Here is a 57,671-nt window from a genome sequence, read left to right on the forward strand (position 1 = left end):
GTTTTATCTTCAATCTGCTTGAACCAGTCTTTCATCTGGAAAATACGTACATCTTTAGTGATACGGGATTCCCCATACACTTTTTTCAAGTAACGTAATTTTTGAGAATTGGCTGCTTTCGCTTGAAATAATTTCCGGTCCATCTTCACTTGCCATACGTTAAAGAAGACAACGATGAGCAGAAACACACCCACTAAAACAAGAAACAGAGATTCTAATTGACTTAATATATTGATATACAAAACAACCCCTAGAAATGAACTGCATAATTCAATAATTTCTGTTACTAATCGGCCAAAAAGGGTCGTGTTGTTATCGGTCAATTCACTGGCATTGTTGTATCTCTCCTGCGCTTCTTTTCCTATAATGAGCGGATAATCCAGCTTCAAATACTTCGTTTCAATTTTATTTCTCATGAAATCTCTCAAATGGTTCATATTCTCTTCTTGGTAGAGCATAAAATAGTAGTTACCCATTTGAGCGATGCCAATAAGAGCAATAAATACGAGTAATCTTAGTAGGTATTCTCTAATCGCTACCCCTTCCATTGACCACTGAATCACAAAAGCAGATAAAAGCAATTGGAGTAAGGGTAAGGCCGCGCTAATAAGGGGAGCTAATAGAATGGCTATAAATACTGTCGGTTTGAATGCATATAATTCCTTCAATAGAATTTTTGTATACTTCACTTTTTCTTTCATCTTCATCACCTCAATCGTATCTTACCAAAAAAAATACACTCCCTATTCAGAAGTGTATGAATGGTTAGTATTTGGTTACGAACGGTTTTTAAGCGGCAATGTCACTTCTGTCGCAAACACGCCATCTTCCCATTTACGGTTGACCATGCCTTGATACCTCTCCACTGCCTGGTCAATTCGGTACAAGCCATAGCCTCTTCTGTTGATGCTTTTTAATGTAAACAGAGAAGGTTTTGGATTCTCTGTCATCGTGTTCGTCACATTAATATATAACGTGTTTTTCATTGGTGCTATGTATAAACGAATAAAACGTTCATCAGAAGAACTGGATTCTTTCTCAGTCGCTTCTATAGCATTAGTCAGCAAGTTACCCAATATAATTGCTAAATCGACATGCTCTACACCCAGTTCATTTGGAGCAATGGCTGTCGCATAGAGGGAAATCCCTTTTTGTTTAGCAGCTGTCAACTTTGTATTAACGATGGCATCTATCATCGTATTTCCTGTTTGAATGATCGTATCGACTTGATTCAATTCATTGGTCAGCTGTTTAATATATGCATCCAGTTCATCCAGACGGTGGTCATTCATTAAGGTGTGCATCACCTGTAAATGATTGCGATAGTCATGACGAATGCCTCTCATCTGTCTATAAATCGTTTCGACTTCTACACTGTATTGGTCGAGTTCCTTTTCTTGTATTTTATAAAAATCAATGCTCTTTTTTTGCCTAACTATAACTATCCCTGCACTGAGAAGGATAATAAGTACGACGGTTAGTCCTATCCAATCAGTCATTGTAAAACACCGCTCCTTTATTAAAGGCAATAAATTTTTCTTGAACTGTTTTAGCGAGACGCCTAGAAACAGGGACGGTTTGTCCGTTGGATAATTCAACATCTGTTTTTAATAGGCGATGGATGTGAGCGACATTGACTAAGTAACTTCGGTGAGTCTGGATAAAGTCAGCGTTAAGCTTGTCCTCCAATTCTTTTAAAGGACGAGTGACGGTTATCACTTGATTGTTTAAATGAATCTCACATTCACGTTTAATGACTTCAATGTACAGAATATCATCCAGTAGAAGTTTATGCATCTCACCTTCTGCTTCCAGTGTTAAGGTTTCTTTCACTAAGGGTTTTTTATCGAGATGTCTTTGAATGACTTGCTTAATTTTGTCTCTTTCAATGGGTTTGAGTAGGTAATCCAGTGCCTGGACTTCATAACCTTGAACGGCATGTTCGGCGAATGCGGTCGCAAAGACGAGCGTCACTTCATGGTCTATTTCTCTTATTTTCTTAGCCACTTCCAACCCATTAATCTGCTTCATCTCGATGTCCAAGAATACAATATCTAAGCCCTTGTTGTCTTCTAACTCAAAAAGAAAGGCTTCTCCACTTGAATAGGAGGATACTTTTGCGTGTAGACCCATTTCTTTGATTGTTTGATTGATTAGTGACTTCATCGCATCGAGTTGAATGTTTTCATCATCTACTATCGCTATGTGTAATTCTTTTGACATTCAAAGACCTCCTCTTCTCCAATACTCATACTATCCGTTCCACTTGATTTTTCCTAATCATCGTCGTTAGACATAATATAACATAAATGATTGATGGCAATAACAAACAATTAGTGGTTGGTCGTTTTTTTAAGCATTATGGTGTTTATTATTATGGTGTGTTGTAAGATGAAACGCAACACTAAAAAAAGTCTTTGCATTCAAATATCAAACGTGGTATTATACTGATGTTGCACGCAAATGCATAATAATTAACTGTGGTTTAGCATATAAATCACGGCAGAAAGGAAGTAGACATATGAAAGCAGGAATTCATCCAGAATATTCACAAGTAGTTTTCCGTGATACATCAACAGGTTTTGAATTTTTATCAGGTTCTACAAAAACATCAAATGAAATAGTAGAGTGGGAAGATGGAAACACATATCCATTAATCCGTGTTGAGATTTCTTCAGATTCTCATCCATTCTATACAGGACGTCAAAAATTCACGCAAGCCGATGGACGTGTGGACCGTTTCAACAAAAAATTCGGTTTCGCAGACAAGAACGCAAAACAAGAAGACTAATAGCATAGAAATGTTGTTAAAACAACATTCAAGAGGTTTACTGTTCATAGCAGTAGACCTCTTTTTTTGTTTGTTAGATAAATAACTTAAAAAATTTAAGAATGGGATTGTATTAAATTCACTATCGTGTCTATTTGTAAAACATTAAGCACGCTGGACAAACTACTTTTCATTTGGTGCGTAAAGGTGAGTTGATAACCTATCAACCGTGTTTATCTAAAAAGTGAGTCACAATTAGTCTACGGTACGTGGATTGTTAATAGAGTCAGTAAGGATTAAAATAGTCTAGAGGTGGGTATATGGATAAAAAGAGTAGAAAACAATTAATAAATGAGTATAAAAATAGAAAACCAGAGATGGGTATCATCTCCATTAAAAATAATTCAACTAAAGAACGTTTTTTAGACATATCTAAAAGTATACAAGCAGATTTAAATAGTCACCGCTTTAAGCTAAAGGCAAACTGGCACCCTAATCATAGAATACAAGTGTTATGGAATGAACATAGTGAAGCAGACTTTGAGTTCTCAGTCATTAAAGAATTAGAATATGAAGATTCGACGGTAGATTATACAGAAAAATTGGAAGCCATTTTAATGGAATGCTTGGAAGCTGATCATTATGCAAGCAGATTAAATAAAGAATAGAAGAAGGGGTAAGGAAGCGAACCATGGATAATATTAAGATAGGTAATTTGATTGCTCAATTACGACAGGAAAGAGGATTGACTCAACAAGACATTGCGAATGCGTTAAGTATTAGTAATAAGACAATATCAAAGTGGGAGTGTGGTTTAGGAGCGCCCAATATTTCACTCTGGGCAGATTTATCCACCATTTTAGGAGCAGATGTCGTTGATTTAATGGAGGGTGAAATGACTCTAAACGAACCTGATGGTGGGAATATAAATAAAATCCGCTTTTACGTCTGTCCGACATGTCACAATGTTTTAGTCAGTACAGGGAGTGCATCAATCTTTTGCTGTGGAAGAAAGTTGACTCAACTTGAAGTGGTAGAAGATGAACATGCTCCAAATATAAAGACTGAAGTGGTTGATATTGATTATTTTATAACCATTGATCATGAAATGACAAGAAATCATCACATTCTTTTTGCAGCTTATGTTAAAGGGGATAAGTATTTCTTGAACCGTCTTTATCCCGAACAAGATCCGACAGTGCGTATGCCATATATGGCAAATGGTCAGTTATATTTATATTGTATCCAACATGGATTAACTAAGTATTCTATATAAAATATCTAAGCAAACTTGGCTACCTAGTTTAATAGCAGAAACACCTGACGACAGATTTATGCGTCTAACCCAGGTAGCTTAACATTCGCTTCGCAAGTAGTTGCGATTAACTTCCAAACAGTTGCAGCAGCTAACAACTATTGGAAATAAGAGACAGTATAATCCTCAATAATTGTAGTTATTTTAACTACATTGTTGAGGATTTTTTTGGTCAGATAATGTCCTTGAGAAAAAGTCAGGGACACGATATACGATTTTATCCCCTTGAAAAAATCTTAAGGACACAATTCACACTTGCGACCCATTATCCCGTCATTGCATTTAACTCAATGCCTGCCTTCGCTTTTTTGAAGGTCAATAATGAAAGTTTAATGAGCGGTTTCGTTGACTTTAAGGGTTTAAAACGTTACCATTCTAATAGATATTTGATTGACATTTAAACTAAATTATTAGGAGGATTTATATATGTTATTTGAAAATGTTGTCGACGCAATTGGGTATACACCCGTAGTTAAAATCAACGGTCTAGATGATTCTTATGCAGATGTTTATGTAAAACTTGAGAAGAATAATCCAAGTGGATCAGTGAAGGATCGCCCTGTAAAATACATCATTCAAGATTTATTAGATAAAGGTGAACTAAAACCAGGTGGAACAATCGTTGAATCAACAAGTGGTAACACAGGTGTTGGTTTAGCAATGGTTGGAGCAGCGTTAGGTATTAAAGTAATTATTGTAATGCCAGACTCAATGAGTGTTGAGCGTCGTAAACTAATGCAAGCTTATGGAGCAGAATTAGTATTAACACCAGCTTCAGGTGGAATGAGTTTAGCAGGAGAAAAAGCGGAAGAAATTGCTAAAGAGAAAAACGCACCTATCTTCGGCCAATTTAAAAACGAAGCAAACGTAACTTCACATGAAGAAACAACTGCCCGTGAAGTATTAGAAGATGTTCCGGATGTTGATGGTTTCGTTGCAGGTATCGGTACTGGAGGAACAATTACAGGTGTAGGACGCGTGTTAAAAGAAAATAATCCAGAAACAGTTATCTGGTCAGTGGAGCCAGAAGCTTCACCAATCTTAACAAAAGGAGAAGCAGGATCGCATAAGATTCAAGGTTTAGGAGCGAACTTTATTCCAGAAATCCTTGACCAATCTGTCATTGATAAGATTGAGACAGTATCGAACGATGAAGCGATTAATACAGCTGTTGAGTTAGCGAAGTCACAAGGGATCTTAGCTGGATTTTCTTCTGGAGCGAACTATGCAGTAGCATTACGTTTAGCAAAAGAATTAGGGAAAGGTAAGAAAGTAGTCGTTGTATTACCAGATAGTGGAGAACGCTACTTATCTTCTGGGTTTTTCGGCGATGGACAAGCAGAATAATTATAGCGACGAAGCCCTTGAACTCGCGCAATACATTTATGAAAATGACCCTGCCGCAACAAGCGTAGAGGAAGTCACTGACTTATACCCAGGCTTTAAAGCAGTTAAAAATCATTTAGAAGCGCATAAACTTTACTTAGAAGGTGAAATTTATGAAGCACGCAAATTATCAGAAGTGTCTCGAACTGAAACAGGGATAGAAATTCATCCCGGCGCAAAGCTCGGTAAGAATATCTTTATCGATCATGGTATGGGTGTGGTTATTGGTGAGACAGCGATTCTGGGAGACCGGGCTAAGCTTTACCACGGAGTGACTTTAGGTGGAACAGGGAATGAGAAAGGTAAGAAGCGCCATCCAACAATTCAACATGATGTTGAAATTGGAGCTAACGCGACTTTACTAGGTAACATTACTGTTGGTCATCACGCCAAAATTGGTGCCGGTGCCGTCGTATTTAAAGACGTCCCACCGTATGCAACGGCCGTAGGCGTGCCAGCTCGTATTATTCTTCATGATAAAAATTGGAACCGTATCGGGGAATATCAAATTTAAAAACAAAGACGTTCAGTCTCTCTATTGGAGATTGAACGTCTTTTGTGTACATTATTGACCGTCTTTAATAATTTGAATAAATCGGTCAGTGAAATTTGCGGTAAAACCCCATAAAACTTCATCAGGAAAATGGTAAAAAGGAATTTTTTGTTTGACTTCATTAAAGGGATATTTTTCACCTTGCTTAATCAGATGAAATGGAAATTCCTGATTTTCTTCCTTACCCTGATTTTGTGTATACTCAAAACTCAATTGATAAAAAGTGGGTTTGTTTTCCATTAACTGGTCTAAAGGAATTGTGAACAATCTTTCTACTTCAATATTTGGATAAATATCTTCAAAGGCCACACTGGTAATTTCTCCAACGTAACAATAAATAATTCGATTGGCAGCAATAATATAATCGATTTCCCCATAGAGGTTAATGTTCTCACGTTGGATATTTAACTCCTCCATCGTTTCACGAACAGCAGCTTCTTCAGGTGATTCATCCGTTTCAATGCGTCCCCCAGGGAAAGAAGTTTCACCTGGTTGTGAGATATGTTTACTACGAACTTCATACAGCACATGCCATTCATCCTTTATTTTTATGAGCGGGAGTAGAACAGCGTAACCTCTTTGAACTCCGAGTGCTTTAGCATCATAATGTTGGATAATCTGTCGAATTTTCTTCATATTCTCTTCCTTTTACTCTCTCGAAAATATTGTTAAAATGATGCCATTAACGGTATACTATAACTAATATTTGAAATGAGGTGTGAGTTATGTCTTTTGGTAACGATGATAACATTTTTCGTGCATTACAGCAATTTATTGACCAGTATGGAGATGAATTTGAAAATATTGAAAAAGCAATTGAAGCTTTTATGTCGTTTTATAATAAAGGTAATCTAGAAAATGAGATAGAATCAACACCTGAAATGGAATCAGCAGAATTACTCGAACTATCAATGAGTATCGATGATGAGAAGCAGCGCAAGGCTTTATTACGTGAAGCGATTGAGTTGTGGCCAGAAAATTGGAACGCCCATTTAGAACTCATTGAAGGCTCTTTAGTTGAACAAATTGAACAAATTCGTAAACTGGAAATCACAGCGTTTCATAAATGGGAAGAAACAGATCAAGTCGGCTGGATAAATTATGAAGAACGTCCTTACTTAAGATTAAAGTTTATGTTAGCCGTGATTTTATTTAAACAAGGCTTGTTAGAAGAAACGTTAGAACATTTTGAAAACTTATATGAGATTGACGAGATGGATAGTTTAGGGGCACGTTATTATATTATGTCGATTTATTGCCGGACATATGACTTTGAAAGTGCCTATGAACTGTTCTCAGATGTCCCTTACCCAGCGAGTGAAGATGATCGAATGATTATTCCATTGCTTGTTGTGGCAGCTTTGACTAATAATTTGACGTATGCTAAAGATTTATTCTTAGATTTAGAAGAAGCAAATGACAATCTCTTTCAATTATTTATGGACGATTCTTGGCCAATGGATTTAATTTTAGGTTTTGGTGAAGTTGATCATTTCCAAATGAATTCCTTTGAATCTATTGCGGTTGCATTAAATGATATTTTACCTGTCGTAGTTAGCTCAGAGTATTTGTTTGACTGGATGTTGGAGGAGTATGAAGCAGCAGAACCGCATGAGCGGGTGAATTTAAATGAGAAAGTTATTTCGTTTACAGGCGCGTCCAAGCAATACCGAGCACAAACGAATCCATTTACTTATAAGTCCTATCTAGAAATACCCGTTCTGGCAGATGTCGTACATAATGCGGCGGTAACACTTCAAGAAATGGGACTGGTAAAAGTTGAAGATTTCTCAGCATATACTGAAAAAGAGCTCTTAGCTGTGAAGCATATCGGTCCACAAACCATTAAGCAATTAAAAGCAAACGGTGTAAAATTCAAAAAGAAATAAGCACCCCTGATTTAAGCATTTCCGAGCGCAACTTGTGCAGGAAGTGCTTTTATTGTTCTTATAAAATATAATAGAATATAGAGGCTGTATCACTCCTGTATTGAAGGGAATCCAAACCTTGAGATAATTACTTTTAGAGTGTAAAACCCTTTCAGTTTTAACTTGGATATGATACAGTGTTATATATAAAAGTAATACAGATTAAATAAAAAAATACGTATAAATCAGTTGAAATAAAGGAGATTATTATGGAAAGAATTGGGAACTTTTTATTAATTACTAAAGATGGCGATAACTATACAGTGAGTATGTCTGCAGAATTACAAGATGATGTTGGAACCGTTGGTTTTGTGGAATTTAACCAAGAAGATAACTTAGAAGTGGATGATGCGATTTTAAACTTAGAAGCATCAAAGACAGTATTAGAGATTGCATCTCCCATTGCTGGAACAATTGTAGAACGCAATACAGCAGCGGAAGATAATCCTCAATTATTAAACTCAGCGAAAACAGAGGAGAACTGGTTAGTAAAATTAACTAACGTTGACGAAGAAGCATTCAATGCTTTAGAAGAAGCTTAAGCATAAGCAATACATGGACGCATTTAAGTAGGGGCCAAGCCCTTTACTTAAGTGCGTCTACTTTATCTATGAAAATGTGAAATTGAAAGGACGAGTTATATGGAAGCAACCGCAGATCTTGAATGGATGATCCAATATTTATCAAAAGAAGATGATGCCCCTACACTTGAAGAATCGGAAGATGCTTTTAAGAAATGGCGTCATTTGGTCAATGTCCGTCCACCAAAAGCAATCTCGGAAGAGTACTTAGAACATGAGGACCGCTTTCTAAAAGCAAATAATAATCAAGAAGAAGCAGTAGCTTTAGAAGATTTAACGCCAGTTGCAGGAGATAATATTTATCTTTGGAAAGGTGACATTACAACTTTAGCGGTTGATAGTATAGTGAATGCAGCCAATTCAGAGCTGTTAGGATGTTTTATCCCAAATCACAATTGTATAGATAATATTATTCATACAAAGGCGGGTATTCGTTTACGACTTGCATGTCACGAAATTATGACTGAACAAGGGAAGAAGGAACCGGTAGGTAAAGCAAAATTGACCCCAGCCTATCACTTACCAGCCAACTATATCATTCATACTGTTGGGCCAACTGCCAGTGGCAGAGTGACAAGAATCAATCAAAAGTTACTTGCCCAAACATATCAGGCATGTTTAGAGATGGCTGATCATAACCAACTTGAAAGTATTGCTTTCTGCTGTATTTCAACCGGGGTCTTCGGCTTTCCGACTGAGCCAGCAGCGGAGATTGCGATTAAGACAGTTCGTGATTATTTAATTGATCATGAGACAGATTTAAAAGTGATTTTCAATGTGTATGAAGACGAAGATGAAGCGATATATCAAAAGAAATTAATTAAAGGAGACGCATGATGGCAAATTATTGGAAGACCCTTGAAGCAGAGCAAGGAACTTTAGAAGATGGACAAGTGTTACAAGGATTGCTTGATGAAGCGGATGCCATTGTTGTAGGTATTGGAGCTGGAATGTCAGCAGCAGACGGCTTTAAATATATTGGATCGCGCTTTACAGATGCCTTTCCTGACTTCATTGAAAAGTACGGCCTACTAGATATGTTACAAGCAAGTCTGTTTGACTTTGAAAGTGTGGAAGAGTATTGGGCATTTCAAAGTCGCTTCGTTGTCTTAAACTATTTAGATCAACCAGTAGGGCAGTCGTACTTAGATTTAAAAGACATGTTAGAAGGACGCAATTACCATATTATTACAACTAATGCCGATAATGCCTTTGATATAGCCGATTATGATAGTGACCATGTCTTTCACATTCAAGGTGAGTATGGTTTATGGCAATGTTCAAAACACTGTCATCAACAAACTTACCGCGACGATTCAGTAATTCGTGAGATGGTGGAGCAACAGGAGAACATGAAAGTTCCGTCTGAATTAGTACCACACTGTCCAAAATGTGGTGCACCTTTTGAAATTAACAAGCGAAATGAAGAAAAAGGTATGGTGGAAGACGGCGATTTCCATGCACAAAAAGATCGCTATGAAGCCTTTCTAAAAGAAAATGAAGGCAAAAAAATAGTCTTTTTAGAAATCGGTGTGGGACACACAACGCCTCAATTCATTAAACATCCCTTCCAAAAAATGACGGAAGCAAACGACAAAGCATTATTTGTTACAATGAATAAGAAAAATTACCGAATTCCAAAAGCGATCCGCCCGCAAACAGTTCATTTAGCCCAAGACATCGCTAATACGATTCACAAAGCTAAAAACTTCGATGCGGTCAAATAAACATATAATAAAGCACTCGTATCCCAGTGATGCGAGTGCTTTTTAGCATTTGAATGTGGTAATAGATGGGTGAATAATAGAGTGGGAGAAGGTGAAGGAATGACTGATTATTTAACCGAAATTTTGAACGGAATTACTTTAACTCAAGCAGAAGTCGAACAACTAAGCTCCGAAATCGATGTAAGAACATACAAACAAGGAACAATACTCCTTAGGCAAGGTGATGTATCAAAAGAATGTTACTTCGTGTTACAAGGCTGTTTAAGGCAGTTTGCGATTGATGAAGCCGGTGAAGAAAACACTTATAATTTCTCTACACGGAGAAACAGACAGCGATTAATTATAAAAGTTATACCTAGAGGATCCCTTCAGAGTATTCAATTGAATGTGTCGAAGATTCTGTATTGATCGTCGGTGATATTATTAATGAAGATGTGATGTTTCAAAAATAAATTAAATTAATTGTATTTACGCGAGGCTTCATGAAAGAAGACCTAGCAAACATTCAAGATAATAATGCCCGTTTCATTAGCGCCTCACCACAAGAACGTTACTTAAATTTATTAGATACTCGTCCTGATCTCATTGACCGCGTTCCCCAACATCAATTGGCTAGTTCACTTGGAATGAAACCAGAATCATTAAGCAGCATTAAGCGCTGGTTGAACCTTAAGAGCCATGCCTTTTTTGAAGATAAACTAAAGTGCCAAACCCAATTCGCCTAAAGCCATCGGGACCGCTAAAAAGCCTTATAATTGTGAAGCTAGAGCTGTCATGTCTGGTCCGAGTAAAGTTAAAGTATGCATGATAATATAGCTCACACCAGGCAGTAATAATAAATAACCAATTACTTTATGAATCGGTGTTGCTTTCAATACGACATAGGCTAGAACTAACAAAAGCAAGCCGATAATAATTAATCCAAAGCCCCAAATTAAGCTAAAAGCCCGTTCCCCGACAGCGATTGACAGCAGTAAAACGTCTAAATTCGCGTTTGATTGGATAACGATACTTTCTAAATTGACACTAATCTAAAGTAAATAACCGATCGGCATTGCTAAAGTAGCTGTATAAAGCAGTCGCAACCAAGCTACGAGTAGTGAGAAGTTTTCGTGACATTGCCGCATAGATAGTTCTCGTTTTTGTGTTGTTTGCATGTTATTTCTCCCTTTATTGTATAGATTAAGTTTACAAGTAAAGAAGACGTCGGGCATTGACTTAAGTTAAGCTGGAAAAAAGATTACTAGAAAAGAGGATTCTCTAAATCTAGTAATCTTTTAATTTTTTATTTGTTTTCGCGTTTCTCTTTGACAAATACTTCTAAACGTCGCATCGCTTCCTTAATATCATCGATACTTGCAGCATAGCTAAGGCGAACGTGACTTTCGCCTCCGATACCAAAGGCAGATCCCGGTACGAAAGCAACGGCAGCTGAATGAGCTAAGTCTAGACAAAAGTCCATACTATTTTGTTCCAAATCTTCTGGAATACGCGCGAACATATAGAATGCGCCACTTGGCTTAACGATTTTGAAACCTAAGCGTGTCATAAAATCATAAATATAATCACGGCGCATCACATATTTTTCTCGCATCGGTTGAGCGTCGTTCATGCCATTTTCCAACGCTGCACGAGCAGCTAATTGAGAAATCGTTGAGTTTGTGGTGACAAGATTTTGGTGCACTTTAACTAATTGGCTCATAATATTCGCTGGGGCAAAAAGGAGCCCTACACGCCAGCCTGTCATCGCATGAGATTTAGATACACCATTAATCACAATTGTTTGCTCACGAATGTATTTCGCAATCGATACGTGCTCTTCTTCGTAAACTAATTCGCTGTATATTTCATCACTAATGACAAATATTGGTCGATCACGCAGTACATTTGCGAAAGCTTTTGCATCTTCTTCCGTCCAGTTTACTCCCGTTGGATTGGTCGGATAATTTAAGATGATTGCTTTAACGGCATCACCATGCTCTTCTAAAGTATCTTTTAACATCTCTGGTGACATAACAAAATCATTGGCAGCTGTATCCACTTCAATTGGTTCACCACCGGCTAAGTAAATAATTGAAGAATATAAAGTAAAGTAAGGAGAGGGTACAATAATCTTATCTCCAGAATTACAAATCGATTGAAGTGCCGTCGATAGCGATTCAGTCGCCCCAACAGTTACAATGACTTCGTCTTCCCATTGATAATCTAAATCGTACTTTTCTTTAACGAAATTTGCGGCAGCTTGACGTAATCGGTTATCTCCAGGTGTCGATAAATAACCGGTTTGATTGTCTTGAATGGCTTTGATTCCAGCATCTTTAACATGTTCAGGCGTATTAAAATCTGGTTGGCCGAGCGTTAATTTGATGATACCCTCAACTTGGGACGCACTTTCATCGAAGGCCCGAATGGCATTGGGTTTAATTTTAGTTAAGTTAGTATTGAATAAATTATCTAAATTCATTTTAATGTATCCCTCATCTAAAGTTCATTTTTAGTTAGTCTATCACAATTTTAGTTGTTATTAAATGATTTTTTTATAGGATAGCGATATCATAAGGAATTTTATGCTATAATGGGAAGGAATATTTTAGAGACAATAAAAGGAGAATGTGAAATGATTTCTGCAGCAGATTTAAAAGCAGGTATGACATTTATTCAAGATGGAAAATTAATTCGAGTATTAAGCGCAAGTCACCATAAACCAGGTAAAGGGAATACAGTTATGCGTATGAAATTACGTGACGTTCGCTCTGGTGCGACTTATGATACAACTTTCCGTCCGGATGAAAAATTCGAACGTGCTTTCCTTGAAACAAAAGATGTTCAATTCTTATACAGCATGGACGAAATAGCTTACTTCATGGACTTAGAATCATATGAACAATATGAATTACCAGTAGATTCAATTGAAGATGAGTTATTATACTTATTAGAAAATATGGAAGTAAAAATCCAATTCTACGGTTCTGAAGTTATCGGGGTTGAAGTACCTCAAACTGTTACTTTAAAAGTAAAAGAAACTCAACCATCAATTAAAGGTGCAACAGTAACAGGATCTGGTAAACCAGCAACAATGGAAACTGGTTTAGTAGTCAACGTTCCTGACTTCATCGAAGTTGGAGAAGCGTTAATCATCAACACGTCTGAAGGAACTTACCAAAAACGTGCGTAAATAATAGTTAAGGCGGATCTTCGGATTCGTCTTTTTTTTGTAAAAATTAATACAGAATAAAAATATTTTCCAACACAATTTAGCGCCTAGCCATGACACCAGATGGTGTCACGCTGAGCGCTATACTTTTATTATCTTTAGTCTTCTTTTGAATCTGCTTGTGCTTTTTCAAATGCTGCAAGAATATCTGGATGATTACGTTTTAAAGAAAGTGGACGCTGAGTTTCGGCATCTAGGAAACAATGCGATGTTGATCCTGTCGTTGTTAAATCGCCCGTTTCTTTATTATATACTTTATATTCAACTGTCATTCTAACAGGTGTAAAGTGAGATATTCGCAATCGAATGATAGCCGTTGAGCCAAAAGCAAGCATTTGTTTATATTCAACTTGAGCAGAAAGTACTGGAATCATGATGCCTTCGTCTTCCATTTGCTTATAACTGTAGCCAATCTCAGATAACCAAACGAGACGGGCTTCTTCAAACCAACGCAAATAATTGGAATGATGCACAATGCGCATTGCATCTGTTTCATAAAACTGAATTAAATGTTCATATTCAAAAATCATTGTAAGTACCTCTCCTATATAAAATGTGGTATACATGCTATTATATATAAAAGAAAGTCATAATGTAATGGAGGGATTGGATGTCACTTGGACTTCGGACAATAAAGATTACACTGGCGGCCACCATCGCGATTTACATCGCTAAATTTATCGGCTTAGAGAACTCACTGGCGACAGGAATTATTACGATTTTAACTTTGCTAGATACACGTAAAGCGTCTCGTCAGATTTCCCTGACTTATTTAATCGCTACGGTACTTGCTTTTGCGATTGCGACCGTCATATTTTTAATATTTGGGTTTCAAGTCTGGGCATTTGGCCTGTATTTACTCATATTTATTCCAGTTGCTTACAGGATGAATCTTCAAGCAGCCATTGCACCGGTTTCAGTTTTAGTCACGCATTTTGTCATCGCAGAAAGTGTGTCGTGGCAGTGGCAACTCAATGGTGTGCTAATTATGGTGATTGGCGCTGGTATGGCGATTTTATTTAATTTATGGATGCCTAATCAAAAACTAAAATTAAAAAAAGGAATTAAAGAAATTGAAGAAAACTTCCGCGTCGTATTGGAATTAATAAATCAAAGATTACTTGAAAATGATTTTGATATACCTTTAATTCGGGCTGAAGTAGAGCATGTCGATACGTCTATAGAAGATTTCAGACAACTGGCTTTGTCCGAATATGAGAATCAAATATTCACTAAAGACGATTACTTTATTCGCTACGCTCAAATGCGATCTAGACAAGCAGATATATTAAAACGGATGATTGATTCCCTACAACACATTTCATTAAGAACTGAACAAAATACAACCTTAGCAAATATGTTTAAACTCACTTCAGATGAATTTGCGCAAACAAATAGTGGGAAAGGTTTATTAGAAAGTATAAGTGAATTATATAGCTATTACCGGAGCAGCGATTTACCCAAAAATCGAGAAGAATTTGAAACGCGCGCACTCTTATATCATATACTGATTGAATTCGAGCGCTTTTTAGAAATTAAACATAAATTTTACTTAGATAAACATATTCGCAAGTTTTAATCTAGAGGTTACGACCAACCCCTGCGTATAAAACAAGACGGCCCAACAATTGAAGTGTTGGGTCGTCTTTTGTTTTTAATAATTGTAATTTTGAGGCTGAAATGTCCTTGAGAAAATTTCAGAGACCCAATTCCCACTTTAATGTCCCTGAGAAAGTCTCAAGGACACATCCCCCTATGAATGTTCACGAATGAACGTTTCAATCTCTTGAAGCGACTCGGAAAAGAGGAACGTTTCTCGGACTTCAAGTTTAAGGAACTCTTCTTGCACCATGTGGCCAAACTGCTCCTTCAGAGCCTCATAATAGCCGTCGTCATTGTAAAAAACAGTTGGTTTATTAATGAGTCCAATGCGAGTTAAAGAGACGATTTCTGAAATTTCTTCTAAAGTCCCAACCCCACTAGGGAGGGCAATAAAGGCGTCTCTGAGCTCAATCATCCGAGTTTTTCGCTCGGGCATTGTTTGAACAATCTCCATATTCTGAACGTTGGGGTGGTTCGCTTCGATCCCTCGCAACACTTCTGGGATGATTCCTTGGACATCGCCGTTCTCTTCTAATACTGTGTCCGCAACAAATCCCATTAAACCATTCATACTTCCGCCGTAAACGAGCGGATGACCTTGTTGTCCAATCCAGGTTCCTTATCTAGTAGCTGTTAAGCTAAAGTTTGGATTCTTACCAGGGTTCGAGCCGCAATAAACTGTAATGTTCATCCTCATCGTCCTTTCTTATACATAAAATTCGTAACCTCATTATAACGAAAATATGAAGCAAATTTAAAAGTGTCTATTGAGTGTTTTTTTATAATTAATTATTGTGATAAAGATTGAGAATTGGTAATATATTTGTATTAGAATTTTATGGGAGGTTTCGGATGGGAGAAGAGGTTGAAAAAACAAATATGAACGCAAAAATAACTCAATATTTTTTCACTAAAGATTCAGTCAAGGCCAATTTTTTATACTTAGTTTCTTTTATATTTATCATATTTGGTTTGTTAGTAGATCCATTAAATCAAGTATGGGATGGTTTCTTAGCTATTTTAACCTCACCGAGTAATCTGATTACGGATTACTTTGAAGTAGGGGGAATCGGTGCAACTTTTGTCAACGCTGGTTCACTGATGTTGATTAATGCGATGGCAATTAAGCGATTTTCTGCAAAGATAACGGGTCCATTAGTAGCGGCTTTATTTACAGTTATGGGCTTCGCCTTTTTTGGTAAGAATTTATATAATTCAATTCCGATAACACTTGGAACACTGCTTTATAGTCGATACCGAAATATGCCGATAGGTAACTTTTTACTTACATCCTTATTCGCAACGACTTTAGCACCAGTTGTAAGTATTATTACCTTTGGACAAGGTTTGTCATATTGGGTTAGTGTTCCTTTAGGAGTTTTGGTTGGAGTCTTCATTGGGTTTACGATTCATCCAATGGGATCAAGTTTCTTACGTTTTCACCAAGGATATAATTTGTATAATATGGGCTTTACGGCTGGAGTTTTAGGTATGATTATCGCGAGTATTATGCGAGTATTTGACTTAACGACGACTTATGATCCGATTATACAAACTCATTCCATTATCGAAGTTGAAGCATTCTTCGTGGCTTTTTCACTCTTTTTACTTGTTATTGGTTTCATGTTAAATGGTAAGTCTTTCAAAGGATATGGGATATTTAAGAAAGATTCAGGGCGTTTAATCTCAGACTTCGTGACGGATTATGGAGTTGGTTTAACCTTTATTAATATGGGTGTCTTAGGCCTAGCCTCTTTAGCTTATGTTTGGGTTGTAGGAGGTACGCTTGAAGGAGCCGTGATAGGTGGCGTTTTAACGGTTATTGGTTTTGGTACGTTTGGTAAGCATATCTTTAACGTAACACCCGTTGTAATTGGGATATTCGCCATGCAAGTCATGATGGCAGTAGACGAACCTAGTTCAACAGCATCACTTCTTTCGGCCTTATTTGGAACAACTTTGGCTCCAATCGCAGGCCACTATGGATGGAAGGCCGGAATTCTGGTAGGATTATTACATGCAGGGTTAGTACCGAATACGGGTATAACTCATGCAGGTTTAAACTTGTATAACAATGGCTTTGCTGGAGGTTTCGTGGCAGCTACTGTTGTACCTGTCCTAGACGGAATTAGGGAAAGGAAAGAGATGCGTGAGAGAATATCGAAAGATTAAGTTGATTATGAATGAGTTATTGGATTACTTTTATAACAGTGGTATGACACAGGCAAACATTCACTTTGGACTCTTTGATCATCAAAGTGAAATAACAATCACAGGTCAGGTCGATTCAGAACCTTCCGACCTCGATTTTGTTATCGAAAAGTTACGAGCAACTCAACAACCCGAAGTGGAAGATTATTACGAAGACCTATTAGGTTTAAGAGATGACGAATTCCATGTCGATGTTTTGTCAGCACTCATTGATGTTGTCGAATATGATTTTGAAGACAATATTATGATGCTAAAAGCGATACGCAAACATCACTAAAAGGAGCCCGAAGGCTTCTTTTTTTTACAAAAAAACACGAGTGAACCGTAGACCACTCGCATTGTGTATATTATTCAAAATAATAAACAATTAAATCATTCGTTTGATGCAATACTTTGTAATCAGTTAACTGATACTTCTCTAAGACTGATTGGATTAAGTCTTCTTGCTTAAGTTGCGTACTATTAGTATAAATCGTTAAAGGCTCACCTAGGTCATGCGCCTCCATCACAGGCATGTCACTAGCGTCTGTCGACTCCAGTATCATAGGATAGACCTCATCATGTAAGGCGAGTTGGGGTGAGTATTCTGCGATTTGCCAGCGTGAAGCACTAAAGACCATCGCCGAATTGGTGGGATTTTCAAGAATACTTTGTGTTAAAGCCCCTTGATCTGAATATTGAAAGTAAACTGTCTCACGCTTGAAACCAAGTAAGACGATTAAACTTAAACCAAGAATGGTCATGGCAGTACTCCAAGGCTTACTTAAAATCGCCCGCAGGGAAAAGTAAATCACTAACACAACCGCCACAGCGACGACTGAATAAATTGGGTAAATGTAGCGGGCGGTATGATAATGAGATAAATCTTGAACGAGAAAGATATATAAGCCCATAGGCAGAATAATCATTGCAATTTGTAAGAAAGTCACTCGATTAATTAAGGTCTTGCTTTGCACACAAAGTAGAATAATACAGCCAATTAACACACCGATAAAGATTGGTAGCGACACATCAGCAAGTAAATCCTCTTGCACAAAACTTAAATATAATTTCAAATTCTCTGTGAAATTCGCATTATTGGCATTATTTAATACTTCAACACCTCGATTCGAAGTGAAAATATGTGAAAAGACCGCTGGGAAAATACCCCAAGCAACCCCAATTGCGCCTACTTCTATAACGCCCAGTATAATTGCTTTTTTAAATTCCTTAATCATTAGAAGGCCAATACATGCGACCGCCACAATAAAGAAGGCATACAAATAGAAATAATAATGAGTCAAAGCGCCCAATAAAGTAGCGATAAATATAGGTATCAAAAGAATTATCGTATGTGATTTATTAGAACGGCTATACCGTAAAAGTAGATATAACAAACTAATGACGAAAAAGCCCATCAGATGATACATCCGAATAAATAACATCGAACTTAACCCACCTATACTCAACCCCCAGAACAAGCCAGCAAAGATACTTAAATAAAAATTCTTCGTTAAGTAATAGATTGAGAAAAATAATACAATCACTGTCGCTATATGCGCCCCTAAATTAAGCGTTAAGCCCACCATCGGTGAAAAGCCACCTTGCCAAAAAGAGGCAATCGTGTGGAATAATAAATAATATAGCGGTGGATGCACGTCATTGACTTGATTAGACATTACCGACCCATATTCGAACGCTGTTGCGTGGTTAGGCATCAAGTAGTTTTGATAATACGTACTTGGCGTCCATTCATTGATTGCAGTTGGAAAGGGATTGTAGTAACTGTTGCTGAGACCATAAGAGTATATTTCATCAATATGAAAGCCTTGTTTAGCAAAAGCAAAGTGAAGCATTACGTAGACTAAAAGACCTAAAGATACGAGGACAGTCCCCCAGCGGAATAAATAATGTGTTCGTTTAATAGGTTGACCCTCCTTTCAAGCGTGTTTTCAAATGCAGTCATTATAAAATATTTAAAAACCTTATGCAATAAAATATTTTATTCAACAAAAAAGCGTAGAACAAAGGAACTATCCCTTATATTCTACGCTCAGCGTTTATTCAGGAACTAATTCAACAATCACACCTAAACCAGAGGTATCATTAAAGCTCAGTGAATTATCCTCTAGAGTATAATCAGCTCCTAAAGAATCTAAGTTACTGATTACTTCATTAAAAAAAATCTTCGGATTGAGTTTCCCAAATCGTTGCACGAAGTCCTTGTTGGCCTTCTTCTGGTTGTGTAATCCCTTGATCTGCGAACCAATTATTATTTGCGACATGGTGGTGATAGCTTCCAGAAGCTTGGAAGAATGAGTCACCCTCAACATAACTTTGCGTATTTAAATTAAAGACATCACTGTAAAATTTACCCGCTGCATCATAGTCGTCAGATACTAAATGGAAGTGTCCAATTTTAGTACGTTCATCTAATTGAGTGAATTCCTCAGTAGCTGATTCCATTAACTCAACATAGTCAAGTGGCTCGTTTAACATGTCAACAGAGTTGCCACCTTCATCTTGAGGCCATTCTTCTACAGGGTAGTCCCAATATAATTCAATCCCGTTACCTTCAATATCAGCAGCATAAACCGCGTCACTCACACCGTGATAAGTAAAGCCTTCAATAGGCGATTGAGTTTCCATGAGATGGTTTAATGCACTTCCCAAATATTTGCGGTCATTGAATAGGAATGCTGTATGGTAAAGTCCAGTTGATAAGCTTTCCCCACGAGGGATATCTGTCGGGAATATCTCAAGTAACGTACGTTCATCCGAAGTTCCTAAACGGTAATACCCATCTGCTTCTTCTAGAATCGTCATCCCCATGTTATATTCATAAAATTCAGCTAAGTTAACAGAATCGATTGAGTTAAGTTGGTAACGAGCTGGATAAATAACAGCGTCAGAAGTGGCACCTTCTTGCGCCATGGCTGTGAGAGGGCTCCCGATAAGGGCAAGTAGGAATAGAGCGATAATTGTTTTCAGTGTGTTCTTTTTCAAAGTAGTCATCCTTTCGATTATATGTAAATTAATAAACACCTATAAAAGGCGTACAAGCCATAGCAAGTACACCTTTCAATGTTTTATTATTTTATGACTTTTAGGATAATACCTGTTCCGGCCGGATCTTTAAAGTAAAAAGTCTCGCCATCTTTAGTAAATTCATGTCCATTGTCAGTTAATTTTGCTTGAATCTCTTTTAAATCTTCCGCAGAACCTGACCAAACAGAGTTACGTAAACCTTGTGTTCCGTCTTGAGCAGCAGGGATATTACGACCATTCCAAAGGTTGGCACCTAAATGATGGTGGTAGTCTTGTGTAGCCATAAATAAAGCGGCTTCATTCATAATGAATTTAAGACCTAAGCCCATCACTTCATGATAGAAACTTAAAGTTGATTCAATATCATTTACGTGTAAATGAATATGCCCCATCGTTGTTCCATTTGGTATACCGGTGAAAGGCACCTCTTGTGATGAAAGTACGCCTTCAGCGTCCAATGCGATAACGATTCCACCAATTAGGCCATTATCTTTAATGTCCCATTCACTTCTATCTTTATCAGCGTATATTTCAATACCGTTTCCTTCTGGGTCAGGTAAGTATAATGCCTCACTGTACCCGTGATCTGATGCACCTTCAATATTGACTTGGTTTTCTAGTAAGTGACGTAACATCCCACCTAAGTCACCGCGTGTTGGTAATAATAAAGCAAAGTGATATAAACCAGTCGTTCTTTGTGATTTTTCAGTTGTCGCCGGGTAAATTGAGATAAGTACAGTTCCGTCTGGTGTTCCTAAGTGATAGATTTTCCCAGCGTCATCTTTACTTAGTAAAGTTAAGCCGATTTTTTCCTCATAAAAACCTGCTAATTCAGTTGGTTTTAACGCGTTTAATTCAATTCCAGTTGTTTGGATAGTTGTTGCTGATTGTGTAATTGCTTCGGTTGTCATATATGTATCTTCCTTTCAGTTGTTGCTTTTCTTTAATATCATTCAAACGTCAACTTGATGATATCATGATAAAAAGCAGACATCAATACGAATTCGAGATAAACAACACTTAAGAACACATTGACGATTAAGTCTATTTTTTAAGAGGGAAAACGAGCTATAGGGGATAATTTTCGACAATGAATCAATTATTTAATATAATGTATAGTAGAAACTATTAAATGTCTCGGAAGGAGAATATATATATGAATATCATGTGGATAATTATCGCCGTTATCGTGGTCATCGCGATTATCTGGGTACTTATTTATAATAATTTAATTAAACGTCGTAACTGGGTAGATGAATCATTTAGCCAAATCGATGTACAGCTACAACGTCGTAACGATTTAATTCCAAACTTAGTGAACACGGTAAAAGGTTATGCGAGTCACGAAAGAGAAACTTTAGAATCAGTCACTAAAGCAAGACAACAATTGATTAACTTGCCAAGTGATGCAGATCCAGCTGAAATTAATGCTAAGTCTAATGAATTATCAGGAGCTCTATCAAGACTATTAGTTGTCGCAGAGCAATATCCAGATTTAAAAGCGAATACGAACTTTACACAATTGCAATCAACCCTTGAGAAAACGGAGCAACAAATTGCGACGGCACGTCAACTGTACAACTCAACTGCAACCCAATATAACACAACTGTTGAAACAGTTCCGACGAATATTGTGGCAAATGTTCATGGCTTTAATCGACGAAGCTTACTAGAAACTCCAGAGGATGCACGCCAAGTACCAGAAGTTCAATTTTAATAATCATTATAAATGATGCGACTTACCTAATAAGGTAGGTCGTTTCTTTGTTATTAAATAATTTATACAAACATGCTAAGATGGATATACGAAGGTCAGTAGGCGTATCTCTAGCAATTGCTTGTTAAATATTATAGAATATTTTATGGAGAGATGTCAATGAGATACTCATTTGATACTATTAAATTCGGATAGTAAATAAATAATTGCATAATAATGCTTAGTTATTATTGTGCTGATTCATATAACTGCCATGGAATATAAGGGGGAGTTTAATAAAGGAAATATGTAACATAAATGTCACATAAACTCGTGTTTTAACACTATTAATTTATGAATAAAATGGGTAGAATGTAGTATATTATGTTAAGAAATTAAATTGGAAGAAAGGAGGATGCGAGTGTGAGTCGTGTAAATTTATATGTTCATTATGATTCTGTTACTAACCATATTATGACTCGAGGTATTGATCTAGTCCTTGAGGATTTTGAATCCCAGTATATGCCGAATAATATAATACTTGCTCAAGCACCTCCTGAAGTTGGACGTTTTGACGCGCAAACAAATTTCAAAGTTTTACGAAATAAAACAGAAGTAGCGAACTACTTCGAAGCTAGCAGCAACGCAGAGTTGCGAATGTCAAATTGGATTGATTTTGAAAATATGGAATCCATGCACCAATTAACAGCCAATGAGATAGCTGAGATTTTATATTTGTTCCACGCAAATAAAGGCTTAAAGTCAGCATTTTTCTATAAACTTCAAAACAATTACGTATTTTTAAGGTTACCTAATGGCCTACTGAAAGTCTTTTACCGCTTTGTTTCACACTTCTATTCACGTTTTCAAAGAGTTATCCAAGCTAGAATGGTTGCGTTAGTGAATGAATCCCGTTCACTCTTTTTTATGCGAAAAGAAAAAGTAAATCCTTTACCCTTGAATGTTGTGGAGCAAATCGCTCCGCTATTCTCTCGTGGATTAAAAATTAACTTTGTTCAAGCAATTCAAACGGGTACGTATTGGAAAGTGCCATTAAATATTATCGAAGACGAATTGACCTTATTAACGCAAGATCAAGTACCAAAAGAACACATTGGCTTTCTAGTTTATGATACGAACGCACAGCGCTGGACGTTAGAATTAGAAGTTATTGAAGACATCGATGATTTTGAATTACGAAGTCAAGGGGTTACATCAAGCAGTGTGGATGCTTAGTAAGCTTAGATAGTAACTTGCTTTATTCCATTATATAAATTAATATATAGTATTATGAATTGAATAGAAAAAAATATTATTTTTACAGTGGAAATATGGTATAATTACTATTGTTAAAATTAAAAAAATTTTATCTATTAGACGAGTTTACTATTGGAGGTTTAGACAATGAAAATCACAATGCTTTATGGCGGACAAAGCGCAGAGCATGATATTTCGATATTATCAGCACATAATATCGTGCAACAAATTATGTTCGATGTATATACAGTTCAACCTATCTATATTACCCGCCAAGGGAAGTGGATTAAGGGACCTTTATTGGAAGAGCCAAGCGCGTTCTCGGAACAGTTACGCTTAAGTTCCGCACAAGTAGAATCCTGGTGTGATAATGAAAAAGGTTCTTCGACCGGTATTAACATTAATCCTGGTGATATTGCGGAAGAGGATACAGTTGTCTTCCCAATTCTTCATGGACCAAATGGAGAAGATGGCACAATTCAAGGATTCTTAGAAATTCTAAATCTTCCATATGTAGGAGCAGGCGTAGCTGCAAGTGCTGCTGGAATGGATAAAATTATCAGTAAAAACTTATTTGAACGTGCAGGACTACCGCAAGTTCCTTACATCGCTTTCGATCAAAGAGAATGGCAATCAGATAAAGAAGACTTAATTGCGCGTTCAGAAGGTAGCTTGTTATATCCATTATTTGTTAAACCAGCGAATTTAGGTTCTAGTGTCGGGATATCAAGAGTGACTGACAGCAGTGAATTAGTTGAAGCTGTGGAATTGGCTTTACAATTTGATCGTCGTATCGTTGTTGAGCAAGGAATTCGCGCAGAAGAGTGTGAAGTGGCTGTCTTAGGGAATGATGATGCGCACGTCAGTGTGGTTGGACAATTGGTGAAGCAATCTGATTTTTACAATTATGATGAGAAATACATCAATAATACCGTTGAGATGCAAAATCCAGCTGAAATTCCTAACCACATCGCTAGCCAAGTTCAAGAATACGCGCTTGCAGCCTATCGTGCGATTGATTGTTCGGGCTTAGCTCGCGTAGATTTCTTCTTAACAAACAATGGAGACATCTATATTAATGAAATCAATACTATGCCAGGCTTTACCCAATACAGTATGTATCCGAACTTATGGTTAGGTACTGGCTTAAGTCAACGTGATTTAATTGATGAATTAATCCAGTTAGCCTTACGTCGCCATGAAAGAAATAGCCAATTAAAAGTCGATTTTTAGTCGAATACGAATCATTATTTTGCTTTGCAATAGTGATTCGTATTTTATTTTGGACAAAATATGATATATTTAACTAGATATGATAAATAACGAGAAATGTATGGTAGGTGAAACATGAAAAATATTAAATTAATGGATGTAGTTAAAGCAGTACATGCGATTGACTACACCGCAGAAAATAGAGACATTGAAATTAATAACGTAGAATTCGATTCCCGCCAAATAACTTCTGGAAGCTTATTCGTTCCGCTAACTAGTGGAAAGACAGACGGCCATGAATATATCCAAAAAGCGATTGAGAATGGTGCTATCGCAACTTTTTGGTCTAAAGACCAAGCTGAGGCTCCTTCGGAACAAATTGCCTGCATCTTTGTAGACGATACTTTAGAAGCGATGCAAGCCTTAGCGAAATACTACCGTGACATTCTAGACCCAATCGTGATTGGAATTACAGGAAGTAACGGAAAGACAACGACCAAAGATATGACAGCCAACGCGCTCATGGCAAAATACCAAGTGCATAAAACTCAAGGGAACTATAATAATGAGATTGGTTTACCTTATACGTTACTGCAAATGCCAGAAACAACTGAAGTTGTAGTGTGTGAAATGGGTATGAGTGGTTTCGGGGAAATTAAAGCTTTGAGTGAAGTTGCCCAACCGGATATTGCAGTCATCACATTGATTGGCGAAAGTCATTTAGAGTTCTTAGGATCACGTGCAGGAATTGCTCAAGCCAAATTAGAAATTTCATCTGGCTTAAAAGAATCTGGTCTATTTATTTATCCAGGTGACGAGCCCTTAATACAAAGTGAGATGCCAGAATTAAATAAATCCATTGATACGCTAAGTATCGGCTTTGACGAGACCAGTGATGTTTATGCGAAAGAATTAATTGAAGAACAAAGTAAAACTTACTTTAAAACAAACTTAGACGAAAATGTTCTATGTATGATTCCGGTTATGGGAGCGTATAACGTATCAAACGCCTTAATTGCTTTAAGTATTGCCAAAAGCATTAATGTTCCAATTGAACAAGCGATCTTCCAATTGTCTCAGTTTAAATTAACGGCGAACCGTTTAGAATGGCTAGAGATGAAGAATGGCGCTCAACTATTAAATGACGCCTATAATGCGAGCCCAACATCGATGCGAGCAGTATTACAAGCTTATTCAACACTTCAAACAAAAGAGAACGGTCGTAAAATTGCTGTCCTAGGAGATATTCGCGAATTAGGTCCTCACAGTGAACAATTCCACCGTGAGATTGCGAAAGATATTGACCCGCAAAATATCGATGTCGTTTACTTGTTTGGTGAGCAAATGCAATATTTATACGAAGAATTAAAAAAAGTTTATGATGACACACATCTCATCTATGAACCAGAAAGCCATCAAATACTCATTGAACAACTTGAAAATACGGTTACTTCAGAGGATATGGTCTTAGTTAAATCAAGTTTCGGCGTTGATTTATTAAGAATCGTGACACACTTAACAAGTAAGGAAACGCAATCATAAACAAAATAGTTGTGACGTAAGGATTAACATGTTACACTAACAAAGGTTAAAGTGAAAATTTACATAGCATCGCCTAATGACACATGCCCATTGCTTGATACTGAGTTGTGTCTAGGCGTTTTTTCTTTTTAAACAAACATATAACAAACAGGCAAAACAGAAAGAGGTAATACCTTAGTGAAATTTAATGAATTTAATTTAAAACCCGAACTAATCCATACTTTAGATGATATGGGGTTCGAGGAACCAACACCTATTCAACAACAAGCAATCCCACATGCACTAGAAGGACGCGACGTTATTGGTCAAGCTCAAACTGGTACTGGTAAAACAGCTGCATTTGGTCTTCCAATGTTGAATAAAATCCACAATAATAATAAAGGAATTCAAGGAATTGTTATTGCACCAACTCGTGAACTTGCAATCCAAGTTCAAGAAGAAATTTTCCGCTTAGGAAAAGATGTTCGCGCACGCGTATTCACTGTATACGGTGGAACATCCATTCAAAAACAAATCGAACGTATCAAACGTAATCACCCACAAATCATCGTTGGGACACCAGGACGTGTTCTAGATTTAATTAACCGTCGTGTCTTAAACTTAAAAGGCATCGAGACAGTCATCTTAGACGAAGCAGATGAGATGTTAAATATGGGATTCATCGATGATATTAAATCGATTATCGAAAAAACTCCTGCAACACGTCAAACATTATTATTCTCAGCAACAATGCCAGCTGCAATTAAAAAATTAGGAGAGCAATTCTTAACTGACGCAATTCACGTGAAGATTGAAGCGAAAGAAATGACAGCTGATTTAATTGAACAATACTTTGTTAAATTAAAAGACAACGAAAAATTTGATGTCTTAACACGCTTCATGGACGTACAAAATCCAGAGCAAGCCATCATCTTCTGTCGTACAAAAAAACGTGTTGATGAAGTAGGACGCGGTTTAACATTACGTGGTTACAACTCAGAATTAATTCACGGTGACGTAACACAACAAAAACGTTCAAGCGTAATTAACGAATTCCGTCAAGGACGCATTGAAATCTTAGTGGCAACTGACGTTGCAGCTCGTGGTTTAGATATCTCAGGTGTGACACACGTTTATAACTATGATATTCCACAAGACCCAGAAAGTTACGTTCACCGTATCGGACGTACAGGACGAGCTGGTAAAGATGGCATGTCATTATCATTCGTTACACACAACGAAATGTCTTACTTAAAAACAATCGAGAACTTAACTCGTAAACAAATGAAACCATTAAGCCCGCCAACATCAGAAGAAGTAGAGCACGGACAAGTTCAACAATTAGTTGACCAAATTAATGAGATTTTAGAATCGAGTGAAGCAAACAAACACCGCAACACTGCGAAAATGTTATTAGCGCACTACGAAGCAAATGATTTAGTTTCGGCTTTATTAAAAGAAGTTTTATCAGAAAATAACGATGTTGAGGTTGTTATTTCTCCACAAAGACCATTACCAAATGCTGGTGGAAAGAAATCTAAAAACAACAAAAAATACAACAGACGCCGTAGTAACAACCGTAATGACCGTGGTGGAAACAACCGTGGAAAACAAGGATACAAAGGCAAACAAGGTAACAAAGGTAAACAACAAGGAAACAATTCTGATCGTAAAAGCAAGAACTTTAAAATCAAGTCTAAAAACGACTAAGTAGCACATTCTATGAAATGTTTGTTAAAAAAGTACCATATTCATTTTAACGGAATAAACTAAACACAGTTTATCCTTTTATTCAGCTTTTCTAATATAGTAAAAGCTGACTTTTAACCAAAAAATACATATATATAAATAGTATAAGTAAAGCAATGGCGGAAGCTAACGCATTTTGCTGCAGAAGCCGTATGACACAATGTTCATACGGCTTTTATTGTATAATTGAATATATAAAATCAAAAGGGAGAACTAGAATGCAATTAGGGACAGATATAATAGAAATAGAACGTATTGTAGAAGTTTCTGTGCGACAACCTTGTTTTGCGGCTAAGATTCTGACGGAACTTGAGTTGGAAATCTATAATACATACTCGCAAGTCAGGCAAGCCAGCTTTTTAGCGGGACGATTTAGTGCCAAAGAAGCCTATGGAAAAGCTTTAGGGACAGGCGTAGGTAGTAAATTAAAGTTTACTGATATTACCATATTGCCTGACGAACGCGGTGTGCCGGTAATTACTAACGCACCCTTTACTCACCCAGAAGCGAAAGTTTCCATCAGTCATTCACGCTTTCATGCGACAGCAACTGTGATTGTTGAATTAGATGATCCTACATTAAGAGACAGATTAAAAGAGTATTTTTCTAATAAGAAGGAGATAAATTAATGATAGATTATAGCGACCATAGACCTACACAAGCGATCGTCGATTTAACTGCGATTCGCCACAATATTCACTTAGTTGAAAGTCAGTTAAAAGACAATCAACAAATTTATGCCACTGTCAAAGCTGATGGCTACGGACACGGAGCTGTGCCAATAGCTCGAGCAGCGCTTCAGGCTGGTGCAACTGGATTAGCTGTTGCGACAGTTGATGAAGGAATTGAATTACGTAGCCAAGGATTCTCACAAGTGCCCATTCTTATATTAGGCCTAACAGATTCGCGTGGTATCGCAGAAATTTTACATTATAATTTAACCATTACCGTGAGTCATTTAGATTTTTTCAAACTGGCTTATGAGCAATTAGAAGAAACAAACCAGCTTGGTTTATTAAATCTATCTAAATTAACTTTCCATCTGGCTTTAGATACAGGTATGGGACGTATTGGACTGCGCTCTGTTGAAGAAGTTGAAGTATTTAAAGCAGGCATTAAAGCCTATCCTTGGACAAATTGGGAAGGTGTCTTTACCCACTTCTCAACAGCCGGTGGTGGACCAGAAGAATATATTGAAGAGCAATATAATAAGTGGGTAGAATTAACTGAAGCTATTCCTGAAGATGTTAAAGTGCGTCATATCGCCAACTCTGGTATGGGTATGTGGCATTTGGATTATCCAACCGATATTATTCGTTTAGGAAGTGCGATGTACGGAATTGACCCCAAAGGTGATTTTGATAATCCAATCACTAAAGATTTACGACCGGCTTTACAATTAGTGTCCGAATTAATCTATGTGAAGAAAGTAGAGAAGGGATCTAAAGTGAGCTACGGCGCTACGTATGAAGCAAGTGAAGATGAGTGGATTGGAACAATTCCAATTGGTTATGCAGACGGGTGGTTACGTCACTATAAAGGAATTTCTTTAAATGTTGACGGCCAAGCTTGCCCAATTGTTGGGACGATTAATATGGATCAATTGATGATTCGCTTACCGCGTGAATATCCTATTGGAACAAACGTGACTCTGATCGGAACGGATTATAAAGGGAAAAACCATGCGACAACAATTGCAAAAGAAGTTGGAACGATTGGTTATGAAATCCTAACGTCTATTGGTCCTCGAGTGACAAGAGTCTATTTAGACGATTCTTATTAAAAATTTCAAGGAGGCAAAATTATGTTAAAAGTAGCAAAATTAGTTGTCGGTCAAATTCAGGAAAATACGTATGTCGTCTATAATGAAGACAACAAAGCATTGATTATTGATCCAGGTGATGATGCAGACCGTATTATCGCTTGGATAAAGGAAAATAGTTGGGAGCCCGAAGCGATTCTGATTACTCATACACATTTTGACCATGTCTTAGCAGTGGATTCAGTGCGAGATGAATTCGGTATTGAAGTATATGTTCATGAAATTGAATCGGAGACATTCCAAACTCCGAACCGTAATATGCAACCAAGTACAGTTGTAGTGAACCATCCAGCGGATCATTTATGGACTGAACTTGGAGAACATACAGTCGGACCATTTACCTTTGACATTGCGTTGATTCCAGGTCACAGTCCCGGACATGTCGTGTACACATTCAAAGAAGATGGCTTCGTGATTTGTGGCGACACTGTATTCAACGGCTCGATTGGTCGAACTGATACACCTGGTGGCGATTTACAAACGTTATTAGTTGGAATTGTCCGCAATATCTTAACTTTACCCGGAGACTTTGTATTGTTTCCAGGACATGGTGGACCAACGACTGTCTCACAAGAAATCCAATCGAATCCTTTCTTACAAGGCTTTAAAGCTTAAAAACATTAAATGAGAGCAAGCAAAAAGTGTCCAAAAAACTTTGGACACTTTTTAATTTGTGATGGGTGAATGAGTTGGGGTGGAACTAGAGCCAAACCGGGGATCCATTTGTCTTGAGTGGTTGCAACTAGAGTCGAACGCCAAACTCATTAGTCTTGAGTTGCCTTAACTTGAGCCAAACAGCACAGCCATCTAACTCAAATGCTCTCTCAAATTTTCACTATCCTACAACGTAACCACATTGACATCGTATTTGCGGCGAGTCAAGTCTTTAACTAGTGCACGGACTGATGATACATCCAAGTACTCTGGTAGCGTTACCATTAAGTAAGTGGACGTATCATAGGTTGTTTTCTCAAAGGTAACGGCAGATTGAATATCTGCTTTACGATTCACAAGTCGAGCTAACTTGTTCAGCTCGCCTTTTTCCCCACGTGTTTGAATAGCAAGAACGTAACCTGACTTGTCTGCGACCCAAGCTTGAGCTAAGTAATTAATCATAGCATCATGTTGGATGACGCCCGTAAAGACATTTTCCTTATCCAATACGGCAATAAAAGGTAAATCACGAATCGCAAAAATTAATTGGTAAAAGGTATCATTCTCGTGAACAACTCGCGTCGTGTTTTTAAGAAATTGAGTCACTTTTACTTGCGCAAGATCGGCATCGGGATGATGAAATTTGTATTTATAAATATGATAACGGTAAATATTACCGCGGTATAATGTATTAGTAGCATCGACGACCGGCGCATTTCTTAAAGAATGCTGCTCTAAAATTTCGATCGCGTCGAGACAATTCATTGTTTCATTAATCGTCACAATATTGTCTTTATGATGCACGAGGTTTTTTATCATAAAGCGAAACTCCTTGTAGTAAAATTCACTGTAGTTTGATAGATTCATATTAGCAAAATGTGATTCAGAATGCAAAGGTTTTCTAATCGTTTTTTAATATTAAGTTAATGTTAAATCTGCGTTTCTCATTAGCACAACATATAATATTAACATATATGCGTAAAATTATCTAGTTTTTATTAGAATTATTATGCAATAGAAATATGTTAAAAACCATTCATATTTCATTCAGGAAAAAATAGAAAAGAACACTGATTTTACAAGAAGATGAAGGTTAAACTTGATAAAAATTGCTTACATAAAAAAAGGGGGGAAAGACAGGTTAAATTCATCTTTTATTTCTTGCAATTTGTTCGTTTTTTTCTTATATTTATAAGTAAAGAAAAAAATTGAATTATTAAAAGGAGAGAAAATAATGGGTTCCTCGGGGTCCTTGTGGACACAAGTCATAGTAATTATAGTCTTGACGGCAATTAACGCGTTTTTCGCAGCAAGTGAAATTGCCTTCGTATCAGTCAACCAGTCAAAAATGAAAGCATTAGCAGAAGAAGGTAATAAGAAAGCTCAAAGGGTTTTGGAATTATTAGAGAATTCTGATGATTTCTTAGCAACTATTCAAGTTGCGATCACTTTAGCGGGATTCTTATCCAGTGCCTCTGCAGCGATTTCATTTGCTGACAGATTCTCAGCTTTGCTACCGACATTTCCTGGAGCAGTAACAGTTGCGATTGTTGTCGTTACGTTAATTTTGTCTTATATTACTTTAGTGTTCGGTGAATTGTTTCCAAAACAAGTGGCATTACAAATGCCAGAAAAAATCGCCATGGGTACAAGTGGTATTATTGGAACGATTCAGAAAATTTTCCGTCCCTTTATTGCACTATTATCAGCTTCAACTGGATTATTACAGCGACTAACACCTCTTGATTTCTCAGAGAATGATGAAACATTCACTCGTGATGAGATGAAAGTGTTAATGGCTGAAAGTCGAAAAGAAGGTTCTATTGATTTAGCTGAATTTTCAATGCTTCAAGGTGTTCTATCTTTAGATGATAAGATGGCTAGAGAAATCATGGTGCCACGTACGGATACAATCATGGTTGATATTGAAGATGACTACGATGAGAATATTGAAGCGTTGCTAGATACACCTTACTCACGAATTCCTATCTATGAAGGTGAAAAAGATAATGTTGTGGGTGTTGTTCATATGAAGAATTTATTGAAACACGCACGAACAGTTGGTTTTGATAATATTGATATTCTTGATATATCAAGTGAGCCACTATTTGTCCCATCCACAGTCTTTGTTGATGATTTATTAGTTGAATTCCGACGTGAAGAAACTCACTTGGCTATACTGCGAGATGAGTATGGTGGGGTTGAAGGGATTGTTACATTAGAAGACGTGTTAGAAGAGATTGTTGGGGATATCGAAGATGAGACAGATATCTCAACAGCAGGTGACATACGTAAAATCGATGATAACAATTATTATGTGAATGGTATTTTACCAATTGATAAATTTAATCAGTATTTTGATGTTGAATTAGAAAATGATGAAGTAGATACAATTGCTGGTCTGATTATTTATCATCTAGGCTATGTGCCAGACGATGACGAGCGAATTGTTCTAAGAGCAAGTGATTATGTGATTACGACAAGTCATATTGATAACGGTCGAATTCGTGGAATTCACGTGGAATATGATGACGATCAGAAAATTTCGAGTGATTATAACTTATACCATGACGTCACTGCAGATGCGAGTGATATAACAGTAGAAGAATTATTGGACTTAGACTCTGGAGAGAGTGACCAATAATCAAGTATGTCTAACGAACTTTCGGTACTCTTTGAGTCGGCCAGCTAGGACTGATCAAGCGCCAAAGTTCGTTTTTTTTTGGAGAATATTGAATAGAGGAGTAATAACATGTTAAACGAAATGATGCACCGCCCAATCGTGATGCAAAAAGTTGTTGACTTTATGCGTGAAGGCCAACTTGACTTTGAGGGAGGACTTGGTGAGATTGAAGCTTACGCGAATGAATTAGGCATTCCGATTGTACCGCATGAAACAGCGAAGTTTCTTGATTTCTTTACTGCAACCATGCAACCAAGTCAAGTTCTAGAAATCGGAACAGCCATCGGCTTCTCAGCAAGTTTAATGGCACAGCATTTACAAGCAGATGGGCATTTAACGACCATTGACCGCTATGAAAAAATGTATGAACGTGCCAAAGAAAACTTTAAAAAGCTGGGTCTAGAAGATCGCATTACTCTAATTGAAGGAGACGCAGCGGATGTCTTGCCGACCTTAGAAGGTTCATATGATTTAATCTTTATGGATAGTGCCAAAGCGAAATATATCGAATTTTATCCTGAGTGTATGCGTCTACTTCGTCAAGGAGGCGTATTAATTATTGACGATGTATTTCAAGGTGGTACAGTATTAGATGATGAAGCAGAAATTCCAAAACGCGTTAGAAAAATTCATCGTAAATTAAATGAATTGTTCGATACTGTATTAAATGATAAAACAAACCGTTCAACACTCGTTCCACTTGGCGATGGCCTTTTAATGGTCAGAAAGGAAGTAGCATAAATGACACGTGATATTCAACTCGTAGCAATTGATTTAGATGGGACTTTACTAAGAGATGACAAATCTTTGTCGCAAGAAAATGTAGACGCAATTAAAGAGGCGATTGAACAAGGTGTTCAAGTCGTTATTTGTACAGGACGTACGCTACCAAGTATTCAATATTTGTCTAAACAGCTGCCACAAGGGCATGGCGATGAATATTTAATCTTACAAAATGGGGCAGTTGTCCATCAGTTACCTGACTTAAATATTGTTCATGAAACAATCTTAACTGAAGCAGACCGTCAAGCAATTTATGATGTCTTTAAAGAGTACCGGAGTGAAGAAGTTCAAATGGTTGCCTTTGATCCAGACAAGCTGTATTTAGTTGATGATGAGACAGCGAATCCAACGGTTGTACAAGATGCTAAAACGTTAAGTACTGATATTACATTGGCAAAATTTGAAGAAGTTCTAAACTTAGAGACACTCTATAAAATCGTTGTCTTTGGTGGAGTTGAATTTATCGATGATTATTTAGAAAAAATTCCTAATGAATTATATGAACAAGTTCATATTGTCCGCTCTTTACCCGTTGCAATTGAATTTATTCCTAAATTAGCGAATAAAGCTAATGGTCTAAATGCTTTAATCCAACTGTTAGATATTAAAGCTGAAAACATTATGACCATAGGGGACGAACTAAATGATTACGAAATGGTTAAAATGGCTGGTTTAGGAGTCGCAATGGAAAATGGCCATCCAGAAGTAAAAAGAGTGGCCGATGAGCTGACTTTAACGAATAATGAGAATGGAGTCGCACATGCGATTAGAAAATTTGTCACACAACCGCCACACAATAGTTAAGTAATATTTATACTTTATTCACATTTACATGCTAAAATATGTATTTGAATGAGGTCTTGTTATTTAAAAGAACGAATATTAAATTTTTTGAGGTGAACAAATGAAAAAACTAATTATCTCTGTAGTATCGGCACTAGTCATCATAATTGTGGCATATAGTGCAGGTATCGGATATTATGCTGAGAAATTCCAAGCAAATACAACTTTTGGAAGTGTTGATATTAGTAACTTAACACTCCCTGAAGCGGAAGAAAAAATTCAAGAGGATATCTACAGCAAAACTTTCCAAATTACTGAGAACGGCCAAGAAGTTGGTTCGATTCAATTAGGTGAATTGGGACCAGAATTACAAACGGGTGAAGTTTTAACAGAAACTTACAATAGCCAAAACCCAAATGAGTGGATTACAAGTTACTTCCAATCTGAAAACCATGATAGTGGCTTAATGGAAACAATGAATTTAGACGAGCAAAAATTAAACAAACAATTAGCGAATCTAGGTTTAAGTAATGAAGACCGTACAGCGGCTCAAGATGCAGCCATTGAATATACTGAAGCGCAAGGTTACTACGTTACTGAAGCGGAAGAAGGAAATCAATTAGATATTGATAAAGTTCAAGAATTAATTATGAACGGTATTCAAAATGGTGAAGAATCAATCGAAATTAATTCAGCTTACTTAGAACCCGAATTATCAAGTCATGACGAAAAAATCGATTCAGTCATGGAACAAATTGAAACAGCTAAAAACACTGAAATTAACCTTGAAATTGCTGGAAACAATGTCACAATTCCTCAAGAAACAATTGAAGAGTGGATTTACTTTGATTCAAATAACGAGATTGTTTATGACCAAGAATTAATTTACGAATATCTTGGAACATTAAACGATGAATACGCAACTTATGACAAACCACGTCAATTCCAAAGTACTTCAGAAGGTGAAGTAACAGTTGAACCCGGAACATTAGGTTGGTCCATTGACCGTGAATCAGAAACGCAAAACATTTTAGCTGATTTACAAGCTGGTGAGAATGTATCACGTCAACCAAATATAGTGGGGACGGGTTACAATACTGGAGGCAATGATATTGGGGATAGCTACGTTGAAGTCAGTGTTGACCACCAGACAATGTGGGTTTATGTTGATGGACAAATCGTAGTTGAAACACCTATCGTAACCGGACAAATCGGAACAGATACTGTACCAGGTGCTTACTCAATCTGGGATAAAGAAGAAGACTCTGAATTAAAAGGATACAACCCTCGTACAGAGCGTGATTACGTCCAACCAGTAAATTACTGGTTACCATTTGACGATACAGGCCAAGGTATCCATGATGCTGGATGGCAAAGTAATTTTGGCGGAAACACTTATCAAGTATCAGGATCACTTGGATGTATTAATACACCACCTGATGTTATGGCAGATGTTTTTGCTCATGCATACGAAGGTATGCCAGTCCTTATCCATTAATCTTAAGGGCTTAAAAATGACTTTTTAAAAAAATTAGGTTAATATGCAAAGTAGGGGAATGAAATATTCGACTACTTTGCTTTTCTTATTTAGTCATAAATAATTAAGAAAACCTTAATTTATTGTGGCAATTTTGACTATATTTAATAAAACTGTATAATTAATACGATATATATTTAATTAATATTTGACTAACCTAAATATTAATCCTTTATGTAAGGGGGAAGAAAACTATATGAAGAAGATACTTGTTGTCGACGATGAGAAGCCAATCTCGGATATAATTACATTCAATCTATCAAACGAAGGTTATGAAATTGTCACAAGTTTTGATGGCGAAGATGCGATCGAAAAATTTAAAGAAACAAAACCTGACCTCGTTATTTTAGATTTAATGTTACCTAAAAAAGATGGCTTGGAAGTGTGTCGAGAAATTAGAAAAGAAAGTGCTGTGCCGATTATTATGTTAACGGCAAAAGATTCTGAGATTGATAAAGTACTCGGTCTGGAATTAGGTGCTGACGACTATGTAACGAAACCATTCTCTAACCGCGAACTAATGGCTCGTGTAAAAGCGAACCTACGTCGTAACGCTTTAAAAGAAGTTGATGAAGATGAAAATAATGCCAATGAAATCAAAGTAGGCGAATTAATTGTTCACCAAGATGCATACATTGCATCGAAATTAGGTAGAGAAATAGAACTGACTCACCGTGAGTTTGAATTACTTCACTACTTAGCGAAACATATTGGACAAGTCATGACTCGTGAACATTTACTAGAAACTGTATGGGGCTATGATTATTTTGGGGATGTCCGAACAGTGGACGTAACAATTAGAAGATTACGTGAGAAAATCGAAGATCAACCAAGTCACCCGACGTATATTATTACCCGTCGTGGTGTTGGATACTTTTTAAAAAATCCAGAACAAGAATAATTAAATACAATATAAAGTGCCTGCTATTTGCAGAAGGATTCCTTCGCTTAGCAGGCACTTCTTTTATACATAATAAGAACACAATGCTCTTGATTCAAAGTAAATTAAATGAGATTCTAGCTTGTAATTATAGTTAAAAATCAATAAACTGAATCTATATGTTTTTTAGAATTAAAATGTTTGAATTAAGGAGACACCAACATGTTATTATTGTGTTCAGAACATAAAAATTTAGAAAGATTGGAGCTGATACGACGATGAAGCAAAGACCTTTTCGCTTTTTCCAATCGATATACTTTAAAATACCCTTACTATTTGTATTTATCTTAGTGATCACTTTCCAATTTATCGGAGTCATCTTTATTGACCAGTTAGAGACACAAACGGTAGATAATTTTAAAGTACAAATTAATACACAAGCGGACTTTTTAGCGAATAATATCACACCGATATTATCAAATTCAGATCAAGAGTCACAAAGTGTGCTCAACCAATTGCGTCAAACTTTAGAAACTTTTAGCTCAACAGCGCCAGCGCGCCTTGAAGTGATTAATAATGCGCAAACGATCATTGCGACGAATCAGGGATTAGATCAAAGTTCGATTGGGAACCAAACTACGGATGCCGATGCGCGTAATGTCTTACTCTATCAAAATGAATTACGCAGTGAATACTCAGACCCAGAAACAGATGCACCGATTTACAAATTAATTAAGCCTATCTTTGGGACAACGCAAACGACGTTACTCGGAGTGTTAGTTATTGAAGCTAATATGGAGCAAATTTATAGTCAGAATAATAATATTATCGACCTGTTTCTCCAGTCTTCGATTTTAGCCGTAGGCGTTGCTTTACTGATTTCCTTTGTCTTAAGTCAAGGTTTAACCCGTCCAATTGAGAATATGCGTCAACAAGCCTTACGTATTTCGGAAGGGGTCTATAATTATCCTGCTGAAGTGTACGGTTATGATGAATTAGGCGAGTTAACGATGACCATTAATGAGCTGGCCGTCAAAGTAAAAGATGCCCAAGAATCAACCGAGTCAGAGAGACAACGCTTAGACGGAATTCTTCGTCATATGACTGATGGTGTTATCGGGACTGATCAGCGAGGACGCGTCCTTTTAGTAAATGATCGAGCACTCCAATTGTTAAATATTCGCCGAGAGCAAGCGATTGGTCATTCGATTTTACGTCTATTGAATATCGAATCAAAGATCGCTTTAAAAGGATTATTACAAAAAGATACTGAAGTTATGATTAATCACAGTGATAAAGGTGTAGATTCGATTTTAAAAGGTGAATTCTCGATTATTCGTCGAGAAACCGGCTTTGTTACTGGAGTTGTGTGTGTGTTAACAGACGTCACAGAACAAGAGAAGACCGAACAAGAACAACGCGATTTCGTATCAAATGTGTCGCACGAATTGCGTACACCTTTAACCAGTATTAAAAGTTATAGTGAAGCCCTATCTGATGGTGCTTGGCGTGACGAGAAGATTGCGCCGCAATTTTTAGAAGTCATTCAATCAGAAAGTAATCGTATGATTCGGATGATCGCAAACTTACTGGATTTATCTAAGATGGATGGTGGCCAAATTACACTTCAGACCGACTACGTTGATTTGAAACGGATTATTAACCATATCATAGACCGGTTAGTTTTCACTTTAGAATCGGATTCAAATGCAGGGAACTATAATTTTATGCGTGAATTTAGAACACGGGATATCTATGTCGATGTTGACCAGGACCGAATGACTCAGGTGATTGATAATATCTTAAATAATGCCGTGAAATATTCACCCGATGGGGGAACCATTACAGTTAAAATTGAAGATAACCACCGCAGTGTCATTGTACGTATCACCGATGAAGGGTTAGGAATTTCTAAGCAAGACGCTGAGAAATTATTTGATCGTTTCTACCGCGTTGATAAGGCGCGGTCTCGTGAACAAGGTGGTAGTGGACTCGGCCTTGCGATTTCTAAAGAGGTTATCGAATTACATGGCGGTTCAATTTGGGTAGATAGTGTTGAAGGTGAAGGCTCAACCTTTATCTTTGAATTACCTTATACCGAATTCACCGAGCTAGATGGGGAGTGGGATTAATTGATGAGAAAACAAAATACGGGGATCACAGTCGTGCTCGTTATATTAGTTGCGATTAGTTTCTTATTCTCATACTTTATTCTTTATGATATCAACACATTTGAAAGTATTATTGGTAATGAATCAGCTCCGACAGACGAAGAGATAGCGACTGAAACCATTCAACCAACTGCTAATTACTACTCACCCACGCGATTAAGTTTTCAAGATGTTGTCTCTTCAGATGAGTATATTATTCGATTAGGCCAACAGTCTTACTTCATTCGTGATGAAGCAACTATCAACACATTGCGTTCTTTAATTGAAAGTAGACCCATCTCAGTTGATAATGTGTCATATATGGAAGATCCGCAGTTACTTAATAATTTATTAGATGTTGATCATCTGCAGATGGAATTACCGACGCGTATTCCCTTAGGAGCATACACGCGAGTATTATCCATTGAAGACGAGATACCGACAGATATTTTAATTGATCGAATTATTATTCCGCTGACTTCGCAAGAAGAGCGTGGAGTTTACTTAATTGATTCTAAGACAGAACGTGTGATTGAAGCAGAATTATCATCGAATTTAAGAAAAGATGAATTGCGTAATGCTATTACTTTAGAGAACTCAGATTTGCTTGAAGTGGTTCGTTATCAAGGCGCATATAAGCCAATTTACCTGCCAGTCAATAATGTAAACTTACAGTCGCAACTCTTTACCCTGGATGTATTGCCAGAAAATCTTCATGTCAGTGATTTGTTTGATAATACTGGCTTTAATACGACTGAAGTAGCAAATAGTGATGATGACGAAGTATTCCGTTATCAAAACTATATTAATACACTTGATGTGAACCGAACGACTCAGCAGTTTGACTTAACAATCAGCCGGGCAGATCCGGGTGAGCCAAGAACGACTGTTGAGAAATTCCGTAATGCCTTTAGTATGGTGCAACAATTTGAGTATTGGGAAGGCGATATTCGTCTATTCCATCAAGAGAATAACTTCATTACTTTTAGACGTTACTACAATGATTTACCCATCTTAACAAGCTCAAACATGCCTGATTATGGAGCGAACTCCGTTCAGATGCGTGGCGATTTGAGTGGGGATATCTTCCGATACCACCAACCGATGTTGACTTTTTATACGCATATCGACACGGCTTCACAAGAGTATGAATTGATGAATCATGAAGAAATTTTAGCAGTGCTTCAAGAACGAGGTTATACAGTGAATGGCTTTGAAGATATCTTTATGGCTTATGAATGGCAAGAAGATATGGAAATGTTTAGAAAAGCAGAGCTCATTCCGACTTGGTTCTTCCAATTAAACGGTGAGCACTATACTTTAGAAGAAATTCAAAGCGACGACTTTGTGGATATTTGGAATACTCAAGTACTTGGTGAAGGGGGAGCTGACTAGTGGACTTTAAACGCATTCAAATCGTATTAGTGTTTTTCTTTCTAGTATTCGATATTTACTTACTATTCATGTTGTTTAATCGAGCTGAAGTAACCAGTTTACCAACTGAACAGATTGAGTTATCCATTGAAGAAAATCTATCAAATCGTGGCGTTACTTTTGATGAATTATCGACTGAAAAATATCAACTCCCATTCGTCGTATCAGAGACTAATAATCATCTTGCTGAAAATATTTCACAACTTGAAATCGAAGATGTATCTGTGAATCAAGAAGGCATGCTGACTGGGACTTTATCAGAACCGATGGATTTAGGACTCGGCTTAACAGCTGAAACAACGGGTTTTTCAAATGAACAACGGCAAGCCCTTCAAGACTTTTTGGAGAACCCAGCCTTATTTATCTCTGGAGATGTTTACCGAAATATTTGGTATGTTAATTCAGAACAAGTCATCTATGCTCGAATGACCGCCTTTGACGGGCGTCCGATTGTGGATGGTACAGCAGAAATCCGAATTAATTTGGATGAAAACTTTATGATGACTGGTTATACGCAAACTTTCCAAAGCAATGTTACAGAGCTTGACCGAGACCGGACCATCTTATCCGAACGTGAAGCTTTAGAAATTATTGATCGTCGTGTGGAAACTTTAATCCCAGACGGTTCGGTAATTCATTATTCGATATTAGTTTATTACCGCCAGACGCAATTAGACGGCTTAAACGTCTATTCACCTGCCTGGCAAATCGTGTATGACAATCCGAATGGCCGCTTTACTTTATTAGTCGATAGTATTCGAGGAAATACAGTTAACCGGAAGCAATTTAATTAGTAAGAACCGTTCGCCACTATTGTGGTGGAGCGGTTTTTTTGGGGATCGTGATTTAAAATGCAACTCGCGCCAAATGGCTGTTCGGTTTGTCTTGAGTTGACGCAACTCAGGTCAAATGGGTGATCGGTTTGTCTTGAGTAGACGCAACTCAGGTCAAATGGGTGATCGGTTTGTCTTGAGTAGACGTAACTTGCGCCAAATGGGTGATCGGTTTGTCTTGAGTTGACGCAACTCAGGCCAAATGGGTGATTGGTTTGTCTTGAGTAGACAAACTTTTTAAATAATTACCCGTAACACATGTTCAAAAAGAAGTCTTTAAAAAGTAATTCATGCTTTAGTGTGCGAATGCATCCTATACATGGTAAAATACTATTATAATGAATGGAAAGTTAGGTGAGCCAAATGAATTTAAATCGTTTGAGCCGAAATATATTGAGCTTGTTACTCTCGCTCTTTATTCTTGTGCCGCTGATGACAATTTCAACCGTGAGTGCCCAGGATATTAGTTTTGATATAACAGAAGCAGATATTACAGGACAAATTTCGTCGGATGGCGATGTGTCTTTTAAAGAAATCTACACATTCGATGTCGATTATATGAATGGAGCTTACCACAATATCGATTATGGGGGTTACAATCTAACTGAATATCGTGTTGGGATTTTAGATGAAGAAACCGGCGATATTAATTACCTCAATGAAAGTTTTAACGAAGCACCTGGAACGTTTAAAGTATCCGATAATGGTCAGATTTTTAGACTACAAGTATTTAATCCAGCAGAGGACGAGACGGTGCATTTTGTATTCGAATACACACTAGAAGAATTAATTACTAACTATAATGACACTGCCGAGATTAACCGCAAGATCGTTCCGGAAAATACAGACGATGACTTTGCGGTCGATGCAAGAATTTACTTACCCGGAAGTGTCTCAAACCCAGATGATTTCCGAGCGTGGGGTTATGGACCTTATAACGGAGAAATTCAGCCGGTCACTGAAGGCGATCAAAGTTACATCGATATCACAGTGCCAGACAATCCACCAAATCAATTCGTGGAAGTTAATGCAATCTTCCCAACCGCATTAACACCAAATAACCAAAATATCGTTCAAGCAAATATGAAAGATGAGATTATTGAGCGATCTGAAGCAACCGTCGAAGCAGATAGAGAGGCGCATGAAAGTTCACAACAACGCCGTTGGTTGTGGGTCATCTTAGCTTTAATTGGCTTCCCACTCGTGACTATCTTTGCTTGGGTGTATTACTTCCGTAATCATCGTAAACTAAATCCAAAGCCAGCGCATGTCCCAGAACATGTCTATTCTTTACCAGAAGAGTTAACACCCGCCATTATGGCAACAGCGGTTTTTCGTGATAAGCCAATTGCGGATGACTTCTCGGCAACAATTATTGATTTAGCCCGTAAAGGATATATCAAAGTAGAAGAAGTCAGTCGAGAAAAACGGGGTCTTTTAAAACGCAAAAGCGCGTCAACCATTCGTGTATCGCCGGTTGAAGAAGAAGCTGACTTATTTGATTTACAAAAGCATGAACGCTATGTTTATGAATACTTACTTCCAAACAATGAACCGACAACACTCAGTCAAATCGAAGAAGATATTCAAAGTAATCGTAATACTAAAAAGCAAAAATACCGTAAATGGACACAGTTTGCTAATTACGTTGAAGTCAAAGGTGAACAAGTTAAAAATCAACCCAAAGAATATAATAATTCCGTTGGTTACGCTGTTCTAGCTGTTATTGCAAGTGTGATTATGTTATTTGTTTTACTATTTTTAACTTTAGATTCACCACTACAAGAACATATTATGCCGATTTTACTAGCCTTCACAGTGAATTTGATCTTAGCCATTGTCATCTTATTATTGACGACACTTCGACCTATTCGAACTTACGAACAAGATAAGATGATTAAAGAGTGGAAAGGCTTTGCGAATATGTTAGATGATATAGGGAATTTCAACATGCGTGAAGTTGCTTCACTGCCTCTCTGGGAAGAGTTTTTAGTTTATGCGATTTCCTTAGATGTGGCAGATAAAGTGATTGAAGCCATGAATAAAGAATATGGTATGGAAGAATTGAGTCAAATGGCAATGCCAATGGTTATCTACAGTAACCCTTACTGGATTAACCAAGTTGTCAGACCATCGATTAGCCAATCCGTGACAAGTAGCGCTCCAGCACAAAGCAAATACTCTGGGTCGAATACGGGAGGTTTTGGTGGTGGCTTCTCTAGTGGGTCATCTGGAGGATCAGGTGGCGGTGGGGGAACCGGTGGTTTCTAAACCAAACTAGCCAAACATCTATCAGGCACATTTTGCTTGATAGATGTTTTTTTGTAAGCAATAAGCATTGCCAATCTCGAGTTGTAATGATAAGCTATCTAGTACGTTAAAATGAAAGTAAAGAGTGATTAAATGACTGAAATAATTATACCTGGATCGACGCCAGGTAAAGAAGAAAAGAAAAGTGTTCAAGACGCATTTGATACATTGCAATACTCCATTTTAGCAAGTGGAAGTAGTGGGAACTGTACTTATGTCGAATCGATGAATCACCGAATTATGATTGATGCCGGACTCAGCGGCAAGCGAATCGAAGGCCTATATGCTCAAATTGACCGTCAGGTGAGCGATATTGATGCGATTCTCGTGACGCATGAGCACAAAGATCATATTCACGGTGTCGGTGTCCTTTCGCGTAAATACAATATTCCAATCTATGCTAATGCTAAGACATGGAGCGCCATGGAAAATATGATCGGAAAAATCGCATCCGAGAACCGTCAATATATCGAACCAGATACACTTGTATCGATTGGTGATATTGATGTGTTAAGTTATGGTGTCAGCCATGATGCGATTCAACCACAATTTTATGCTTTTCAAAAAGGCAAAAAACATTTCGCGATGCTAACAGATACAGGTTACGTCAGCGACCGCTTACGCAGCCAATTAAAGAATCTTTCGGCTTACTTAATCGAGAGTAATCATGAGATTGAACTGCTACGCTACGGAAAATATCCTTGGTCTGTTAAACAAAGAATCTTAAGCGACAAAGGGCATTTAAGTAACGAAGACGGTGCCTTAGCGATGAAAGACTTAATCGGTAACAACACGACCGATATTTACCTAGGTCACTTAAGCCGTGACAACAATACAAAAGAATTTGCGATGGCTTCAATGGAAGATATCTTACGTTACAACAACTTTGCAGTAAACGAAGATTTCTTACTACACATGACCGATCCCGGCGAAGCAACCCCCTTAAAACGCCTATAAACGTATAAGCAACCCGTCTGAGTTAGCCAAAGCTAATAAAGATGGGTGTTTTTATATTGAAATTGTGATGTGAGCTGGCTCACGCCAAATGAACTGTGATTTGTCTTAGGTTGTCTCTTCTCAAGCCACACCGATCACCCATTTGGCTTAAGATACACCTAAAAAGTGTCACAGCACTCTTATTTTAACGCGATGTCATAAAGATTAAGACAGCTTAAGATTATAATCCAGATTTTATTGATAATTTTTCATAAATGATTCATAAATGGTTGTTAAAATATAATATGTAATAAAATTAGAAAGGAAGATGCTAGTGAAAAAGAAAAACCAACAAACCGAAACTCCATCATCAAGCTTTTGGCGTAGTGTGTTCGGCGGAATTATGGGAACTGTCCTTGTATTATCATTAGTCGGTGTCCTAGGATTCGGCTTATTGAGTGACGATCAACCAACCGCATACTCGCAAGAAGACTTAATTGAATTCGAATCAACAATTACCCAAACAGTGCAAGATACACAGGAAGCTGTCGTATCAGTCGGAAACTACCAATCAGTTCAAACTAATCCATTTGGCCAAAGAGGCTATGTTGAAGGGCAAGGATTACAACTGGAAGATATCCAACAAGAACCAATTCTAGTCGGAACAGGTAGTGGTGTTATTTATAAAGTTGATGGAGAGATAGCCTACGTTGTTACAAATAACCATGTTATTGATGGGCATGACTCTTTAGAAGTCACTTTAAATGACGGAACTCAAATTGAAGCAACCGAAGTAGGATCAGATGCGCTAAGTGACTTAGCAGTTTTACAAATCTCATCTGAAAGTGTTACTGATGTGATTGAATTTGCGAACTCTGATGAAATCCAAGTTGGTAGCATAGCAATTGCTATCGGATCACCTTTAGATTCAGCAACATTCGCCTCAACAGTAACGCAAGGGATTGTCTCAGGACTTAACCGTTCATTACCAATCGATACAGATGGTGATGGGGCAGAAGACTGGGAAATGACTTTACTACAAACGGATGCAGCGATTAACCCAGGTAACTCTGGTGGGGCTTTAGTTAATTCAAGTGGTCAGCTGATCGGAATTAACTCAAGTAAAATTGCTACATCGACCGTCGAAGGAATGGGCTTTGCTATCCCAAGTAACGATGTGACTCAAATCATCGAGCAGCTTGAAGCCAATGGTGAAGTCATCCGTCCAGTACTCGGAACAACAACTGTTAACTTGAACTACTTTGCCCTTGAAACACGTGTTCAAGATTTAGGTTTAGCTGAAGACATGACTGACGGAGCTGTTGTTATTGATGTAGCAGCCAACTCATCAGCCGAAGCAGCAGGTATTGAACAATTTGATGTCATTACCGCAATCAATGACGAACCTGTTACTGATGGCCAAGTATTACGTCAATTACTCTATGAATACCAAGTTGGCGACACAATTACCCTAACACTTATCCGTGGTGGGGAAGAGCAACAAATTGATGTGACATTAGAAGCATCACCTACTACAAACACTCAACCAGTACAATAAAAACTCACAACGTTAAGTGAAATGAATTGAATAAATCTACCCAATATTTCAATTTTACTCCTCAAGAACACTTTTTCTAAGCGTCAGTGAAACAAAGAAACGGTTTAGCGTCATGCTAGATCGTTTTTTTGTTTTGTAAAAACGAAGTTAAAGGATTCTGCTTGTGAATAAAATCTATGTGTATAAACATGCAATGCTAAGTTATCAACAAATAAACAAGTTATCAACAGAAAACACCCCGATAATTGTGCATAACTGTTGAAAAGTGTGGATAAGTACACAAAATGAAATAAAATTACATCTATCAGTGTGAAAGAATAATAACCAGATGATAATTATGGGGTATTCAACAGAAAAATGACTTATGCACAGACTTATGCACAATCTGTTAGTGGATAAGTCGCAAAAACGACTCTTATTTACATAAAATCCGAAATAAATACACAAAATTCAAAATAATACCAACCATGAATTGTGGATAACTTTCTATAAAAACAAAAAACTCACTTCACAAAGTATGAAGTGAGTTTTAATCATATTTACAGTTGACCAAGATAGTCAAATTTTTCAAACGTATGCGTATTCGCAATCCCAACTAAGATAACATCTTCTGGCAATGGCTCAGCGATATTAATCCCAGTTAAATTCTCTCCACGCTCAGATCGTTGTCCAATCAGGTTAATCTCGTATTTACGACGCAAATCAAGATTAGTCAACAGCTTACCAATCCAAGCTTCAGGAATTTCAAATTCTATAATCGATGTATCATCATCCAAACGCAAGACTTCATCAATTTTATTTCGTAATATTTTCGATGCTAAGCGGTGACCAGAATCACGTTCCGGGGCCACAACCGCACTCACACCCACTTCATACAAGACATCTTCAAACATCAAACTACGAGCCTTCGCAACGATCTGAGGAACGCCTAATTTCTTACAATGCATCACTGCAAGAACCGCACTTTCTAAGTGAGTTCCTGTTGCGATGACCACAACATCACAGTTATTAATCCCAACATTTCGAAGTAATTCAATGTCTGTAAAGTCACCAATCGTCGCATTTGTCACTTGTTCTGAAATCTTTTGAACTTTAGCCGCGTCAGTATCAATGGCGATGACTTCACACCCATACTCACTTAACTCTGTTGCGACGCGCTCGCCGAAGATACCTAAACCAAGCACACCTACAATTTTTTCTTCATTTTGAACCCCTCTCATATTAACCAAGGAAAATATTCGTCTCTGCGTAATGTATTTCACGATTACGTCTTTGTAAAATACCTAACAGTAAGGTAATAGGCCCAACTCGCCCGGCTATCATCAGAACAACCATGATAGATACCCCAAAAGGATTTAAATAATCAATCGTATTAAAAGAAATTCCGGCTGAACCTAGGGCATTTGCTGTCTCAAATAAAATATCCAAAGAATCAAGATGAGGATGAGTTAATAAAATCGCCCCATACCCAACAAATAATAAAATGACAAAGAATAAAACAATAATCACTGCTTGCTTCACTATACGTGATGGAATAATTCGTTTAAAAGCCACGACATGGTTATAACTTTGAACCTCAGATTTAAATAATAAGACCAAAATCGCAAACGATGTGACCTTAATCCCGCCAGCTGTCCCACCCGGTGCACCACCAATAATTGTCTGCACCATAGAACTTAATTTTGTAAAAGGATTTAACTCAAAGTAATTCACCGAAGTATAGCCAGCCGTACGCGTATTTGTAGTATTAAAGAATGCGTTCAAGAGCTTCAAGCCCGGAGACATGTCCCCAATCGAATTAGGATTCGACCATTCAGCAGCTAGAAACAAGACTGTTCCTAAAGCGATAATCGCGCCTGAAAAGACCAAGACTATACGAGTATGAACGGATAAATGTTGAAAAGTGAGCTTCAATGACCGTGGACGACTTTTAATATACTTGCCGACACGTTCAGATAATTCAAACCAAACAGAAAAACCAATCCCACCTGAAACCACTAATAATGAAACAGTTAATAAGATCAAAGGATTATTGTAAAAACCTTCCAAACTATCTGTGTATAAATTATGAAAACCCGAATTACTAAAAGAAGAGATGGATAAGAATAAAGCATTAAAAGCCCCTCTAGCAAAGCCAAAACGAGGTACAAAATCATACATAATAATTAAAGCCCCAATAATCTCAGCAGAAATCGTAAATTTATAAATTGATAATAGAAAATCCATCAAGTTACGGTTCGTATCCCGACTTAAAGATTGTTGAAGTAAATACTGATCTTGCAATGAAAGCCGCCGGTTAAGGTAGAAAATACCAACGTTTAAGATCGTAATCACACCTAGTCCACCGACTTGGATAAGTAAGAGAGCAATCACTTGCCCAGCTAAATTATACGTCTCAGCAATGGGTAAAGCCGCCATACCTGATACACAAACAAGCGAAATCGCTGTTAATAAGTGGTCGAAATAACCTACATCGGTTGAAGATTGGTGAAAGATAGGAAGAGATAAAATCAAACTTCCGATAAATGCCACAAGCACAAAACTTAATGTTAATTGAAGAGAAGTCGAAATTTTTCGGTTCCCAATCGTAATGGCCAAACCTAATCGCACCTTTCCATAATTAATTCAATGTAAATACCATACAAAATATATCTGATAAATGCTATGATAATTCAGACAAAGGAGTGAGGAAATGAATATCGAAGTGATTGTTGTAGGAAAATTAAAAGAAAAATATTTAAAAATGGGTATCGCCGAATACTTAAAAAGACTCGATGCTTACGCTAACGTAAAAGTCATCGAACTCGCGGACGAACCAACTAAAGAAAATATGAGTGACGTCGAAGAAGAGGCTGTCTTAGCCAAAGAAGCCGACCGCATCAAAGCTAAATTAGACCCAAGTCGCAAAGTCATCGTCCTAGCGATTGAAGGAAAACTTATCTCATCGGAAGAACTTGCCAGCCAATTAGATGACTATGCAACTTACGGGCAGAGTAAAGTAACCTTTATAATTGGAGGATCTCTCGGCTTACACAAATCTTTAAAACAATCGGCAGACTTATCCATTAGCTTCGGCCGTATAACATTACCTCATCAGTTAATGCGATTAGTGTTGGTAGAGCAAATCTACCGAGCGTTTCGGATAATGAAGGGGCATGCGTATCATAAGTAATGATGAAAAAGCCATCTAAGAGTTAGTCATTTAGATTTTAAACGAAAATAATCACAGATATATAGGGGAATAAAAATGAATAAAGAAAAAATATTAGAGTTAATCTCAAAAAGTGAAGACGAAATTCATGATTTTAAACAAGAATGGTATAAATCTTCCCAACATTCAGAATTTATTAAAGATATATTTAGCTTTGTTAATACTTCTCATCATGAAGACTGTTATATCATTATTGGTGTTGATGATGACCGAAACATAATTGGATTAGATGAAAACGATGAGAAAAGAAGATCTCAACAACAATTAATAGATTGGGTTAGAACCTGGCCAACTGCAAACAATATGCTTCCTCCTATTGAAATCAATTCTCTAACTATTGATAGTAAACTAGTCGATGTTATCACTATCAAGGATACAAATAATATCCCTATCTATCTTAGTAAAAGATACAAAGGTGTAGATGCGTGGCAAATATTCACGCGTAATAAAGATGTAAATACTCCTCGTAATGATTCTGCCAATTTCTGGGATATTGAAGAATTATGGAGAAAAAAGATTTTCGTTAGATCAAACAATACAAAACAGGTATATTGAAGTGCTCAAAGATATAAAAAATTGGAGCTATTTTGTAAATAATGACCAATCAGGGTTTCTTTACAATCTTAATCCAGATTTTCATATTATTATGGATGAAGATACTCAAGATAGACACGAGATTCTAGCTTATAGCCTAGATTGTTTTAGGAAAAACCTATCGTGGATAAATTTAAAATTTAATTATAGGAATATAACTATTGATTACACTTTAGGCAATCATTTAGATGGAGCTAAAGCACTAATTGTTGCTCCTCATCTAAGTTCATTAAATGATATTGACCCTAAGAATAGAACAGGTAGATTGACATATTATTCTTTAAAAAAAGATTCACTAGACTACCATTTAAATCGATTAATAGTGGATTCCAACTTATATCTCCCCAGAGAAAGCACAAAATACATAATTTCAACAATCGAAGAAAGTATCGTTTTTTTTGAACACCCTAAGGAAGAAAAAATAATATCTGAGAATATCTTTACTCTGTTTCCCAATTTACATGAAGTAATTATTCCTAGCGAGGAAGAGATTGAAAACTATATTTCTATGGTATCAATGGATATAAAAAATCAATCAAGTAATAACAGTCATTATGTAAAATTAATATTAACTGAAAATAAGTTGGCAAAATTTATCAATGAACATAAAAAGGAAATACTATCATATGATATCGAATGAGAATATCACGGTTTAAAATTACTAGAATTATGTTTATCTTGTTCTTCTGATATATAAGATAAATAAAGTCCATATGACAATAGCAAGGTATCCTAAATGATGCTAAAAGTTACAATTATATGTCTCCGTAAGGAGTGTGTACTGAATGTTGGCTTCGCTTTTAAAATCATCAGGGAATCTGGAAAACCTATCTTTGAATAGAGGTTCACCGATAAGAAGCCCCCAAAGCCTAGTTTATAGACATTGTTGGTAACTAACATGGTAGTGGTATCGGTGATGACCAGTTCTGAGCTAGAGGGGTAGAGCGTAATGACAGCCACAATCGGCTGTTTGTCATACCAAATCCGCTCTAACACATAGCGGTGAGCACCTGAATCTTCTTCGATCACTTTGGTGACCATCTCTTTGCTTAACTCTTTAACCATCTTACTTGCCACCTCCTTTTCTTCGTTCAAGTTCTTTTGCGACTGTAGAGGCGATAAGGACGATGCCTTCTAGTATCATGATAGTTATCTGCATCTTAAACACCTCCATTTAGTAATCAATAGCGAATGAGCTCATAATCATCGAGTAAGCCCATTAGTGTCATGGCTGGTAACTCACTCCCAAGGGGTTCTAGCAAGTAAACCATCGTGTCACCATAAGCATACAGACACGTCAGGACTTGTTGATCCGGTTTAAAATAAGAAACATAATTAGGAGGGGTAAGAGAGGTATCTAACTCATCTCCCTCGAACACATAGGACTCATAGCCCACGTCATCTATGCTTATAGGACGACCTAAGTGTTCGCTTAGCCATTCAAGGGCAAGTGCTTCCTTACTCATAGATAATCCCTCCATTATCTAAGAACCCTTCACCAAGGAAGGAGAAATAGTCGGTCGGTGTCACGATGAGGTGGTCCACCAGTTCAATCCCTATTAAAGCGCCCGCCTGTTGAATGCGACGTGTGAAATCAAAATCAGATTTTGAAGGCGTCGTATCATAGGATGGGTGGTTATGAGCGATAAATAAGCGAGCACAGTTTGACAAAATAGCATGCTTAAAGACTTCTCCTGGTGTCGCAATCGTTGAATTCAGCGAACCCACTGAAACGGTAGAGATAAAGTTCATGGCTGATTTTGTGTTGATCCCAACGACAATCAAGGTTTCTCGGTCATTACTCCCAATGTAATCCCGGGCAAAGTTCGCGACCGTTCCCGTAGAATTCAAGTTCAAACCTGCAAACTGAGGCTCTGCAACCACGATTTGTTTCAATTGGACAAATGATATAGTTTCCATAGTATTTCCTCCTAAATAGCAAATAAGGACAAAGAACCCCCATCGATTGGTATCGATGGGGGTGTTTAACGTCCTGTAAATGAATGATTGTCTATAATTAAGCCAGCCATTCAAATGTATAATATATACTCAACTTCTTAACAGATTACGCTAAGTAAGATAGGGAGAGGGACTCATAAATTGGTAAGGGTTATCAGTGAAGGATATGCTATAATTGCTATGATGTGTAAAAAGGATTTTTTTTAGTAACACTATACAAAGATAAGTAATTAAAATCACAAGGGCAACTATCATAAAAAATGGAGCTATATTAAGGCGTGTAAACTACGGATAAAAAATGGTTAGTAGAAAGGAAGTTTAAATTGAATAGAGATTGGACTAAGCTCAAACTATCTTCGAATGGGATTCCTACATATGATTCATTACTCCCATTTGTATTAGAGGTAACAAAAAATGAAGAAGAGACAACAAATAAAGTAATCAAGCAAAGGTTATTCGACTTTCTACAAGTTCCAAAAGAAGTAAGAGAGAAGACCTACCCCGACTATCCAGACACCGAGCCTATTCTACCGAATAGAGTGAGTTTTACGATAAGTGATTTATTTAAAGCGGGGGCACTAAAGCGTGTTAAAAGAGGCGTATATCAAATAACCGATTCAGGGCTAAAGTTATTAGAAAAATATGGAGGGAATTTAAGTAAAAAACATTTAGAAGCTCAACCCGAGTATATTCAGTATATGTCTGAACTCCAATTAAGAAATCAAAGGACAGACGGTGATTCTGAAGCACCAAATACTGAACAACCTGAATTAAATATTACAAAAATAATTAATACTAAGAATAACGAAACAGCCATCGAATTATTAGACAAGATTAGAGACAGTGATCCTTTTTTCTTTGAGCGTTTGGTAGTAAACTTGTTAGATAAAATGGGTTACAGTGGCGAAAACGGAGATGCAAAAGTTACGAGTCGTTCAAACGATGGTGGAATTGATGGCATAATAAACCAAGACCCACTCGGAACGAGCACAGTATATTTGCAAGCCAAGAGGTATAAAGAGGAGAATGTTATTGGTAGGGCAGCTATCCAAGGGTTTTATGGGGCTTTAGCTGGTGTAAATGCAGACAGAGGTGTTTTCATCACAACCTCAAGCTTCAGTAAAGGATCAAAAGAGTTTGCTAAGGGTCAAGGGATAGTTCTGATTGATGGAATTCAATTAACTGAACTCATGCTGAGGTATGAAGTAGGTGTGGAGAAAGCAAATGAATATATTATTTATAGAATTGATAATGACTTTTTTGAATTGGAAGAGTAATTGCTAAATGTTTGAATGAAAGTAGTAAGAAAATACAAAGGTAAATTCATAGTAGTTAAGTAAAAGGTGGAATGAAAAGTGAAAACAAAATTATCATCATTAGAAGAACTGTTAGAAGAAATAGATAAGAAAGACGGTATCCAAAGAGACCGAGGAACCATGTTTGAAAATGTTTCATTAGTTTACTTTAAGAATGAACCAATGTACAAGCAACGTTTCAGTGACGTTTGACTTTTGAAGGATGTTCCTGATGAATATGGTATACCCAAAAGTGATGTGGGTGTAGACCTTGTCGCAAGAGAGCGTATCACTGGAGACTTAGTAGCTATCCAATGTAAGTACTATGACCCAACAACGACCATTCAAAAAGGGCACATCGATTCATTTTTAAATGAGTTAGGGAAGAAGTACTATGCGAGTGGAATCATCGTAGCGTCTTCTCCCCTTTGGTCAAATAATGCAGAGAATGCTCTGAAAGATAGAGATAAAAAGATTGCTCGCATTGGTTTTGAAGATTTAATTAATAGTCACATTGATTGGTCCGAGTACTCACCAAGTAAAGCACAAGCTTTTGCACCGTTAAAGCCTGCAAAAAAACCAAGACCCCATCAAGAGGAAGCGATTGATGCAGTCTTGGAAGGATTTAAAGAACAAGATCGGGGTAAATTAATCATGGCACCCGGGACAGGTAAAACTTACACCTCTCTTCAAATTGCAGAAAGGTTAGCTAAAGAAAAAGCAGAACAATTTCGAGTGTTGTATCTAGTGCCTAGTATCCAATTGCTGTCCCAATCCTTAAGAGGATGGACAGGAGATAGTATCTATGCGAACGATATGAATACCATTGCTGTTTGTTCAGACCGCAATGCTTGCTTGTTCACAACGAGGTTTAGGGGAATATTATATTAAACAAAATAATCGAGATGAAGCAATAAGGCATTTAGAAGAAAGTATCCAAAACTTTAACGCAGCTGTAGATTTTATAGGAGCTTATGAAGTTAAGCAAATCATTGAAGCGATAGATGATAATTAAATTATTGGAATAAAATATGGAATCCAAAGGTTTCAAATAAGTGTCAGAGTCATAAAAGTACGCATCTAGCTTAATGACCTTAAAATTAAAAAAATACACACTTTAACAATATCGGCTAATTGTTGAAGTGTGTATTACTTGAATGAATGTAAACTAATTAATATTTCAAGTGAGCTAATGGTACTCGACTGTATATTCATCCGTATCATAAAAACTATTAACGGTTGAATTGAGAATTGTAATGGCGTTTTCTCTTGCTGCATCAAGTAAGCCGTTTTTAACAGCATCCTTTTTAGCGGTATCTTTCAAATCTGCTACAGATAAATTCATATCACTAAAGGTAAAAGTGTTGAAAGGGCTATAAGATTCGTCATAAATAATTAAGCTATCCTGAAAGACTTCTTCACTTAAAATTTCTGTTTCAGGCAATTCAACGAACACCGTCTTATGTGTCTCCTCTCTGAAACCGTCGGGGTTTCGGGGAATGGTTATACCCATATCTCAATCGGACGACGCAAAAAGAACTCTATGTTTTAGGTTTAACCAAGGGCACTGCTAATAATATGAAACAGAATATCGTGATTGAGGTGAGCGTCGTGTTAATTTTGTTAGCTTCCTTATTATTTAGTGACTGGATGAATATGTCGATTGGGATGCTTGTCCACGAAGGCAGTATCTTAATGGTTACTTTAAATGGTATGGGATTATTGAGATATGAGTTGAGAGGCAAGCGTCAAACAGCAGTACCTGTCAAAATAAACTAAACCGCGGACGGCTGACAGCAATATTTTGTCTGAGAAATTGATGGGCATCAAGTTGTTAATAATAGATGAGTCGTGTAATAAAATATCAAATAGAGAAAAGGGGAATTCAGCAACAATCCAATTAGAAACGTTATCTTGTCCATCCTGTCTATAGAAAATCGAAAGTGCGGTGAAAGGCCTGAAGGGTGTCGAACAAGACAGCGTGAAAGTAATGTTCAACGCTAGCAAGGTTAAGACAAATTTCAACGAGCAAGAAGTGACGCTGGATGAGATTAACAAGGCCATAGAAGATGTGGGCTACGAAGTGTTGAAGTCAAAAGCCAGAGCAGTTTAAGACGGTAGAGATGGCATAGTAAGGAGTAGCGGAGACGAAAGTCTTCGCTTTTTTTGTTTAAGAAAGCAAAATATTGATCTGAGTCAATTATTTTAGCGCCAGTCTTGTTTATGATGAGAAGTAGGAGTCATCGAAGAATGAGGGAGGAAAAGGATGAAAGTATCACATAAAGTTTTGGGAATTGGGCTACTACTGATAGTGGCAAGTTATATGATGGGCGAATGGTATTTCGCTGAACGATTCTATGCCAACACGCAGTTTGCGGGAGTGAATATCAGTTATTTGAATCAGACTGAGGCTGAAGAGAAGGTGGAATCTGGAGTGGCTGAGCGCACTGTAAGTGTACAAGAAGGAGATCGCAACTGGGGAGAAGTAACTTACCAGGACTTGCGTCTAGAATTGGAAGTCAAAGAAGCAGTCGCTCAAGTTCAGAAGGAACAAGGGCAGAGCTTCTGGCTGACAAGTTTCTTTGAGGGAAGCGAGTATGGCTTGGAGTCAGCGGATTATTTGGTACTTGAGCAAGAGCGCGTTGTGGACAGATTGAGTGGCTTCGATCATTTTTGGGAGGGACGGTTACCAGCAGAGGATGCGTCTTTAATCTATGTGGATGAGGCTGGTTATCAGATTCAAGCTGAGAAGACAGGGACAAGATTGAATATAGATATGTTAGTCTCTCAGTTGTTGGAAGCAGTCGAGGCAGGGGCTGGAGTAGTCGATGTCAGCGAAGCTTATCAAGCGGCTGAAGTGACGGTGGATGATGCGGTGTTGCAGGAGCGACTGGCACAGATTGAGGCAGCGACTTCGATGTCGATTACTTTATTGATTGCTGGTTATGAGGAAGTCATCACGCCAGATAGGATTGCAAGTTGGCTTTATGTAGACTCAGAGGATGACGAGTTGTATTTTGATAAAGAGATGATTTATGATTATTTAGGCGGTTTGAATGAGGCCTATGCGACCTATGATGATTCCCGGTATTTCGAGAGTACGTTAAGAGGCGAGGTGCAGTTAGTGCCGGGGACTTTAGGTTGGTCGATTGACCGTGAAACGGAGGTTGCGACGATTCTGGAAGACTTGTATGCGGGCGAATCGGTGGTGCGTGAGCCGATGATTGTAGGAACGGGTTACAATGGGAGCATGGATGATATTGGCTTGAGTTACATTGAAGTGGATATTCTGAACCAGTCGATGTTTGTTTATTTGGATGGGGAGTTAGTGCTGTCGACGCCGGTTGTGACGGGACAGATTGGGACGGATACGGTGCCGGGGGCTTATTCGATTTGGAACAAGGAAACACCATCTGAATTGGTGGGCTATAATCCTAGGACCCAGATGGATTATGTGCAGCCGGTGCAGTATTGGATGGGTTTTGATGATACAGGGCATGGAATTCATGATGCGAATTGGCAGCCTTACTTTGGTGGGGATACGTATTTGACGAATGGTTCCTTGGGCTGTGTCAATACACCACCTGATGTGATGCCGTTAGTGTTTGAGTATGCTTATATGGGGATGCCTGTGCTGGTGTTTGAGTAGTGAATGATTAGTGAGTATCAATGGGTGAGTTGGAAGTTACGGGTTCTGTCTTTTTCCGTCGGGGAATCGGGAAATCCTATCTTTGAATACAGGTTCACAGAAAAACCCCCCAAATCCCAGTTTGTATACGTTGTTGGTAATCAACATGGTCGTAGTATCCGTTATAATCAGTTCGGAGCTAGAGGGGGTAGAGTGTAAAGACAGCCACAGTAGAATTCAAGTTCAAACCTGCAAACTGTGGCTCTGCAACCACTATTTGTTTCAATTGGACAAATGATATAGTTTCCATAGTATTTCCACCTAAATATAAATAAGGACGTTAACTATTAGTAAACACTCAAGAGTATAATATAAGTTTGAAAGTTGAGAAGAATACATAATTGCTTGTAAGCCCATCTTGTAAGAATTTAATTATGATATAATAATTTTAACTAGCAAGATGCGTGTTAAAAAGTAAAAAATACAATGGTAAGATCATAATATCAAAGATGAGGGTGGATAATGAAACCCACATAATTAGACCTTAGCTATATATTTTATATTGGTATTGCTATATTGGCAAAAGCATTATTAAAGGAGCTTTTACATGAATAAAGATTATCAATGGATTAAATTCTACGAGGCACTAGCAGATAAATTACTGGAATATAAGGATAATCGGAAAGAACTACACACTATTATGAGTGAACTATCTCAGGATTATCCTTTATTAAACTATCTTCATTTTGAAAGAGATGATTGGTGGGAAACAAAAAATTATGAGATAGATCCATTTACAATTATGGGTGCTTTTAATCGAGGTATCACAGATAAAAATAGAATTAGTATAGCGAATATTTATGCGAAAACTT

At 37.3% G+C, this 57,671-nt stretch carries 64 protein-coding genes and 1 pseudogene (2 of these 65 only partly in view); 46 read left to right on the top strand and 19 right to left on the bottom strand.

Translation table 11 applies throughout. The features are described from left to right. The 3 genes from ACEN3Z_RS00320 to ACEN3Z_RS00330 form a co-directional block, all read right to left on the bottom strand. Positions 1–701, bottom strand: the 5' end (the start) of a protein-coding gene (locus tag ACEN3Z_RS00320) for an ABC transporter ATP-binding protein (RefSeq protein ID WP_171031302.1). 1,123 nt of this gene lie to the left of the window's left edge; only the first 701 of its 1,824 coding nucleotides appear in the window; it begins with the start codon at positions 699–701; its stop codon lies off the left edge, out of view. A gap of 75 nt (positions 702–776) precedes the next feature. Next, the gene (locus ACEN3Z_RS00325; protein ID WP_407089082.1) at positions 777–1,499 is read right to left on the bottom strand and encodes a sensor histidine kinase; all 723 of its coding nucleotides are present in this window, start codon (positions 1,497–1,499) and stop codon (positions 777–779) included. After that, positions 1,492–2,223, bottom strand: a complete 732-nt coding sequence (locus ACEN3Z_RS00330) for a LytTR family DNA-binding domain-containing protein (RefSeq protein ID WP_138404516.1) — start codon at positions 2,221–2,223, stop codon at positions 1,492–1,494. The genes ACEN3Z_RS00325 and ACEN3Z_RS00330 overlap by 8 nt, the downstream gene beginning before the upstream one ends. Positions 2,224–2,521: 298 nt before the next feature. On the opposite strand from ACEN3Z_RS00330, the gene ACEN3Z_RS00335 reads away from it, so the two are divergent. The 6 genes from ACEN3Z_RS00335 to epsC all read left to right on the top strand — a co-directional run bounded on the left by ACEN3Z_RS00335 (position 2,522) and on the right by epsC (position 5,985). Next, positions 2,522–2,791 (top strand): type B 50S ribosomal protein L31, encoded by a 270-nt coding sequence (locus ACEN3Z_RS00335; protein ID WP_407089085.1) that lies wholly within the window; start codon positions 2,522–2,524, stop codon positions 2,789–2,791. Positions 2,792–3,090: 299 nt separating this feature from the next. After that, entirely contained in the window at positions 3,091–3,438 is a 348-nt protein-coding gene (locus tag ACEN3Z_RS00340; protein ID WP_338487132.1) for a GIY-YIG nuclease family protein, read from the top strand. 23 nt (positions 3,439–3,461) lie between these two features. Further along, positions 3,462–4,046 (top strand): helix-turn-helix domain-containing protein, encoded by a 585-nt coding sequence (locus tag ACEN3Z_RS00345; protein WP_138404513.1) that lies wholly within the window; start codon positions 3,462–3,464, stop codon positions 4,044–4,046. A 54-nt stretch (positions 4,047–4,100) separates the two neighbouring features. Continuing rightward, a complete protein-coding gene (locus ACEN3Z_RS00350) occupies positions 4,101–4,196 on the top strand; it encodes a hexameric tyrosine-coordinated heme protein (protein WP_138404543.1) in 96 nt (31 codons plus the stop codon). Between the two features lie 315 nt (positions 4,197–4,511). Beyond that, positions 4,512–5,432 carry a cysteine synthase A gene (cysK, locus tag ACEN3Z_RS00355; RefSeq protein WP_138404512.1) on the top strand — a complete coding sequence of 307 codons (921 nt, stop codon included), beginning with the start codon at positions 4,512–4,514 and terminating at the stop codon, positions 5,430–5,432. Beyond that, positions 5,416–5,985 carry a serine O-acetyltransferase EpsC gene (epsC, locus tag ACEN3Z_RS00360; RefSeq protein WP_407089088.1) on the top strand — a complete coding sequence of 190 codons (570 nt, stop codon included), beginning with the start codon at positions 5,416–5,418 and terminating at the stop codon, positions 5,983–5,985. Before cysK ends, epsC begins: the two co-directional genes overlap by 17 nt. Positions 5,986–6,036: 51 nt before the next feature. On the opposite strand, the gene ACEN3Z_RS00365 is transcribed toward epsC, so the two are convergent. Next, a complete protein-coding gene (locus tag ACEN3Z_RS00365; RefSeq protein ID WP_407089089.1) occupies positions 6,037–6,660 on the bottom strand; it encodes an NUDIX hydrolase in 624 nt (207 codons plus the stop codon). Positions 6,661–6,749: 89 nt separating this feature from the next. Between ACEN3Z_RS00365 and ACEN3Z_RS00370 the strand changes: the two genes are divergently transcribed. The 6 genes from ACEN3Z_RS00370 to ACEN3Z_RS00395 all read left to right on the top strand — a co-directional run bounded on the left by ACEN3Z_RS00370 (position 6,750) and on the right by ACEN3Z_RS00395 (position 10,985). After that, entirely contained in the window at positions 6,750–7,913 is a 1,164-nt protein-coding gene (locus ACEN3Z_RS00370) for a tetratricopeptide repeat protein (RefSeq protein WP_407089090.1), read from the top strand. A 248-nt stretch (positions 7,914–8,161) separates the two neighbouring features. Then, positions 8,162–8,494 carry a glycine cleavage system protein H gene (locus tag ACEN3Z_RS00375; protein ID WP_407089091.1) on the top strand — a complete coding sequence of 111 codons (333 nt, stop codon included), beginning with the start codon at positions 8,162–8,164 and terminating at the stop codon, positions 8,492–8,494. A 99-nt stretch (positions 8,495–8,593) separates the two neighbouring features. Beyond that, positions 8,594–9,370, top strand: coding sequence for a protein-ADP-ribose hydrolase (locus tag ACEN3Z_RS00380; protein WP_407089092.1), 777 nt, complete (start codon positions 8,594–8,596; stop codon positions 9,368–9,370). Further along, complete coding sequence (locus tag ACEN3Z_RS00385; RefSeq protein WP_407089093.1) at positions 9,370–10,260, top strand: SIR2 family NAD-dependent protein deacylase; 891 nt, start codon at positions 9,370–9,372, stop codon at positions 10,258–10,260. The genes ACEN3Z_RS00380 and ACEN3Z_RS00385 overlap by 1 nt, the downstream gene beginning before the upstream one ends. Positions 10,261–10,341: 81 nt before the next feature. Beyond that, positions 10,342–10,668 (top strand): Crp/Fnr family transcriptional regulator, encoded by a 327-nt coding sequence (locus ACEN3Z_RS00390; protein ID WP_407089094.1) that lies wholly within the window; start codon positions 10,342–10,344, stop codon positions 10,666–10,668. Positions 10,669–10,742: 74 nt separating this feature from the next. Then, entirely contained in the window at positions 10,743–10,985 is a 243-nt protein-coding gene (locus ACEN3Z_RS00395; protein ID WP_407089095.1) for a hypothetical protein, read from the top strand. A gap of 24 nt (positions 10,986–11,009) precedes the next feature. Here the strand turns inward: ACEN3Z_RS00395 and ACEN3Z_RS00400 are convergent, their stop codons facing one another. The 3 genes from ACEN3Z_RS00400 to ACEN3Z_RS00410 form a co-directional block, all read right to left on the bottom strand. Continuing rightward, positions 11,010–11,291 (bottom strand): DUF4386 family protein, encoded by a 282-nt coding sequence (locus ACEN3Z_RS00400; protein ID WP_407089151.1) that lies wholly within the window; start codon positions 11,289–11,291, stop codon positions 11,010–11,012. After that, positions 11,292–11,417 carry a hypothetical protein gene (locus ACEN3Z_RS00405; protein ID WP_407089096.1) on the bottom strand — a complete coding sequence of 42 codons (126 nt, stop codon included), beginning with the start codon at positions 11,415–11,417 and terminating at the stop codon, positions 11,292–11,294. It lies immediately after the preceding gene. Positions 11,418–11,545: 128 nt separating this feature from the next. Beyond that, positions 11,546–12,724, bottom strand: coding sequence for an aminotransferase class I/II-fold pyridoxal phosphate-dependent enzyme (locus tag ACEN3Z_RS00410; protein ID WP_407089097.1), 1,179 nt, complete (start codon positions 12,722–12,724; stop codon positions 11,546–11,548). A gap of 153 nt (positions 12,725–12,877) precedes the next feature. On the opposite strand from ACEN3Z_RS00410, the gene efp reads away from it, so the two are divergent. Next, positions 12,878–13,435 (top strand): elongation factor P, encoded by a 558-nt coding sequence (efp, locus tag ACEN3Z_RS00415; protein WP_407089098.1) that lies wholly within the window; start codon positions 12,878–12,880, stop codon positions 13,433–13,435. 137 nt (positions 13,436–13,572) lie between these two features. Here the strand turns inward: efp and ACEN3Z_RS00420 are convergent, their stop codons facing one another. Continuing rightward, positions 13,573–14,004 (bottom strand): acyl-CoA thioesterase, encoded by a 432-nt coding sequence (locus tag ACEN3Z_RS00420; protein WP_407089099.1) that lies wholly within the window; start codon positions 14,002–14,004, stop codon positions 13,573–13,575. Positions 14,005–14,084: 80 nt separating this feature from the next. Between ACEN3Z_RS00420 and ACEN3Z_RS00425 the strand changes: the two genes are divergently transcribed. Further along, on the top strand, positions 14,085–15,053 hold the full coding sequence (locus ACEN3Z_RS00425) for an aromatic acid exporter family protein (RefSeq protein ID WP_407089100.1): 969 nt from the start codon (positions 14,085–14,087) through the stop codon (positions 15,051–15,053). 174 nt (positions 15,054–15,227) lie between these two features. Here the strand turns inward: ACEN3Z_RS00425 and ACEN3Z_RS00430 are convergent, their stop codons facing one another. Then, positions 15,228–15,686, bottom strand: a complete 459-nt coding sequence (locus tag ACEN3Z_RS00430) for a TIGR00730 family Rossman fold protein (RefSeq protein WP_407089152.1) — start codon at positions 15,684–15,686, stop codon at positions 15,228–15,230. Positions 15,687–15,928: 242 nt separating this feature from the next. Between ACEN3Z_RS00430 and ACEN3Z_RS00435 the strand changes: the two genes are divergently transcribed. Next, a complete protein-coding gene (locus ACEN3Z_RS00435; RefSeq protein ID WP_407089101.1) occupies positions 15,929–17,248 on the top strand; it encodes a DUF1576 domain-containing protein in 1,320 nt (439 codons plus the stop codon). A 7-nt stretch (positions 17,249–17,255) separates the two neighbouring features. Next, positions 17,256–17,564 (top strand): hypothetical protein, encoded by a 309-nt coding sequence (locus ACEN3Z_RS00440; RefSeq protein ID WP_407089102.1) that lies wholly within the window; start codon positions 17,256–17,258, stop codon positions 17,562–17,564. Positions 17,565–17,634: 70 nt separating this feature from the next. On the opposite strand, the gene ACEN3Z_RS00445 is transcribed toward ACEN3Z_RS00440, so the two are convergent. The 3 genes from ACEN3Z_RS00445 to ACEN3Z_RS00455 form a co-directional block, all read right to left on the bottom strand. Beyond that, positions 17,635–19,122 (bottom strand): hypothetical protein, encoded by a 1,488-nt coding sequence (locus ACEN3Z_RS00445; protein ID WP_407089103.1) that lies wholly within the window; start codon positions 19,120–19,122, stop codon positions 17,635–17,637. Between the two features lie 319 nt (positions 19,123–19,441). Beyond that, positions 19,442–20,272 (bottom strand): VOC family protein, encoded by an 831-nt coding sequence (locus ACEN3Z_RS00450; protein WP_407089104.1) that lies wholly within the window; start codon positions 20,270–20,272, stop codon positions 19,442–19,444. An 86-nt stretch (positions 20,273–20,358) separates the two neighbouring features. Further along, positions 20,359–21,225, bottom strand: a complete 867-nt coding sequence (locus ACEN3Z_RS00455) for a VOC family protein (protein ID WP_407089105.1) — start codon at positions 21,223–21,225, stop codon at positions 20,359–20,361. 245 nt (positions 21,226–21,470) lie between these two features. On the opposite strand from ACEN3Z_RS00455, the gene ACEN3Z_RS00460 reads away from it, so the two are divergent. The 8 genes from ACEN3Z_RS00460 (at position 21,471) to ACEN3Z_RS00495 (ending at position 30,186) form a co-directional block, all read left to right on the top strand. Next, positions 21,471–22,031 carry a LemA family protein gene (locus tag ACEN3Z_RS00460; RefSeq protein WP_407089106.1) on the top strand — a complete coding sequence of 187 codons (561 nt, stop codon included), beginning with the start codon at positions 21,471–21,473 and terminating at the stop codon, positions 22,029–22,031. Between the two features lie 402 nt (positions 22,032–22,433). After that, positions 22,434–23,246: a hypothetical protein gene (locus ACEN3Z_RS00465; RefSeq protein ID WP_407089107.1), complete on the top strand. Its 813-nt coding sequence runs from the start codon at positions 22,434–22,436 to the stop codon at positions 23,244–23,246. 168 nt (positions 23,247–23,414) lie between these two features. Then, positions 23,415–24,500, top strand: a complete 1,086-nt coding sequence (locus ACEN3Z_RS00470) for a D-alanine--D-alanine ligase (RefSeq protein WP_407089108.1) — start codon at positions 23,415–23,417, stop codon at positions 24,498–24,500. Between the two features lie 114 nt (positions 24,501–24,614). Further along, a complete protein-coding gene (gene murF, locus ACEN3Z_RS00475; protein WP_407089109.1) occupies positions 24,615–26,021 on the top strand; it encodes a UDP-N-acetylmuramoyl-tripeptide--D-alanyl-D-alanine ligase in 1,407 nt (468 codons plus the stop codon). 177 nt (positions 26,022–26,198) lie between these two features. Next, positions 26,199–27,710, top strand: a complete 1,512-nt coding sequence (locus ACEN3Z_RS00480) for a DEAD/DEAH box helicase (protein ID WP_407089110.1) — start codon at positions 26,199–26,201, stop codon at positions 27,708–27,710. A gap of 191 nt (positions 27,711–27,901) precedes the next feature. Further along, positions 27,902–28,378 carry a holo-ACP synthase gene (gene acpS / locus ACEN3Z_RS00485; protein WP_407089111.1) on the top strand — a complete coding sequence of 159 codons (477 nt, stop codon included), beginning with the start codon at positions 27,902–27,904 and terminating at the stop codon, positions 28,376–28,378. After that, on the top strand, positions 28,378–29,532 hold the full coding sequence (gene alr / locus ACEN3Z_RS00490; protein WP_407089112.1) for an alanine racemase: 1,155 nt from the start codon (positions 28,378–28,380) through the stop codon (positions 29,530–29,532). The genes acpS and alr overlap by 1 nt, the downstream gene beginning before the upstream one ends. A gap of 21 nt (positions 29,533–29,553) precedes the next feature. Continuing rightward, complete coding sequence (locus tag ACEN3Z_RS00495; protein ID WP_407089113.1) at positions 29,554–30,186, top strand: MBL fold metallo-hydrolase; 633 nt, start codon at positions 29,554–29,556, stop codon at positions 30,184–30,186. 225 nt (positions 30,187–30,411) lie between these two features. Here the strand turns inward: ACEN3Z_RS00495 and cbpA are convergent, their stop codons facing one another. Further along, positions 30,412–31,044: a cyclic di-AMP binding protein CbpA gene (gene cbpA, locus ACEN3Z_RS00500; RefSeq protein ID WP_407089114.1), complete on the bottom strand. Its 633-nt coding sequence runs from the start codon at positions 31,042–31,044 to the stop codon at positions 30,412–30,414. A 415-nt stretch (positions 31,045–31,459) separates the two neighbouring features. Between cbpA and ACEN3Z_RS00505 the strand changes: the two genes are divergently transcribed. From ACEN3Z_RS00505 to ACEN3Z_RS00555, 11 genes are all read left to right on the top strand, one after another. Next, the gene (locus tag ACEN3Z_RS00505; protein ID WP_407089115.1) at positions 31,460–32,869 is read left to right on the top strand and encodes a hemolysin family protein; all 1,410 of its coding nucleotides are present in this window, start codon (positions 31,460–31,462) and stop codon (positions 32,867–32,869) included. Between the two features lie 108 nt (positions 32,870–32,977). Then, the gene (locus ACEN3Z_RS00510; protein ID WP_407089116.1) at positions 32,978–33,649 is read left to right on the top strand and encodes an O-methyltransferase; all 672 of its coding nucleotides are present in this window, start codon (positions 32,978–32,980) and stop codon (positions 33,647–33,649) included. Further along, positions 33,650–34,495: a Cof-type HAD-IIB family hydrolase gene (locus ACEN3Z_RS00515; RefSeq protein WP_407089118.1), complete on the top strand. Its 846-nt coding sequence runs from the start codon at positions 33,650–33,652 to the stop codon at positions 34,493–34,495. It begins immediately after the preceding gene. Between the two features lie 100 nt (positions 34,496–34,595). Further along, positions 34,596–35,972 (top strand): peptidoglycan binding domain-containing protein, encoded by a 1,377-nt coding sequence (locus ACEN3Z_RS00520; protein ID WP_407089119.1) that lies wholly within the window; start codon positions 34,596–34,598, stop codon positions 35,970–35,972. Positions 35,973–36,207: 235 nt separating this feature from the next. Continuing rightward, entirely contained in the window at positions 36,208–36,912 is a 705-nt protein-coding gene (gene yycF, locus ACEN3Z_RS00525; protein WP_138404477.1) for a response regulator YycF, read from the top strand. Between the two features lie 257 nt (positions 36,913–37,169). Continuing rightward, positions 37,170–39,023, top strand: coding sequence for a cell wall metabolism sensor histidine kinase WalK (gene walK, locus ACEN3Z_RS00530; RefSeq protein ID WP_407089120.1), 1,854 nt, complete (start codon positions 37,170–37,172; stop codon positions 39,021–39,023). 3 nt (positions 39,024–39,026) lie between these two features. Beyond that, a complete protein-coding gene (yycH, locus tag ACEN3Z_RS00535; protein WP_235888779.1) occupies positions 39,027–40,436 on the top strand; it encodes a two-component system activity regulator YycH in 1,410 nt (469 codons plus the stop codon). Continuing rightward, positions 40,436–41,269, top strand: coding sequence for a two-component system regulatory protein YycI (locus ACEN3Z_RS00540; protein WP_138404474.1), 834 nt, complete (start codon positions 40,436–40,438; stop codon positions 41,267–41,269). Before yycH ends, ACEN3Z_RS00540 begins: the two co-directional genes overlap by 1 nt. Positions 41,270–41,671: 402 nt before the next feature. Then, on the top strand, positions 41,672–43,579 hold the full coding sequence (locus ACEN3Z_RS00545; protein WP_407089121.1) for a DUF2207 family protein: 1,908 nt from the start codon (positions 41,672–41,674) through the stop codon (positions 43,577–43,579). Between the two features lie 132 nt (positions 43,580–43,711). Continuing rightward, positions 43,712–44,575, top strand: coding sequence for an MBL fold metallo-hydrolase (locus tag ACEN3Z_RS00550; RefSeq protein WP_407089122.1), 864 nt, complete (start codon positions 43,712–43,714; stop codon positions 44,573–44,575). A 313-nt stretch (positions 44,576–44,888) separates the two neighbouring features. After that, positions 44,889–46,112, top strand: coding sequence for a S1C family serine protease (locus ACEN3Z_RS00555; RefSeq protein WP_407089123.1), 1,224 nt, complete (start codon positions 44,889–44,891; stop codon positions 46,110–46,112). Positions 46,113–46,651: 539 nt separating this feature from the next. Here ACEN3Z_RS00555 and ACEN3Z_RS00560 read toward each other — a convergent pair. Together ACEN3Z_RS00560 and ACEN3Z_RS00565 are read right to left on the bottom strand one after the other, a co-directional pair. Beyond that, positions 46,652–47,332, bottom strand: coding sequence for a potassium channel family protein (locus ACEN3Z_RS00560; protein WP_407089124.1), 681 nt, complete (start codon positions 47,330–47,332; stop codon positions 46,652–46,654). A gap of 1 nt (position 47,333) precedes the next feature. After that, positions 47,334–48,710, bottom strand: a complete 1,377-nt coding sequence (locus tag ACEN3Z_RS00565; RefSeq protein WP_407089125.1) for a TrkH family potassium uptake protein — start codon at positions 48,708–48,710, stop codon at positions 47,334–47,336. Positions 48,711–48,804: 94 nt separating this feature from the next. On the opposite strand from ACEN3Z_RS00565, the gene rlmH reads away from it, so the two are divergent. From rlmH to ACEN3Z_RS00580, 3 genes are all read left to right on the top strand, one after another. Further along, on the top strand, positions 48,805–49,284 hold the full coding sequence (gene rlmH, locus ACEN3Z_RS00570; RefSeq protein WP_407089126.1) for a 23S rRNA (pseudouridine(1915)-N(3))-methyltransferase RlmH: 480 nt from the start codon (positions 48,805–48,807) through the stop codon (positions 49,282–49,284). A gap of 75 nt (positions 49,285–49,359) precedes the next feature. Next, positions 49,360–49,878, top strand: a complete 519-nt coding sequence (locus ACEN3Z_RS00575) for a helix-turn-helix domain-containing protein (RefSeq protein ID WP_407089127.1) — start codon at positions 49,360–49,362, stop codon at positions 49,876–49,878. A 1-nt stretch (position 49,879) separates the two neighbouring features. Continuing rightward, positions 49,880–50,557 (top strand): hypothetical protein, encoded by a 678-nt coding sequence (locus ACEN3Z_RS00580; RefSeq protein WP_407089128.1) that lies wholly within the window; start codon positions 49,880–49,882, stop codon positions 50,555–50,557. A 92-nt stretch (positions 50,558–50,649) separates the two neighbouring features. Here the strand turns inward: ACEN3Z_RS00580 and ACEN3Z_RS00585 are convergent, their stop codons facing one another. The 3 genes from ACEN3Z_RS00585 to ACEN3Z_RS00595 all read right to left on the bottom strand — a co-directional run bounded on the left by ACEN3Z_RS00585 (position 50,650) and on the right by ACEN3Z_RS00595 (position 51,837). Next, positions 50,650–50,982: a DUF1643 domain-containing protein gene (locus ACEN3Z_RS00585; RefSeq protein WP_407089129.1), complete on the bottom strand. Its 333-nt coding sequence runs from the start codon at positions 50,980–50,982 to the stop codon at positions 50,650–50,652. A 116-nt stretch (positions 50,983–51,098) separates the two neighbouring features. Then, positions 51,099–51,383, bottom strand: a complete 285-nt coding sequence (locus ACEN3Z_RS00590) for a hypothetical protein (protein WP_407089130.1) — start codon at positions 51,381–51,383, stop codon at positions 51,099–51,101. Beyond that, the gene (locus ACEN3Z_RS00595) at positions 51,376–51,837 is read right to left on the bottom strand and encodes a JAB domain-containing protein (RefSeq protein WP_138404461.1); all 462 of its coding nucleotides are present in this window, start codon (positions 51,835–51,837) and stop codon (positions 51,376–51,378) included. Before ACEN3Z_RS00595 ends, ACEN3Z_RS00590 begins: the two co-directional genes overlap by 8 nt. A gap of 362 nt (positions 51,838–52,199) precedes the next feature. On the opposite strand from ACEN3Z_RS00595, the gene ACEN3Z_RS00600 reads away from it, so the two are divergent. The 4 genes from ACEN3Z_RS00600 (at position 52,200) to ACEN3Z_RS00615 (ending at position 54,186) form a co-directional block, all read left to right on the top strand. After that, complete coding sequence (locus ACEN3Z_RS00600) at positions 52,200–53,153, top strand: restriction endonuclease (RefSeq protein WP_138404460.1); 954 nt, start codon at positions 52,200–52,202, stop codon at positions 53,151–53,153. A gap of 78 nt (positions 53,154–53,231) precedes the next feature. After that, positions 53,232–53,384 (top strand): hypothetical protein, encoded by a 153-nt coding sequence (locus ACEN3Z_RS00605; protein ID WP_407089131.1) that lies wholly within the window; start codon positions 53,232–53,234, stop codon positions 53,382–53,384. Positions 53,385–53,387: 3 nt separating this feature from the next. Beyond that, complete coding sequence (locus ACEN3Z_RS00610) at positions 53,388–54,062, top strand: DEAD/DEAH box helicase family protein (RefSeq protein WP_407089132.1); 675 nt, start codon at positions 53,388–53,390, stop codon at positions 54,060–54,062. Further along, entirely contained in the window at positions 54,019–54,186 is a 168-nt protein-coding gene (locus tag ACEN3Z_RS00615) for a hypothetical protein (RefSeq protein ID WP_171031296.1), read from the top strand. Before ACEN3Z_RS00610 ends, ACEN3Z_RS00615 begins: the two co-directional genes overlap by 44 nt. 174 nt (positions 54,187–54,360) lie before the next feature. Here ACEN3Z_RS00615 and ACEN3Z_RS00620 read toward each other — a convergent pair whose 3' ends face one another. Then, positions 54,361–54,627, bottom strand: a complete 267-nt coding sequence (locus tag ACEN3Z_RS00620; RefSeq protein WP_407089134.1) for a DUF4230 domain-containing protein — start codon at positions 54,625–54,627, stop codon at positions 54,361–54,363. Positions 54,628–54,713: 86 nt separating this feature from the next. Here ACEN3Z_RS00620 and ACEN3Z_RS00625 point away from each other — a divergent pair. From ACEN3Z_RS00625 to ACEN3Z_RS00640, 4 genes and pseudogenes are all read left to right on the top strand, one after another. Next, positions 54,714–54,950, top strand: a pseudogene (locus ACEN3Z_RS00625) (hypothetical protein); the annotation flags it as partial. Positions 54,951–55,107: 157 nt separating this feature from the next. Beyond that, entirely contained in the window at positions 55,108–55,284 is a 177-nt protein-coding gene (locus ACEN3Z_RS00630; RefSeq protein ID WP_407089153.1) for a heavy-metal-associated domain-containing protein, read from the top strand. A gap of 153 nt (positions 55,285–55,437) precedes the next feature. Next, positions 55,438–56,820: a L,D-transpeptidase family protein gene (locus tag ACEN3Z_RS00635; RefSeq protein ID WP_407089135.1), complete on the top strand. Its 1,383-nt coding sequence runs from the start codon at positions 55,438–55,440 to the stop codon at positions 56,818–56,820. Positions 56,821–57,406: 586 nt separating this feature from the next. Continuing rightward, a protein-coding gene (locus ACEN3Z_RS00640) for an AAA family ATPase (RefSeq protein WP_407089136.1) crosses the window boundary here: on the top strand, positions 57,407–57,671 show its 5' end (the start). Its footprint extends 1,721 nt past the window's final position; only the first 265 of its 1,986 coding nucleotides appear in the window; its start codon is at positions 57,407–57,409; its stop codon lies off the right edge, out of view.

Origin of the sequence: Ruoffia sp. FAM 26254 (assembly GCF_045528545.1) — a bacterium.
In the GTDB taxonomy this organism is placed as follows: domain Bacteria; phylum Bacillota; class Bacilli; order Lactobacillales; family Aerococcaceae; genus Ruoffia; species Ruoffia halotolerans.

Coding starts and splice junctions, on each gene's coding strand:
- ACEN3Z_RS00325 (WP_407089082.1), bottom strand. CDS start 1,499: ATGACTGATTGGATAGGACTAACCGTCGTACTTATTATCCTTCTCAGT.
- ACEN3Z_RS00330 (WP_138404516.1), bottom strand. CDS start 2,223: ATGTCAAAAGAATTACACATAGCGATAGTAGATGATGAAAACATTCAA.
- ACEN3Z_RS00335 (WP_407089085.1), top strand. CDS start 2,522: ATGAAAGCAGGAATTCATCCAGAATATTCACAAGTAGTTTTCCGTGAT.
- ACEN3Z_RS00340 (WP_338487132.1), top strand. CDS start 3,091: ATGGATAAAAAGAGTAGAAAACAATTAATAAATGAGTATAAAAATAGA.
- ACEN3Z_RS00345 (WP_138404513.1), top strand. CDS start 3,462: ATGGATAATATTAAGATAGGTAATTTGATTGCTCAATTACGACAGGAA.
- cysK (WP_138404512.1), top strand. CDS start 4,512: ATGTTATTTGAAAATGTTGTCGACGCAATTGGGTATACACCCGTAGTT.
- epsC (WP_407089088.1), top strand. CDS start 5,416: ATGGACAAGCAGAATAATTATAGCGACGAAGCCCTTGAACTCGCGCAA.
- ACEN3Z_RS00365 (WP_407089089.1), bottom strand. CDS start 6,660: ATGAAGAAAATTCGACAGATTATCCAACATTATGATGCTAAAGCACTC.
- ACEN3Z_RS00370 (WP_407089090.1), top strand. CDS start 6,750: ATGTCTTTTGGTAACGATGATAACATTTTTCGTGCATTACAGCAATTT.
- ACEN3Z_RS00375 (WP_407089091.1), top strand. CDS start 8,162: ATGGAAAGAATTGGGAACTTTTTATTAATTACTAAAGATGGCGATAAC.
- ACEN3Z_RS00380 (WP_407089092.1), top strand. CDS start 8,594: ATGGAAGCAACCGCAGATCTTGAATGGATGATCCAATATTTATCAAAA.
- ACEN3Z_RS00385 (WP_407089093.1), top strand. CDS start 9,370: ATGGCAAATTATTGGAAGACCCTTGAAGCAGAGCAAGGAACTTTAGAA.
- ACEN3Z_RS00395 (WP_407089095.1), top strand. CDS start 10,743: ATGAAAGAAGACCTAGCAAACATTCAAGATAATAATGCCCGTTTCATT.
- ACEN3Z_RS00405 (WP_407089096.1), bottom strand. CDS start 11,417: ATGCAAACAACACAAAAACGAGAACTATCTATGCGGCAATGTCACGAA.
- ACEN3Z_RS00410 (WP_407089097.1), bottom strand. CDS start 12,724: ATGAATTTAGATAATTTATTCAATACTAACTTAACTAAAATTAAACCC.
- efp (WP_407089098.1), top strand. CDS start 12,878: ATGATTTCTGCAGCAGATTTAAAAGCAGGTATGACATTTATTCAAGAT.
- ACEN3Z_RS00420 (WP_407089099.1), bottom strand. CDS start 14,004: ATGATTTTTGAATATGAACATTTAATTCAGTTTTATGAAACAGATGCA.
- ACEN3Z_RS00425 (WP_407089100.1), top strand. CDS start 14,085: ATGTCACTTGGACTTCGGACAATAAAGATTACACTGGCGGCCACCATC.
- ACEN3Z_RS00435 (WP_407089101.1), top strand. CDS start 15,929: ATGGGAGAAGAGGTTGAAAAAACAAATATGAACGCAAAAATAACTCAA.
- ACEN3Z_RS00440 (WP_407089102.1), top strand. CDS start 17,256: ATGAATGAGTTATTGGATTACTTTTATAACAGTGGTATGACACAGGCA.
- ACEN3Z_RS00445 (WP_407089103.1), bottom strand. CDS start 19,122: ATGCTTCACTTTGCTTTTGCTAAACAAGGCTTTCATATTGATGAAATA.
- ACEN3Z_RS00455 (WP_407089105.1), bottom strand. CDS start 21,225: ATGACAACCGAAGCAATTACACAATCAGCAACAACTATCCAAACAACT.
- ACEN3Z_RS00460 (WP_407089106.1), top strand. CDS start 21,471: ATGAATATCATGTGGATAATTATCGCCGTTATCGTGGTCATCGCGATT.
- ACEN3Z_RS00470 (WP_407089108.1), top strand. CDS start 23,415: ATGAAAATCACAATGCTTTATGGCGGACAAAGCGCAGAGCATGATATT.
- murF (WP_407089109.1), top strand. CDS start 24,615: ATGAAAAATATTAAATTAATGGATGTAGTTAAAGCAGTACATGCGATT.
- acpS (WP_407089111.1), top strand. CDS start 27,902: ATGACACAATGTTCATACGGCTTTTATTGTATAATTGAATATATAAAA.
- alr (WP_407089112.1), top strand. CDS start 28,378: ATGATAGATTATAGCGACCATAGACCTACACAAGCGATCGTCGATTTA.
- ACEN3Z_RS00495 (WP_407089113.1), top strand. CDS start 29,554: ATGTTAAAAGTAGCAAAATTAGTTGTCGGTCAAATTCAGGAAAATACG.
- cbpA (WP_407089114.1), bottom strand. CDS start 31,044: ATGATAAAAAACCTCGTGCATCATAAAGACAATATTGTGACGATTAAT.
- ACEN3Z_RS00505 (WP_407089115.1), top strand. CDS start 31,460: ATGGGTTCCTCGGGGTCCTTGTGGACACAAGTCATAGTAATTATAGTC.
- ACEN3Z_RS00510 (WP_407089116.1), top strand. CDS start 32,978: ATGTTAAACGAAATGATGCACCGCCCAATCGTGATGCAAAAAGTTGTT.
- ACEN3Z_RS00515 (WP_407089118.1), top strand. CDS start 33,650: ATGACACGTGATATTCAACTCGTAGCAATTGATTTAGATGGGACTTTA.
- ACEN3Z_RS00520 (WP_407089119.1), top strand. CDS start 34,596: ATGAAAAAACTAATTATCTCTGTAGTATCGGCACTAGTCATCATAATT.
- yycF (WP_138404477.1), top strand. CDS start 36,208: ATGAAGAAGATACTTGTTGTCGACGATGAGAAGCCAATCTCGGATATA.
- walK (WP_407089120.1), top strand. CDS start 37,170: ATGAAGCAAAGACCTTTTCGCTTTTTCCAATCGATATACTTTAAAATA.
- yycH (WP_235888779.1), top strand. CDS start 39,027: ATGAGAAAACAAAATACGGGGATCACAGTCGTGCTCGTTATATTAGTT.
- ACEN3Z_RS00545 (WP_407089121.1), top strand. CDS start 41,672: ATGAATTTAAATCGTTTGAGCCGAAATATATTGAGCTTGTTACTCTCG.
- ACEN3Z_RS00550 (WP_407089122.1), top strand. CDS start 43,712: ATGACTGAAATAATTATACCTGGATCGACGCCAGGTAAAGAAGAAAAG.
- ACEN3Z_RS00560 (WP_407089124.1), bottom strand. CDS start 47,332: ATGAGAGGGGTTCAAAATGAAGAAAAAATTGTAGGTGTGCTTGGTTTA.
- rlmH (WP_407089126.1), top strand. CDS start 48,805: ATGAATATCGAAGTGATTGTTGTAGGAAAATTAAAAGAAAAATATTTA.
- ACEN3Z_RS00575 (WP_407089127.1), top strand. CDS start 49,360: ATGAATAAAGAAAAAATATTAGAGTTAATCTCAAAAAGTGAAGACGAA.
- ACEN3Z_RS00585 (WP_407089129.1), bottom strand. CDS start 50,982: ATGGTTAAAGAGTTAAGCAAAGAGATGGTCACCAAAGTGATCGAAGAA.
- ACEN3Z_RS00590 (WP_407089130.1), bottom strand. CDS start 51,383: ATGAGTAAGGAAGCACTTGCCCTTGAATGGCTAAGCGAACACTTAGGT.
- ACEN3Z_RS00595 (WP_138404461.1), bottom strand. CDS start 51,837: ATGGAAACTATATCATTTGTCCAATTGAAACAAATCGTGGTTGCAGAG.
- ACEN3Z_RS00615 (WP_171031296.1), top strand. CDS start 54,019: ATGCTTGCTTGTTCACAACGAGGTTTAGGGGAATATTATATTAAACAA.
- ACEN3Z_RS00635 (WP_407089135.1), top strand. CDS start 55,438: ATGAAAGTATCACATAAAGTTTTGGGAATTGGGCTACTACTGATAGTG.